Genomic DNA, 56012 nt, shown 5'->3' on the forward strand with positions numbered 1-56012 from the left:
GTTTACGGCTTGATGGAGCCGACAGCGATCTGATCAATATCGCGCGCCAGTGTCACGCCGATGACCGGGATCATCTGGTCGGCGACCTTGACGGAAATGGTGATGTTCATCGAATTGTCTTTGGATACGCGGGCGACCATGGCGCCGTTGAGCTTGGCGCGGTTGATGCCGACGACGACCTTGTCACCGCTCACCTGTCCGGAGGTGATGTCTAGTCCCTTGCCTTCGGCGCCGTCGAGGAACTTGCCCTCGTAGCTGTTGCCGTTCTGGCTGATGACGGCCGACATGGGCTGGCTGAAGACGCCGACGCGGCAGGTGCCGCCGAGCTTGATGCCGGTCTGCTTGTCGTCGAGCGGTTCGCCCGTCAGGTCGCAGGTGAATTTGGTGCCTTTGTATTTACCGGCGACGATTTCGCCCGGACCTTTCCAGACACCGGCCACGGAGCGGAAAAACACGTCGTCGCGATCGCGCGATGCGGCATGGACGTCAGACATGCCGAAACCACCGCTGACGGACAATATGGCGGCAAGCCCGCCCACAAGCGAAAAGAAGCGCGAATACATGATACTTTCCCCGGCGAAGAAGCCTGTTCGATAGGCTGCAATCTACCGGCGGAATGGTTAATGCTTGGTTTATTTCACTCTCATTTGCGGCTTTGTCCGTAACCTTTTGAACCGTCAATGCCCGGTAGATCAGGCTTTTTCACCGGTTTTTCCCCCGCTTAGATCGGGTGTGAGGTCGGACATGAAATCGCCGATCCCCGGACGCTTCACCGCCCTGAACGGCAGCGGACGGCATAGATCCATCGCCGCAATGCCGATTCGCGCCGTCATCAGGCCGTTGATGACGCCTTCGCCGAGGCGGGCGGAGAGTTTCGAGGCAAGGCCGTGACCGAGAACCTGCTGGGCAAGGCCGTCACCGACGGCAATCGACCCCGTGACGGCGAGATGTGCGACGACATCCCGCAGAAGCTTGAGCATTCCGAGCGTGCCGGGGCGGCCGCCATAAAGCTCCGCCATGGCGCGCACCAGCCGCGTGACTTCAAACAGCACGTAAGCGAGATCGACCACAGCGCGTGGGCTGACGGCAGTGACAACGGAGACGCGCTTGGACGAATTGAGAATCAGTGCCCGCGCTTGCCGGTCGAGCGGCACGAGCAGCTCGCGTTCGGCAAGCTCGATCAGATGCGGGCCGTCGATGACGTCACTTTCCGTTTCCTTCAGCGCGGCACGCCCCTTGGCCGTTTCGGCCCGGTGGGAGAGGACGGCATTCAGGCGGGTGACGATGGCGCGCGCAGGTTTCGGGCTCTTGTCGAGGCTCGCCGTCTCAGCATCCGCCTTGAGAGATTGCACGGCATTGAGCCGCATGATGCCGAAGACTTCGCGGCCGACGAGGGCAAGAACCGCAAAAAGCGCCACGATGAGGGCGATCGTCGCGGTATAACCCAGCCAGTCGGAGCGGGAGAAGAGATTGCGGATAAGCTGATCCGCCCACAGCCCGAAGGCAAGCGAGAACAGGACACCCAGCGCACCGAGCGCGAGCTTACCGAAAGAGAAGCGGCTTTTCCTCGGCGTCGCGACCGGCAGCGCATTGGCATCGATTCCCTCGGGTGCCAGAAACGGATCGTCCTCGTCGGGTGTCAGTGAAATCTCGGCGTCGAAGCTGCGCGGCGCGCGCTTCTGTGTGGCGGACGGCCGTGTCGTTTCCTCGGTCTCAAGCGTGAAAGCCGCGGGGCGGCGTGTCTGCGGATCGTTTTGTGTGGGAGCCTTCATGCGAGCTTGTCTCCGAACAGGAACTGCATGGCGCGGTCGAGCCTGATATGGGGAACGGAAAGCCGGATGCCGCCGCTGCCCGGCTCATCTATGTTCGGCGGGCGGAAGCGCACGACATTGACATCGGGCAGCGATGCCTTGTCGCCATCCCTATCGATGCTGCGGAACAGCGGTTCCGGATCCTCGGGCAGGTCGCCGGGAAAGATCGCCGTCTTGCGATTGCCGTCGAAGGTCTCGCCATTGATGGTTTCACCTGCTATCGGCGTGCCGACGATGACAGGCAGCTCGTGGCCGTCCTGGCGCACGCTCGCCTCGCGGGTGGCGCGCACGGAAGCGAGCGCCATGACCTCGATGCCGGCACCGTTCATGCCGATTGTCGTGATGGCGCGGTCCACCAGCCGGCGGGTCAGGCGCTCCAGCCGGTCATGGCTTTCATGGTGCAGATGGTCGGCCTTGGTGGCGGCGATCAGCACCCTGTCGATTCGCCTGCCGATCAGCGACGACAGCAGGCTGTTGGTGCCGGGGCGGAAACAGGCAAGCACATCACCGAGCGCACGCTCCAGATCCTGCACGGCTTCCGGCCCGCGATTGACGGCCTGCAGCGTGTCGATCAGGACGATCTGCCGGTCGAGGCGGGCAAAATGCTCGCGGAAGAAGGGTTTGACAACGATCGACTTATAAGCGTCGTAGCGCCGTTCCATCATGGCGCGCAGCGAGCCCTTGGGCGCTTTCTCGTCGGTGAGGCCCGGAAGCGGCGCGAAGGTCAGTGCGGGCGACCCTTCCAGATCGCCGGGCATCAGGAAACGGCCGGGCGGCAGGGTTGAGAGTGATCTCTCGTCGGACTTGCAGGCTTTCAGATAGGCTGCGAAACTTTCGGCCAGACGTCGGGCCGTCATCTCGTCTGCCGGCGCGTTGATGTCGAGCGAAGACGCGATCGCCAGCCATTCCTGCGCCAGTTCGGCACGAACGCCGCTTCCGGCAAGGGCGACGGTCGCATCGCTGAACTGTTTGTAATCCTGCGATAGAAGCGGCAGGTCGAGCAGCCATTCGCCGGGATAATCAACGATATCAATGGAAAGCTTGCCGGCGGAAAACCACCGGCCCCAGCCGCTGGCGCTCTGGTAATCCAGCGTGATCCTGAGTTCCGATATCGCCCGCGTCGAATCCGGCCACAGCCGGTCGCGCACCAGCGCCTGAATATGATCCTCATATTGAAAACGGGGAATGGCGTCGTCCGGCTGCGGTTCAAGACGCACATTCGAGACGCGCCCGGACCGCATGGCCTCGAACAGCGGCAATCGCCCGCCATTCAGAAGATTGTGGACCAGGGAAGAGATGAAAACCGTCTTTCCCGCCCGCGAAAGGCCGGTGACGCCAAGCCGCAATGTCGGATGGGTGAGGTTGCTCGCACGGTCGGCCAGATTATCGAAAGCGATCAGCGCGCTGTCTGTCAGGGACGTAAGAGAAGGCGACAATGGCAGTTTCCTGGCTGTGTTTAACGGTCACCGCTGCAATATAGGGAGCTGCGGCTGCCCAAAAAAGAAGCGCTTCAGCGGATTTTCGGAAGGCCGCTCTGCAGAATTCTTATGAAAGGCCGTAGCGATTATTTGCCAGGCGCGAGGAAATCGACCAGCCGCCAGCGATTTTTACCGTTTGCGGCGCTGTCATCATGGTCGAGAACTGCAAGGCCCGATGTCGGAAAGCCCGAGGGCAGGGCGGCATGCAGCAGGTCCTCGCCGATCATCGCCTCCAGCGTCGCCTCCATGGTGGGGTTGTGACCCACCAGCATCACCGACGGCGCCTCCGCCTGAGCGGCGATAAGCGACAGATAGGTCTCGCTGCGCGCATTATACATCTCATCGACGTAGAAGATGTCTATGCCTTCGTTGAAGGCCCGTTGCCAGGCCTGCGTGGTTTGCCGGCAGCGCGCGGCCGTGGATGACAGAAGCAGATCGGGGCGGTAATGCCGGTCGGCGGCAAGGTCGGCGATGACCTCCGCCTCGGCAAAACCGGCTTCGTTCAATCCCCGGTCGAAATCCCGTTCTCCAGGTGCCGCCCAGGCGGCCTTGGCGTGGCGCAGAAGATAAACTCGGCTCGGGGAAGATGCTGTCAAGGGCGGGGACCGGCGTTCGAATGTCAGGGCACGGTATGAATGCTACAGGATAGGGTTGCAGGACCGCAAGTCCTCTTTCCTGTTGGTAAGTCGCGTTGACGTGATTGAAGAAGAGTTCGCTTCAATACGAATAAAGAATAAAAATTAGTCATTTAGATGATTTTTGTGTCAGTTTTAAAAATGCCTGAAAACTGATCTGCAGACTTGAATCGGCCACTATCATTGGAGTATACACCGCCGCATTGAGATGTTCTTCGAGGAGAATCGCGTTGAGTGAGAAGATCGATCTTAGCAAATATGTGCTCTCGGAAGACGATGAGTTCATGAATGCCAGCCAACGGGCATACTTCCGCGCGAAGCTGGTCGCCTGGAAAAATGACATCCTTAGAGAAGCGCGCGAGACCCTCGGACATCTCGCTGAAGAAAGCGCCAACCACCCCGATCTCGCTGATCGGGCTTCTTCCGAAACGGACCGGGCGATCGAACTTCGCGCCCGCGACCGTCAGCGCAAGCTGATTTCAAAGATCGATGCAGCCCTTCAGCGGATCGAAGACGGCACTTACGGTTACTGTGAGGAAACGGGCGAGCCTATCGGCCTCAAGCGTCTGGACGCCCGCCCGATTGCAACGCTCTCCATCGAGGCGCAGGAGCGTCACGAGCGTCGCGAAAAAGTCTACCGCGACGAATAAGGCGCTGCGGCAAGCAAGCCTTCAAATCGAGGCAAATAAAAAGGGCACGGAATTCGCTTCCGTGCCCTTTTTCTGTTCCGAACTTATGGTCGGAAGACCCGCGCCCGTCAGCGGTCACGGGTAACGGAAAGTTCTCCGAAGATACGCGCCATTTCCTTCTGCATGTCTCCATCCGGTGAAGCGCCGGTGACAGGCGGGGAGGCGGGCTGGGTCTTGGCCTGCTTTTCCGCGACAGGGGCGATGGACGGTTCGTTATCCGCCTCCTTGCTTTTGGCGATCTCCGCCTCGAGGAAGCTTTCGAAATCGCTGGCGAGCTCGTCGGAAAATTTCGGTTCGGCGTCGTTGGAAGCCACAGCCGGATTTTCAGGTCTGGGCGGAAACGGTGCGGGGGGCGTCGTCTGCCCTGGATTCAGGTCGGGAAGGACACGCTCCCGGGCCGCGTCGAGAAAATCAGCGGCGATGGATTGGTCGATCACCGGCTCGCGTGCGGCAAAAACCGGCGGGGCGAATTCCGCAGTCCGTTCTTCCGCCTTTGCCTGTACGGGCGTCTGTGCCGGGATCGGCGGTGCGACGGGTGCCGGGGCCGGCACGACAGGTTCGGCACGCCTGGGTTCCGTCCGGGCTGCGGCCATGTCGAGCGATGCGGCCGCCATGGGCAAGACGGCAGCAGCCGGAGCCGCAGCAACGGGTATTGGCGGCGGCGTGGGCCGAACTGTCTCCCGCTCGGGCGCTACCTGTCTTGCCGGCGGAACGGGTTCGCGCGCCGTTACAGGCGTGGAGACGGGTTGCGGCGGGGTTGATGGGCGTGGCGGCACCTGAGCGGCTGCTGCTGCAACGGGTGCGGGACGCGGCGCAGGTGCCGGCGGCTCCGGCCGTTGTGGTTGCCTTGCGGGTTCTTCAGGCACGGAAACGGGGGCCGCAGCGGCAACGGGCTGCTGTTGCGGCAGGGCGGGGCGACGTTCCTGCTGGATCGTCGGCTCGGCTCTCTTCTGTTCGCTTTCCTGACGCGGCAGCGCCTTCAGTTCCGGCTCCTGCACATCCCTGACGATTGGGATCGCGCCTATGCCGCTTTCGATGACGATATCCGTCGGGCCGCCGATCATGACCAGATGCTCGACATTGTCGCGGCGCACCAGTACCAGACGGCGGCGCGCATCCACGGCCGTTGCGTCGAGAACCTGCAGACGCGGCTGCCGGTTGCGCCCGCCTCGAATGAATGGGGCCGAACCGCTGCGTCTGCGCATAAGCCACAGCGCAATCGCCAGAATGAGCAGGGCCACGCCCACACCAACAACGGCGACGATGAGACGGTTTCCATAGGTGCCGATAAAATCTTCCATCATGGAGATCATCCCTTCAGATTTTCTGGCTTTTTAATTTCTTGGGCAATTAATATTGCCGTGGTTCTTATATTGTGAACATCAAGCAGGAAAAGACGATTTTTTTGGGCGCGATACAAGGTTTATTCATTTCACCCCACAGGATTGCCGCCTCAAACGTGAAGACGCCACCAAAGCGCCTCATCTCGTCCTTCAATGCTGAGAGACAGTGAAAGTTGCAATTCTTTTGACGAAGGAGCGGTTCTGAATGTTCCAAGCATTGCGCATTGACGGCTCCCTTGCTCGGCATTTCATTATTGTTTTGCTGTTGCTATCCTCTTTCGCGTTCCCGCATTCGATCGTGAGGGCCGAAGACAAGGCGCCGGATAACGTAGCGACCATGGCGGAGTTCGTGCGCGATAATCCCTCCTGCCTCGACTTCACTGACGGATGCTCGGTTTGCACCGTCGCTGACGGCAAGATCGTCTGTTCCGCGCCACGCATCCAATGTCAGGTGAAGGAGCTTACCTGTACCAGGCAGTAGTCTCTCAACGCTTTTATACACCTTTCAGGCCGTTTTCGCTGTGCGTTTTTAAGCCTTTGTGTCCTGGCGGAGCTTTTTGCCGGTCAAGCGAGTTGCTACAAGAAATTCTGCTGCCCGATTCCGTCAAGGAAATAAGGCTGACCGAATGACGACCTGCACGACTGCGAGGCCAAGATGACACGGGTGCGCGAGACAAGCGACAACGACCTTCCGCTGGTGGACAGGCGTGCCCGTTCCGGCACGGTGCTGCGCATTCTGCTTCTGGCGCTGGTTCTGATCGCGGCTGCCGCCGCCTTTGTCTATTTCAAGGATTCGCTGGAAAACGAAATCGTGCTCGGCATTCTCGGCGTGCTGGCGATGATGGGCATCTTCTTTCTGGTGTCGTCGATCATCGGCTTCATCGAGGTCATGCCGCAGTCGCAATCTGACGGGCTTGCCCGCCGCTTCCTGTCGGCTCACCCCGAAGGTACGCTGATTACCGACGCCAAGGGGCATATGGTCTATGCCAACGCCACCTATTGCCGCATGAGCGGCACCACGAAGGCGAGCGATATCCAGAGCCTCGAGACGCTTCTGTCGCGCAGCCGGGAATCCACCGAAGCGCTTTACCGGCTCATCAACGTGCTGCGCGAAGGCCGCGATGGCTACGAAGAATTTCGGCTGCTGAAACCGCTGGGCGGGGATTCCAATGCGGGCCCGCACTGGTACCGGCTGAAGGGCCGGGTGCTGAAGGATGCGGGCGGCGAGGGGCTGCACGTCTTCCAGATCGCCGACATCACGCCGGAGCGCGAGGATCAGGAGCGCTTTTTCCGCGAATTGCAGAATGCCATCGATTACCTCGATCATGCCCCGGCTGGTTTCTTTTCCGCCGGGCGCAAGGGCGAGATCGTTTATCTGAACGCCACCTTGTCCGAATGGCTCGGCATAGATCTCGCGCAGTTTTCACCCGGTTCGATGACCGTTTCCGACATCGTCGCCGGCGAAGGCATGGCGCTGATTGAATCCGTCCATCCGCAGGGCTCGGCAAAGCGCACCGAAATCCTCGATCTCGACATGCGCCGGGTTAACGGCCAGAGCATGCCGGCCCGCCTCGTGCATCAGGTCACCGCCAAGGACGGCGCGCCGGGCGAGAGCCGGACCATCGTTCTGATGCGCCCGAAGGGGCAGGAGGATACCGAATCGTCCTCCGCCATGCGCTTCACGCGTTTCTTCAACAACACGCCGATGGCGATTGCCTCGCTTGATGGCGAAGGCCGCATTCTGCGCATCAACGCGCCCTTCCTCAAGCTGTTCTCCGGCGTCGTTGGACGTGACGATATCGATCGCGGCATAGCACTCGAAACCATCATCCACGACAACGAGAAGCCGCGTCTGGAGCAGGCGCTGGCCGAAGCCAAGGACCGTCAGGGCGACATCGCCCCGTTCGATTCCCGCCATCCGAGCGACGAGGGCAGGCATTTCCGTTTCTATGTCAACGCTGTCATCGATCAGGATGACGAGGCGCCGGAAGAAGTGGCGATCGTTTATGCCATAGAGGTGACCGAGCAGAAGGCGCTCGAAACCCAGATGGCGCAGACGCAGAAGATGAATGCTGTCGGCACTCTGGCGGGCGGTATCGCTCACGACTTCAACAACGTGCTGACCGCCATCCTCCTTTCGTCCGACCATCTGCTGCTGCAGGCGCGGCCGGCCGATCCGAGTTTTGCCGACCTCATGGAGATCAAGCGCAACGCCAACCGCGCCGCCGTGCTGGTGCGCCAGCTTCTGGCATTCTCGCGCAAGCAGACAATGCGTCCGGCGATCCTCAACCTGACCGATGTGATCGGCGATCTGCGCATGCTGGTCGACCGGTTGATATCAGGCACCAATGTCAAGCTGGAGGTCGATTACGGCCGTGATCTGTGGCCGGTGAAGACCGACTTGTCGCAATTCGAGCAGGTGCTCATCAATCTCTGCGTTAATGCGCGTGACGCCATGCCCGATGGCGGCAAGATCACCATCAGAACGCGGAACGTCGACGCGAAAGAGATCGCGGCGTTTGGCCGTCCGGAATTCCCGGCCGAAGACATGGTCATGGTGGAAGTGGCCGATAACGGCACGGGTATTCCGCCCGAGATCATGGACAAGATTTTCGAGCCCTTCTTCACCACCAAAGAAGTGGGCAAGGGCACGGGTCTTGGTCTCTCTATGGTCTATGGGATCGTCAAGCAGTCGGGCGGTTACATCTATCCCGAATCGGAAGTGGGCAAGGGAACGGCTTTCCGTATCTACCTGCCTCGCCATGTGGTGGAAGCCGTTGCCGGCCAACAGCCCGGTCAGGCGGCTCTCGCCCCCGTGGCTGCGCCCGAACCCGTGAAGGAAGAGCCGCTGGACCTAACCGGCAACTCCGCCGTCGTGCTTCTGGTGGAAGACGAGGAGGCGGTACGGCGAGGCGGCAAGCGCATGCTGGAAACCCGCGGCTACACCGTGCACGAGGCAGGCTCCGGCACCGAGGCGCTGGAGGTGATGGAGGAACTGGAAGGCAAGGTCGATATCGTCGTTTCCGACGTCGTGATGCCGGAAATGGATGGTCCGTCGCTGCTGAGAGAGTTGCGCAAGTCCTATCCCGACCTGAAATTCATCTTCGTTTCGGGTTATGCCGAGGATGCCTTCGCGAAAAACCTGCCGGCAGACGCCAAGTTCGGCTTCCTGCCGAAACCGTTCTCGCTGAAGCAGCTCGCCATCGCCGTTCGCGAAATGCTCGACGACAAGGAGTAAGGCCGGGGGGGCGCGAACCGGATTCGGCAGCGCCGCGACCTGTCGCACCTGTTTGCATCCGGCCTGAAAACGTGCCGCCAATGCCGGCCCATGTCTTCCCGTGCTTGGCTGCCCTCCATATCCGCACTTTTCCCGAGGTTTGCCTCTTCGCAAACGCAATAGTGATTGCACCGTTTCGCAAGGGGCTTAAAATCGCGTCTTAACGACCTAGATATGAAGAGGCGAAGTTCTCCCTCCTGGCAAAGAACTGTCGGTTTGAGAACAGTTTGGAGAATGATGAAAGATGATCGCTAAGCCGATCTACATGCAGGGCGAGGGCGAAGGGGAAGACGGCGGCGGCACCAACCGCGGAACGTCTGTTATCACCCGCGTCAAGCCTAAGACGAAAAGACCGAATTTGTACCGTGTTCTTTTACTGAATGACGACTACACTCCCATGGAGTTTGTCATCCACATTCTGGAGCGTTTTTTCCAGAAGGATCGCGAAGCGGCAACCCGTATCATGCTGCACGTGCACCAGCACGGCGTGGGCGAATGCGGGGTGTTTACATATGAGGTCGCAGAGACGAAAGTAAGCCAGGTCATGGATTTCGCCCGACAGCACCAGCATCCGCTGCAATGCGTCATGGAAAAGAAATGAGGATCGCAACGTGCCAACTTTTTCCCCGAGTCTCGAGAAGGCGCTGCACCAGGCACTGACCTTTGCAAATGAGCGTCACCACGAATATGCGACGCTTGAACATCTCCTTCTGGCGCTGATCGACGACGCGGATGCCGCTGCCGTGATGGGCGCCTGCAACGTCGATCTCGATGCGCTGCGCAAGACTGTCAGCGATTACGTCGACAACGAACTGACCAACCTCGTGACCGGTTACGACGAGGATTCCAAGCCCACATCCGGCTTCCAGCGGGTCATCCAGCGGGCCGTCATTCACGTGCAATCATCCGGCCGCGAGGAAGTGACCGGCGCGAACGTGCTCGTCGCCATTTTCGCCGAGCGCGAAAGCCACGCCGCCTATTTCCTGCAGGAGCAGGAGATGACCCGTTACGATGCGGTCAATTACATCTCCCACGGCATCGGCAAGCGTCCAGGCACGTCGCAGACGCGCGCGCCGCGCGGTGCTGATGAGCCCGAAGGTGAAAACAAGGCGAGCCGCAGCAATCCCGAGGAAGAGGGATCTTCCGCCAAGAAGCAGCAGGATGCGCTGAAGGCGTATTGCGTCAACCTCAATGAAAAGGCGAAAAACGGCAAGATCGATCCGTTGATCGGCCGTCACGACGAGGTCAACCGCACGATCCAGATTCTCTGCCGCCGCTCCAAGAATAACCCGCTTTATGTGGGCGATCCCGGCGTTGGCAAGACGGCGATCGCCGAAGGTCTGGCCAAGCGTATCGTTGAAGGTAAGGTGCCGGAAGCGCTCGCCAATGACACGATCTTCTCGCTCGACATGGGCACGCTGCTTGCCGGAACCCGTTATCGCGGTGATTTCGAGGAGCGTCTGAAGCAGGTCGTCAAGGAACTCGAAGAGTATCCGGGCGCGGTTCTGTTCATCGATGAAATCCACACCGTCATCGGTGCGGGCGCAACGTCCGGCGGGGCGATGGATGCTTCGAACCTGCTGAAGCCGGCGCTGTCGTCGGGTGCGATCCGCTGCATCGGTTCGACCACCTATAAGGAATATCGCCAGTTCTTCGAGAAGGATCGTGCGCTTGTGCGCCGCTTCCAGAAGATCGACGTCAACGAGCCTTCTATCGATGACACCATCGCGATCATGAAGGGCCTGAAGCCCTATTTTGAGGAATATCACCACCTGCGATATTCCAACGATGCGATCAAGGCGGCCGTCGAATTGTCGGCCCGCTACATTTCCGACCGGAAACTGCCGGACAAGGCAATCGACGTGATCGACGAAACCGGTGCGGCGCAGATGTTGCTGCCAGCTTCCAAGCGCCGCAAGCTGATAACCGAAAAGGAAATCGAGGTCACCATCGCGACGATGGCCCGCATTCCCGCGAAGACGGTTTCCAAGGACGACGAGATGGTCCTCGCCAACCTTGAAAAGGAACTGCGCTCGGTTGTTTACGGTCAGGATATCGCCATCGAGGCTCTCGCCACGGCGATCAAGCTGGCGCGTGCCGGCCTTCGCGAACCGAACAAGCCGATCGGCTCCTATGTCTTCTCCGGCCCGACGGGCGTGGGCAAGACGGAGGTGGCCAAGCAGCTTGCCGCCTCGCTTGGCGTCGAGATGCTACGGTTTGACATGTCGGAATATATGGAACGCCATACCGTGTCGCGTCTGCTCGGCGCACCTCCCGGTTATGTCGGCTTCGATCAGGGCGGTCTTCTGACCGATGGCGTCGACCAGCATCCGCATTCCGTGGTGCTGCTGGACGAGATCGAGAAGGCGCATCCGGATATCTACAACATCCTGTTGCAGGTGATGGACCACGGCTCGCTGACCGACCATAACGGCAAGAAGATCGACTTCCGCAACGTCATCCTCATCATGACGACCAATGCGGGCGCTTCCGAAATGGCGAAATCGGCGATCGGTTTCGGCTCTTCGCGCCGCACGGGCGAGGATGAAGAGGCGATCAACCGCCTGTTCACGCCGGAATTCCGTAACCGTCTGGATGCGATCATTCCGTTCTCGCCGCTGCCGACCGCCGTTATCCACAAGGTCGTGCAGAAGTTCGTCATGCAGCTGGAAACCCAGCTCTCTGAGCGCAACGTCACCTTCGACCTGCACGAAGACGCGATCTCCTGGCTGGCGGAAAAGGGTTACGACGAAAAGATGGGCGCACGCCCGCTGTCGCGCGTGATCCAGGAGCATATCAAGAAGCCGCTCGCCAACGAAATCCTCTTTGGCAAGCTCAAGAAGGGCGGCGTCGTCAGCGTCACCGTCGGCAAGAAGGATGACGGCTCCGACGGCCTCAAGCTTGAGGTTCTGCCGGAAACCGCGCCCGTTAAGCCGCAGCCGGAGGCCGAACTGAAGGCGGCCAAATCGCCGGGCAAGGCAAAGGCAAAAACTGCTTCCAAGGCGGCAAAAACCAAGGAAGAGGCGGATGTCCTTGTTGCCGAGGCCGATAAGTCCGATGAGGCCAGCAAGCCGCGGCGCAAGACCAATACGGTGCCGAAAGTGCCGAAGAAAAAATGATCACGGTCTTTGATCGATAAACCGGTGCCGGGCGAAAGCCCGGCATTTTCATGTATGAAATGCGTCGCGTTTTACCTGATACCTGCGACGCGTTTCATTTTTGTTTCATGCATGACGTTACCCCGAGGCCACGGCATTCTCGGGCGACATGCTCGAGTGGGTCAGCAATGCACACTGCCGACAGCGATACCATCCCATTGCGCGGCTGGTTTTTCCGGGGGATGCGGGGCATATTCTCGCTGCCCTCGCTCATTCTCATGACATCTTTCGTCGGTTTCAGCGCTTTCGCACTCGAATCCGGGGTTGCGCGCGGCGAAGCCGTGTTCATGACGCTTGTCATCTGGGCCTTGCCGGCCAAGATGATCCTGATCGGTTCCATGGTCGGCGGCGCCAACCTCGCCGCCTGTTTTCTGGCGGTGACGCTGTCTTCGGTCCGCATGATGCCGATGGTCGCCTCCATCGTTCCGGAAATGCGTGGCGCGAAGACGCCGACATGGATTTTACTGTTCCTCTCACACTTCGTTGCAATCACCGCCTGGGTCTTTGCCACGCAGAATCTTTCCAAGGTGCCGCGTGAAGCCCGCGCCGCCTGGTTTGCCGGTTTTGGTATTACGCTCACCGTGGTCAATGCCATCATCGTCGGCCTGTGTTACGGCATCGTCGCCGCCTTTCCGCCTCTCGTCGCCGGCGTGCTGTTTTTTCTCACACCGGTCTATTTCGTGGCATCGATCTGGGCTTCGGCCCGTCATTCCGTCGTCAAGGTCGCCTTCGTCATCGGCGTCATCGCCGGACCCGCCTTCGCGGTGATTACGCCGGAATTCGACATTCTCTATGCCGGGATCGGCGGCGGTACGGCGGCCTATCTGATCGACCGCCTCGTGTTTCGTCGCCGGATAAAGCCCGTCTCGCCGGAGAGCGAACCATGATGACCGAACATTGGTGGGCACCCTATCTTTTCATCGCGATTGCCGGCTGGCTGGCGACCGATCTCTGGCGCTGGCTCGGCGTTCTCGCCGGTAACCGCCTGAAGGAAGATTCCGAGGCCCTGCACTGGGTAAGGGCGGTTGCCACCGCACTCGTCATGGCCGTCACCGCCAAGCTGATCGTCTTTCCAACCGGTACGCTTGAGGCGTCACCCCTATGGCTGCGCATTGGAGCCGCCACGCTCGGTTTCATCGCATTTCTGCTGGCGGGCCAGCGGGTCATCGTCGGTGTGGCGGTTCCGATCCTGCTTCTGGCGGGTGGATTGTTCGCACTCGGTTTCTGATGCTCGCTTTATCCGAATATTAAGCTCATTGCCCTACTTTGCCGCTGGTTGAAACAGGGACCGGAATTCAATGCGACTCTTTGCGGCAGAGCGTCTTGTACTTGGATTTATCGCAACATTATTCGTTATCGATGCGGTATTGATTGCGATCAAAGGCATTCGTGTCGATTACGCCGGATATCTTCTGTGCGTTCTGGCAGGCGTCGGCGTTTTTATCCTCGGTCAGCTATATCGCACTAGCGGGCGCGATCTTCGCATCGCAGTCGCCCTGATTTCTGGCGGGCTATTCATCCTGTTCACGCTTGCCGCTTCGATTTTCAACTACATGTTCCTACCTGTCGCCTTTCCAGCGATTGATCATGTGCTTTTCGGCGTGGATGCAGCGTTTGGCTACAGTTGGACGGGCGTCGTCCTGTGGGCGGCAACCCATCCATGGATCGGAACCGGACTGTTTTTCGTCTATGCCTCATCGTTGCCGCAGCTTCTGGTGATCGTCCTTACGCTCGGCTTCACCGGCAACCAGCGGATGCTGCACCACTTCCTGGTGACGGGAGTGCTGGGGGCGTTTGCATGTATCGTCTTTTGGATATTCTTCCCGACATTCGGACCTTCAGCCTATGTGCAATTGCCGCAGTGGGTATCACAGGCTATCCCCCTGGCCGTTGATAATAATTACGGCCAAGAGTTGAACCGCCTTATAACCGAGGGAGTGGTCTATCTTTCTCCCAAAAATGTCCTGGGGCTGATCGGCTTTCCATCGTTTCATATCTTCATGGCGGCAATGTCAGTCTGGTTCATGCCGCGTCACTGGGCGGTGATGGCAGCGATCTTGCCGATAAACCTGTTGATGCCGCTGGCCGTTCTTGTTCAGGGTGGACACCATCTTTCGGATGTTTTCGGCGGTCTCGCTGCTTTTGTCGTCATTTGTGCTGTATCGTCCCGCCTGCTCAACCGGCTGTCGGCAAGGGAACTGACCGAAGCGGCGGCCGCCTCCCGTATTCAGATCGTCGCGGCAGAATAATTGCGACGCGTTTCGCTCTCCCGGGCTTCCGCAACAAGCCAGTCCGATAATATGCGGGCCGGGGCGGTTATCTCCTCTGCTTCCATGAGCCAGTAATATTTCTCCGTATCGGCGGCCCGGTCGAAAAGCACGGTCAGTTGACCGTTGGCAATCTCGTCGTGAAGAAGCGCCGTCGGGCAAAGGCCGACGCCTTGTCCGGCTTTGAGTGCGGTCACGAGCAGATTGAAATCCGCGAAAACGGGGCCGGCATTATCGGGGAGGGATATCCCGTCGGCTGCGAACCAGTTCTGCCATGCCGTTTCGGTATCGTCATGTAGCAATTCCGCTCGCAACAGGCTGTCAACGTCGTCGACAGGACCGAATTCGGCGGCATAGCTTGGCGCGCATGTCGGCCGGGTCTCAGCGCTAAAGAGAGCTACGGCATTTTCCCCGGAGACCACCCCATGCCCTATGGTAAGATCGGCCGGCACTGCATGATGCGCTCCGGAATAGCTGATGGATACCTGGATATCCGGGTAAAGCGCCCGGAAGCGGGGCAGGCGGGGAGTCAGAAAATGCGCCACGACGGAGGGCAGGCTGGCAAGGCGGACGGTCATGCGGTCACGGCCGCAGCTGATCCGCTCTGCGCCGGAGGCGATCTGCCGCAGGCCTGACGAAACCGTAAGACCGAATTCCCGGCCGGCCGGGGTGAGCCTCACGCCTCTGGCATGCCGCTCGAACAGGGCCACGCCAAGCCAGGCCTCCAGATTGCGCACATGCTGGCTCACGGCAGCCGCCGTCATGCCGAGTTCCTGCCCGGCTAGAGAAAAACTCGTTCTTCTGGCGGCGGCTTCGAATGCGCGGAGGGTGGCAAGGGGAGGCAGCTTCATGATTGCCAAGGCTAAGTCAGACTTGGCCTGAGCGCAAGAAAAACCCGTCTTGTCAGGCGGATATTCCTGACGCAATTTCGCATCGGTATTTTCATCGCTCAGAGGATTTCATGACCCCCATGCCCGTCGCCGAACCCGCTGACGCCGCTGCGCGCCGCGCCGTCCGTCCCGTTGTCGTTTATCCGAACGGCACGCTTGAGACGCCGGACCTCGCGCGCATGGCGCAGGCAAAGAATGGCATGGAAAAGATCGATGAGGTCATCGTGCCGCCGCGTGACGGTCGCGCCTTTCATGTGCCGAAGGGACATTTCTTTCGCATCGTGAGCATTGAAGGTCCGCAGGTGGGAGACCTGAACCTCTGGAACGCCCATGATCTGACCGAGAGGTTTTTCAGCGGCAAGACCCGCGCCCTGCACGCCACCCACGTTTCGGTCGGCAATCGGCTTTGGAGCAACCTGCCATCGCTGCGGCCAATGGCGACCATCACGCACGACACGCTGTCATGGTATGGCTTCGACGAAGACGGCGGCGGCGTGCATGACGTGATCGGCACCCGCTGCGATCCCTATACCAACAGGCTTTTGAGCGGCGGCGACTATCACCATTGCTGTCATTCGAACCTGACGAATGCGCTCGCCGCGGCCAAGGGCCTGTCGTTCGCGGAGGCTGAGCCGCATGTGCACGACGTGCTGAACGTGTTCATGTGCACGGGCTTTACCCGCGACACGCATCAATATTTCATGAAGGCGAGCCCGGTGCGGCCGGGAGATTATCTGGAGCTTTTTGCGGAGATCGATCTTATCGGCGCACTTTCCGCCTGCCCGGGCGGCGATTGCAGCGCCACGCATTCCAGCGATACGGCGGCCTGTTATCCGTTGAAGGTGGAGATATTCCGGCCGGATATGGCGGTGCTTGAAGGCTGGCCATGGCCGCAGAGGAATGCGTATCAGCCTGTGGAATGATGATAAGCACCACCGCCGTCATGCCGGACTAGATCCGGCATCCAGTCACGGCGCGTCGGCGCCGTAAGGATAGTCTTTGCGATCAAGGACTTGATCGCGCTGGACCCCGGATCCAGTCCGGGGTGACGATCTGCGGAAGCTGCGGTTCTGCCAGACGCGTTGGCGTCTTGGCACGCATCACGAAGCAAGCGCAGCCTTTATCTTCGCCGCGTGGGCCTTCAGTACCTCGCCATCGGCCATCACGCCGGAATGCGGCTTCAACGGCTCGCCTTCCTTGCGCGGAATGACGTGGAAATGCAGATGGAAAACGGTCTGCCCGGCCGCCGGCTCATTGAACTGGGCGACGAAGACGCCGTCTGCATCGAAGGCTTCCTTGGCCGCGACGGCCAGTTTCTGCACCACGGGAATTGTCCTTGCCAGAACCTCGGGGTCGGCATCGAGCAGATTGCGCGAGCCGGTCTTGGGAACGACGAGCAGATGGCCGGGGGCCTGCGGCATCACATCCATGAAAGCAAGCGTATGCTCGTCTTCGTAAAGCTTGTGGCTCGGAATTTCGCCACGCAGGATTTTTGCGAAGATATTGTTGTCGTCATAGGCGCTGGCCGTCATCGTGATCTCTCCTCGTAGCGGACTATACGTCCGGTTCCTGTCTCTCGCCCTTGCGGAAGGGCGTGTGTTCATCAAGATAATCGCCGATATGTTCGACCTCTTCGCGTTCGCGCTGAAGATAATCGGCAATGGCGCGGCGCAGGCCCGGATGGGCGATGAAATGCGCCGAATGGGTGGTCACCGGCACGTAACCACGCGCCAGCTTGTGCTCGCCCTGGGCGCCCGCTTCCACCCGTTTCAACCCCTTCGCCAGCGCAAAATCGATTGCCTGATGGTAACAGACCTCGAAATGCAGGAAGGGATGATCCTCGATGCAGCCCCAATGGCGACCATAAAGCGCATCCGAGCCTATGAAGTTGATTGCCCCCGCAATATAGCGCCCATCGCGTTTCGCCATCACCAGCAGCACATCATCGGCCATGCGCTCGCCGATCAGCGAATAGAACTCCCGCGTGAGATAAGGCCGGCCCCATTTGCGGCTGCCGGTATCCATGTAGAAGGCGAAGAACTGGTCCCAGATGTCTTCGGTGAGGTCGCTTCCGGTCAACCAGTCGATCTCGATACCGTGTTCCAGCGCCGCACGGCGTTCCTTTTTCAGCCCCTTTCGCTTGCGCGAAGAAAGGGCATCGAGAAAATCATCGTGGTCGCGATAGCCATCATTGATGAAGTGGAACTGTTGGTCTGTCCTGTGCAGGAAATCGCGGGGCAGAAGAGCAGACAGATCGTCTTCTTCGAGAAACGTGACATGGGCGGAAGAGACGCCGATCTTTTCGGTCACCTGGGCGAGGCCGGAGGCAAGAAGCGGTTTAAAGCGCGTTTCGTCCACCGCTTCGGAAACGAGCAGGCGTGGCCCGGTTGCCGGCGTGAAGGGCACCGAGCATTGCAGCTTCGGATAATAGTGGCCGCCGGCCCGCTCGAAAGCATCCGCCCAGCCGTGGTCGAAGACGTATTCGCCCTTGCTGTGGTTTTTCAGATAGGCCGGCACTGCGCCGACGAGCACACCGGAGGCATTTTCGAGAAGAAGATGGTGGCCAAGCCAGCCGGTCTTGGCTGTCGCTGACCCTGACTCTTCCATGGATGATAAAAATTCATGGGAGATAAAAGGGTTGTAGTATTTTCCTGATGTATTGCGCGATGTTCCGGAAAGCCGTTTCCAGCTTTCCGGATCGATATCCCCAAAGGATTGCGCAATGCTGATGGAATAGTCTTCTGTCATGCCGTCGCGGATGGGTTCTCTCTCGGGTCGAAACCTTCGAATGTCATCTGGTCCGCATATTTATAGGTAGTCTCGCGCGCATTTTCATCCCTGACCGTCCAGGTAATCACCGGAAGCCCGAGTTTTCTTTGCGCTTCGATGAAGCTGTTGGGCAGATGACCCCAATGATAGGAGATGAAATCGAGCCCCAGCTGCATCGCTTCATCATGTTTGAAGAAGTCTTCCGGCTTGTCGCCCTCGGCGGTGAGGCCCAGCGGCCAGGGTGAGCCCGCAGCCTTCAGGTCCTTCAGCAGGTGATGGTCGAAGCTCATCAGCGCCACATGGCCCTTGTAGCCCTCGAGGTCTTCCAGAACCGCCTCGGCAAAACCGTCATCGACGCCTTCGCCAGCACGGCCCTTCAGCTCGATCACCAGCGGCACCTTGCCGGCGCAGAGCGTCAGAAGCTGCTTGAGCGTTGGAACCCGATCCTTGGTCTGACCGACGGCAAGAAGGGACAGCTCGGCCGATGTGCGTTCGCGCACGTCGCCCTTGATGCCCGTCAGGCGGGCCATGTCGTCGTCGTGAAAAATCACCGGAACGCTGTCGGCTGCCAGCTGAACGTCGCATTCGATGGCGAAACCGGCCTCGATGGCGCGGGAAAAGGCGGAAAGCGTGTTTTCCCAGACCGCCTTGTTGAGATCATGATAACCGCGATGGGCGACGGGCTCAGCCGTCAGCCAGGAAAGCTTGAGCGTCATACGTCGATTTCCACGATGGCGTCGATTTCGACTGATGCGTTGAAGGGCAGGCAGGCCATGCCGACGGCGGCGCGGGCATGTTTGCCGGCATCACCGAGAACATTGGCGAGAAGATTGGAGGCGCCATTGATGACGAGATGCTGTTCCACGAACTCCGGAACCGAGGCAACAAAGCCATTCAGCTTGATGACACGGCGGATTTTCGAGAGGTCACCATTCAAAGCGGCCTTGACCTGTGCGAGAATGTTGACGGCGCATAATTCGGCCGCGCGCTGGGCGCCTGGCACGTCGACATCGCGGCCAACGAGGCCCGTCACCGCAATCTTGCCTGATTCCATCGGCAGTTGACCCGATACATAAAGAAGATTGCCGCTGATGGTGAACGGAACGTAGTTTGCGGCTGGCGCCGCGGCGACGGGAAGCGTGAAGCCAAGTTCCTTGAGGCGGCCTTCGATGACGTCCGACATTTTCGTCTCCGGTTTTGTTGTAAATCCTTCAGGAATCCGGCATTCAGAAGATGTTGATCCAAAAGCCGGGCGGTTGCTTGTACAATATGAGCGGCGAGTCCAACAGGAGATATTGCATGTTTGTCAGGACGCTTGGTTTCGTTGCCGCAACAGGGCTTATGACCGGCCTGTCAAGCGCTGCCAATGCCTTGCCCGTCACGGTTCCGGATCTCGTCGCCCACCGCGCCGTCTACGATCTCGAACTCAAGGATGCGTCGGATCGCTCCGGCATCGAGGGCATGACCGGCCGCATGGTCTATGAATTCACCGGCTCATCCTGTCAGGGTTACAAGACCGATTTCCGTTTCGTGACGCAGATCAACACCGGCGACGCCGTGCGCATGACCGACCAGCAGACCACGACTTTCGAAGACCTTGCCGCGAAGAAATTCACCTTCGAGACCAAATCCTACACCGACGACAAGCTGGACAAGGAAGTGCAGGGGGCGGCAACCGACAGCACCGAGGGCGTGAAGGTCGATCTGACCCGGCCGGATGCCCGCCAGATCAGTCTCGTCGCCAGCGAATTCCCGACACAGCACATGTTTCAGGTCATCGAACATGCGAAACAGGGAAAGCGCATTTTCGAATCCCGGATATTCGACGGTTCTGATGATGGCGATGAAAGCCTGATCACCTCCACGCTGGTCGGCAAGTCGCAAATGCCGAAGGATGGCGATGCCGACGCCGGCAAGGCGGGCGAATTCGCCAAGGCTGCCTTCTGGCCGGTAACGATCGCCTATTACAACGACAAGACCGGCACCGACGCCCTGCCGATCTACCGCATGTCGTTCAAGCTTTACGAAAACGGAATCACCCGCGATCTGACGATGGATTACGGCGATTTCGTTCTGACGGGAAAGCTTGCGAAGCTCGATATTCTCAAGCCCGAAACCTGCGAAAACAAGCCGGTTCGCTGAAACGCGGCTATTTTGCCGGTTTTTTCGCATAAATGCTTGCATTTTCACGCGGGCGACTGTATGCGGCTCACCATTCCACACGCGAAGCTTGGGATGTTCCGGGAGAAATCCGGTCCGTTCCGCCCGGTGGTGTCGATGAAAATCGGCGCTGTTCGCTTCGCGGGGGTTAAACCGGAAAAGGAGTAACAAGGCATGGCATTGCCCGATTTTTCTATGCGTCAGCTTCTGGAAGCTGGTGTTCACTTCGGCCACCAGACGCACCGCTGGAACCCGAAGATGAAGCCGTACATCTTCGGCGACCGTAACAACATCCACATCATCGACCTAGCTCAGACCGTTCCGATGCTGTCGCGCGCCCTTCAGGTCGTGTCCGACACCGTTGCCCGTGGTGGCCGCGTTCTGTTCGTCGGCACCAAGCGTCAGGCGTCCGAAATCATCGCCGACAGCGCAAAGCGTTCGGCCCAGTACTACGTCAACTCCCGCTGGCTCGGCGGCATGATGACCAACTGGAAGACCATTTCGAACTCGATCCAGCGTCTGCGCAAGGTTGACGAAATCCTGAACTCGGAAGGCTCCGGCTATTCCAAGAAGGAACGCCTGAACCTTGAGCGCGAGCGCGAAAAGCTTGAAAAGGCTCTCGGCGGTATCCGCGATATGGGCGGCGTTCCGGACCTGATGTTCATCATCGACACCAACAAGGAAAAGATCGCGATCGAAGAAGCCAAGCGTCTTGGCATTCCGGTCGTTGCGATCATCGACAGCAACTGTGACCCGGACCATATCGACTACCCGATCCCGGGTAACGACGATGCTTCGCGCGCCATCTCGCTCTACTGCGACCTGATTGCCCGCGCTGCCATCGACGGTATTGCCCGTCAGCAGGGTGCTTCCGGCCGCGACATCGGCGCTTCTGAAGAAGCCCCGATCGAGCCCGCTCTCGAAGACGAGGCTGGCGCCTGATTTAGGCCCTGTCTGGCGGCGATTTCTTAATCTCCGTCTCCTCGACCAGGATATGACAAGGCCGTCAAAGACCTTCAATGGGTTGACGGCCTTGTTCGTTTCAAGCGCTCCGCCACGTTTTTTGGAAACCGCTGGCGTCTGACGTGGTTGAAACGCAAGGCAGTCTTCATAACGCTGTCACACTTCGGCGGCACCCATCATTCCGATGTATGGAGACGCCGCAGCACTTGGGAATGCGCATGCCCCTTTCCTGAAATCCTCTTCGGTTTCAAAGGGTGTGCGGCCGGGTACAGTCATCACCCAGAACTTCGGCACGGCAAATTCCGCCGGCTGACCGATCGAACCGATAAGAGGCAAACAATGACCGAAATCACAGCCGCAATGGTGAAGGAACTGCGCGAGAAGTCTGGCGCAGGCATGATGGACTGCAAGAAGGCTCTTGCTGAGACCAATGGCGACATGGAAGCGGCGATCGACTGGCTGCGCGCCAAGGGCATCGCAAAGGCCGACAAGAAGTCCGGCCGCACGGCTGCCGAAGGTCTGGTCGGCGTTGCCACCATGGGTCACAAGGCTGTTGTTGTCGAGCTGAACTCCGAAACCGACTTCGTTGCCCGCAACGACGCGTTCCAGGACCTCATCCGCGGTATCGCCCAGGTTGCCCTCACCACCGACGGCACCGTTGACGCTGTTTCCGCTGCGACCTATCCGGCAACCGGCAAGTCCGTTTCCGACAGCATCAAGGACGCGATCGCGACGATCGGCGAAAACATGACGCTGCGCCGCTCGGCTGCACTCGAAGTGCCGCACGGTGTTGTTGCGACCTACATCCACAACGCTGCCGGCGACGGCATCGGCAAGCTCGGCGTTCTCGTTGCCCTGAAGTCGGACGGCGACAAGGCCGTTCTGAACTCGATCGGCCGCCAGGTTGCCATGCACATCGCTGCGACCAACCCGCTCGCCATCCGCGCTGAAGAAGTCGACGCTGCCGTGGCCGAGCGCGAGCGCAACGTCTTCATCGAACAGGCCCGCGAATCCGGCAAGCCGGAAGCCATCATCGAAAAGATGGTTGATGGCCGTATGCGCAAGTTCTTCGAAGAAGTCGCTCTTCTGTCGCAGGCGTTCGTCATCAACCCCGACATCACTGTCGGCGCTGCCGTCAAGGAAGCCGAAAAGGAAGCCGGCGCTTCCATCGAAGTGACGGGCATGGTTCGCCTGCTGCTCGGCGAAGGCGTCGAAAAGGAAGAAAGCGATTTCGCAGCAGAAGTCGCCGCAGTCGCCAAGGGCTGATTATATTTACCCAATCTTGGGAAAACGGGAGGGCATCGCGTGACAACGCGGTGCCCTTCGTGTATCCGCGTTTCGGTTACATTTCCGAGGAGTCATGATGTCTTCCAAGCCGATCTACAAACGTGTTCTTCTCAAGGCTTCCGGTGAAGCCCTTATGGGCGATCAGGGTTTCGGTATCGATGTGGCGGTGGCCGACCGTATCGCCTCCGATATCGCCGAGGCGAGGGCGATGGGCGTTGAAGTCGGCGTTGTCGTCGGCGGCGGTAATATTTTCCGCGGCGTGGCCGTGGCCTCCAAGGGGGGCGACCGCGTTACCGGCGACCATATGGGCATGCTGGCGACCGTCATCAACGCACTGGCGCTCGCCACGTCGCTGCGCAAGCTCAGCATCGACACCGTCGTTCTCTCGGCAATCGCGATGCCTGAAATCTGTGAGAGCTTCTCCCAGCGCGCCGCCCTTCACCATCTCGCACAGGGGCGTGTGGTGATTTTCGCCGGCGGTACGGGCAACCCGTTCTTCACCACCGATTCTGCTGCTGCGCTTCGCGCCGCGGAAATGGGCGCCGAGGCGATCTTCAAGGGTACCCAGGTGGATGGCATCTACTCTGCCGATCCGAAGAAGGATCCGACAGCTACCCGTTTCGACGAGTTGACCCATAGCGAAGTGCTTGGCAAGGGCCTGGCGGTCATGGATATCGCCGCTGTCGCGCTTGCCCGCGAAAACCATATTCCGATCATCGTCTTCTCGATCCACGAGAAGGGCGGTTTCGCGCAGATATTGACCGGCGGTGGCCGCAAGACCATCGTGCACGACAAGTAATCAAAAAAGACGCCGCCCCCTGGGCGAATTCCGGCTACAGCCGACAGAGACGGAGTATCAAGATGAGTGGTATTGACCTCAACGATATCAAGCGCCGCATGGATGGCGCCATCAACGCATTCAAGAGCGATATCGCATCGCTGCGTACCGGCCGGGCTTCGGCCAACATTCTCGATCCGGTCACCATTGAAGCTTACGGTTCGCGTGTGCCGCTCAACCAGGTCGCAAACATCACGGTTCCGGAGCCGCGCATGCTCGGCGTCAACATCTGGGACAAGTCGATGGTCAATGCCGTCGATCGCGCGATCCGCGAATCCAATCTCGGCCTCAACCCGATCGTCGATGGTCAGAACCTCAGAATTCCGCTGCCTGAACTGAACGAAGAGCGCCGCAAGTCGCTCGTCAAGGTCGCCCATGACTATGCCGAAAAGTCCAAGGTCGCGATTCGCCATGTGCGCCGCGACGGCATGGATGGTCTGAAAAAAGCCGAAAAGGATGGTGACATCGGTCAGGACGAAAGCCGTGGACAGTCGGAAAAGGTGCAGAAAATGACCGACGACACGATTTCGGAAATTGACCGCTTGCTTGCCGAGAAGGAAAAGGAAATCATGCAGGTCTGATATCGCTTGCGATAGACCTGTATTTTATTCGTTTTAATTCCGCGCTGCCCTGTTACTGGATCGATATGCCGACGACGACACGTTCCTCCATACCCGAGCACGTCGCCATCATCATGGATGGCAATGGACGCTGGGCAAAGCAGCGCGGTCTTCCGCGCGTGATGGGGCATCGCCGCGGGGTGGAGGCCGTACGCGAGACCGTGCGCGCGGCCGGTGATTGCGGAATACGCTATCTCACGCTGTTTGCCTTCTCGTCGGAAAACTGGCGCAGGCCCGAATCCGAGGTGAGTGACCTGATGGGGCTTTTGAAGGCTTTCATCCGGCGTGACCTTGCCGAACTGCATCGCGAAAATGTCCGCGTGCGGATCATCGGTGACCGGCAGGGGCTGAAGACCGACATACGCTCTCTCCTCGAAGAGGCGGAGCAGATGACGGCTGGCAATACCAAGCTGACGCTGGTGATCGCCTTCAACTATGGAAGCCGTGACGAGATTGCGCGCGCGACGGTGGCAATCGCCCGCGATGTCGCCGAAGGCCGGCTCGATGCCGCTTCGATCACGCCGGAGATGATTTCGGCCCGGCTTGACACGTCGGGCATGCCGGATCCGGATCTTATCATCCGCACCAGTGGCGAAGAGCGCCTGTCGAACTTCCTGCTCTGGCAGGCCGCTTATTCTGAGTTCCTCTTCGTTCCCGAATATTGGCCCGACTTCGACCGCCAGCGATTCTTCTCCGCAATCGAGCAATATGCAACGCGTGACCGCCGCTTTGGTGCACTCACCGAGCAGGTTGCCGTGGCAGGCGCCTGATGAGCCGTGAACTCAGACTGCGGATCGTCTCCGCAATCGTCATGGCAGCGGTCATTCTGGCCGCGACCTGGTATGGCGGCATTCTGTTCCGCATCGTCGCGGGTCTTCTGGCGATCCTCATCTATTATGAATGGTCGACGATTACCCGGCTGTCGGAGGCCAACCCGACCGGCAATGCCTGGGGCTGGTTCGCGGTCGCCGTTATCGCCGGCAACACGATTTTCGGCGAATCCTCGCTCGATCTGCCGCTTTTATCCGGCTTCACTCTGACCGCAGCCCTGTTTCCGGTTTTGCGCGGCAGGAACTGGTGGCTGGTGGGCGGCATTTTTTATGCGGGTCTGAGCGGCATATCGCTGGCGGCCATTCGCGGTGATGAGCTGACGGGCTTCGTGTCCATCCTTTTCATCTTCGCCGTTGTCTGGTCGACGGATATTCTCGCCTATTTCGTTGGACGCGCCATTGGTGGGCCGAAGCTTGCGCCTTCGATTTCGCCCGGCAAGACCTGGTCGGGTGCGATCGGCGGGGCAGCGGCAGCGGTGATTGGCGGCGGCGCAGTGTCCATGGCCTATCATGGTAGAATCAGCCTGCTGGTGCTGGGGCTCGCGTTCATCCTGTCAGTATTCAGCCAGATCGGTGATCTCTTTGAATCCTTCGTGAAACGACGTTTCCAGGTCAAGGATTCCAGCCATCTCATTCCGGGCCATGGCGGCTTCATGGACCGTGTTGACGGTCTTGTTTTCGCCTGCTTTACGGTATTCCTCATTGCTTTCGTGCATGCGGCGGCAACCGGCGACGTGCCCGGATCGGGCGGCGGTCTGTTGCCGGGTTTCTGAGCGGCGCGAAAGGTCACGACATAAAGGGCAGATTGTCATGAACACAGTAATGGCGGCGACCGGCTTTCTGACCGGCTATATCGTGCCCTTCATCCTAGTGCTGTCCCTGCTCGTTTTTGTCCATGAAATGGGCCACTATCTGGTCGGGCGCTGGTGCGGCATCCGTTCCACGGCATTTTCCATCGGCTTCGGCCCGGAGCTGATCGGTTTCACCGACAAGCGTGGTACGAGATGGAGAATTTCCGCGATCCCGCTCGGCGGCTACGTCAAGTTCTTCGGTGATGAGGATGCCGCCAGCAAGCCGGATAGTTCCGGCCTGTCGCATATGTCGCTGGAGGAGAGGGCGCAGACGCTTTCCGGCGCAAAGCTGTGGAAAAGAGCGGCCACGGTTGCTGCGGGCCCGATCGCAAATTTCATTCTCGCCATTCTCATCTTCGCGGTGCTTTTCGGCATTTATGGCCGGATGATCGCCGATCCAGTCGTGGCGGAAGTGCGCGAAAACAGCGCTGCCGCCGCAGCTGGCGTGCGGCCCGGCGACCGACTGGTCGCAATCGATGGCGAAAAGGTGATGACTTTCGAGGATGTCCGTCGTTACGTCGGCATCCGCCCGGGCACGCCGATCACCGTAACTGTCGAAAGGGCAGGCGAGGAGCTGAAGCTGCCGATGGTTCCGACGCGCACGGAAACCACTGACCAGTTCGGCAACAAGCTGGAAATGGGCATTATCGGCATCGTCACCGACCAGACCAGCGGCAATTTCCGCCACATCGAATATTCGCCGACCGAGGCGCTGGTTGAGGGCGTGCGCGAAACCGGCCACGTCATTACCGGCACCTTCAACTACATCGGCAACCTCGTGACCGGCCGCATGAATGCCGATCAGCTGGGCGGTCCGGTCCGTGTCGCGCAGGCGTCCGGCCAGATGGCGACGCTCGGCATTTCCGCCGTTATCCAGCTTGCCGCAGTCCTTTCCGTTTCGATCGGTCTGCTGAACCTGATGCCCGTCCCGGTTCTGGACGGCGGCCATCTGGTGTTTTACGCGATCGAGGCCATTCGCGGCAGGCCGCTCGGCGCGGGCGCGCAGGAAGTCGCGTTCCGTATCGGCATGATGATGATTTTGGGTCTTATGGTTTTTGCAACATGGAATGATATCAGCAGCTTGATCGGCTGAGGATTGTGTTTTAACGGTTTTGTTAGTTGTCTGTTTACCTTGTTTTTATGCCGAAGTGGCGAATGCGCCACTCTGGATCACGAAGTAAACAGAATTTAACGTTCTGACTTGCTTGTAGGGGAAAAGCAGGTAAAACGACGCACATGGCCGGAGTCGGGTTCCGCCCGCTGAGGGACAACGTAAAAAGGTAAGAATTGAAATGAAGGCTGGTTCAAGATTTTTGAACGCGGTGTCGGCGGTTGCGCTGTCTGCTGGTGTTTCTTCGGTTGCGGGCCTTGGCGTGCTTGCCTCTGCTGGTGTTGCGAATGCAGCCGTCATCAGCAAGATCGATGTTCGCGGGGCCGAGAGGTCCGGTGCGGACTCCGTGCGCTCCAACATCACCATTGCGCCGGGTAAGAACTTTTCCAATTCGGATATCGATGAATCGGTGAAGCGTCTTTACGCCACCGGTTACTTCTCGAATGTCTCCATGCGCGTTTCCGGCAGCACGCTGGTCGTCACTGTTAACGAGAACCAGCTGGTCAACCAGGTGGTCTTCAACGGTAACCGCAAGATCAAGGACGACAAGCTCGCTGGCGTCGTACAGACACAGGCGCTTGGCCCCTTCAATCAGGCTATCGTGACGGCGGATATCGCCCGCATCAAGGAAGCCTATGCCGCGATCGGCCGTAGTGACGTCGAAATCACCACGCAGACCGTTTCCGTCGGTCAGGGCCGTGTGAACATTGCTTTCGTCATCAATGAAGGCGAGCGCACGAAGATCGGCCGTATCGATTTCGTCGGCAACAATGCCTACAGCGATGGTCGTCTGGCCGCTGTCATCAATACCAAGAAGTCCAACATGCTGTCGTTCCTGACGCGTAAGGACGTTTATAACGAGGACAAGCTGCGCGCCGACGAAGAGGCGCTGCGCCAGTTCTATTACAACCGCGGTTACGCCGACTTCCGGGTCGTGTCCTCCGAGGCGGTGCTGGACGAGTCCAAGAACGAATACACCGTCTCCATCACGGTCGATGAAGGTCAGCGTTATAACTTCGGCAACGTCGCGGTCGAATCGACCGTTCCGGGCGTCGATGGTTCCGAACTTCAGGGCCTCGTGGAAACCCGTCAGGGTGGCAGCTACAGCGCCAAGGAAGTTCAGCAGAGCATGGAAGCGATTTCCAAGCGCGTGGCCGGCGAAGGTTATCCCTTTGCCCGCGTAACGCCGCGCGGCGACCGTGACATGGCTGGCAACACCATCGGCGTAACCTATATCGTCGATCAGGGCGAGCGCGCCTATGTCGAGCGCATCGAAATCCGTGGCAACACCCGTACGCGTGACTACGTCATTCGTCGCGAGTTCGATATCTCCGAAGGCGACGCGTTCAACCAGACGGTCATCACGGCTGCAAAGCGCCGTCTCGAGGCGCTCGGCTATTTCTCGAAGGTCAATATCTCGACCGCCGGCGGCAGCGCGCCTGACCGCGTCGTGATTGTTGTCGATGTGGAAGACCAGTCGACGGGTTCGTTCGGTATCGGTGCGGGTTACTCGCAGAACGACGGCGTTCTCCTCGAAGCCTCCATCGAAGAAAAGAACTTCCTCGGTCGTGGACAGTACATTCGTCTCGCCGCTGGTGCGGGTGAAGACGATGCACGTAGCTACACGCTGTCCTTCACCGAGCCTTATTTCCTCGGCTACCGTCTTGCCGCAGGTTTCGACCTGTTCAAGAGCCAGAGCCGCAGCGAAGATTATTACGACTACGACGAGCAGGGTTTCGCGCTGCGTGTAACCGCGCCGATCACCGAAGATCTCTCGACGACGTTCAAGTACACCTACAAGCAGCTCAACTATGATGGCGAAGGCGACTGGGAAGCCGGCAGCAACCTTGCAGCGCCTTATAAAGACCTGATCCGTGGCGGTGACTGGACGCAGTCCATCATTTCGAACACGCTGAACTACAATACGCTCGACGACCGCAACATGCCGCGTGAAGGCTGGCAGGCTGCTCTGACGAACGAATTTGCAGGCCTCGGCGGCGATTCCGAATATTACAAGATCTACGCCAAGGCTCGTTTCTTCTATACGCTGTCTGACGAATACGATGTCATCGGCTCGCTCACGGGTCAGGCCGGTCACGTAGTGCCGACGGGCGACAATCTGCTGGTCTTCGATCAGTTCAAGTTCGGCGGCCGTCAGGTTCGCGGCTTCAAGAACGACGGTATCGGTCCGCGTATCGGCTCCGACTCCATCGGCGGCACGACCTATTTCGCCGCGTCTGCTGAAGTCACGGCTCCGATGCCTGGCGTTCCGGAAGATTTCGGTCTGCGCCTCGCTGGTTTCGTCGATGCCGGCACGCTCTATGGCAACAAGGTTGCCAACAGCGCAGGTGTGAAGGACGACAACTCCATCCGTGCGTCCGCTGGTATCGGCGTGATGTGGGCGTCGCCCTTTGGTCCGATCCGCGTCGACTACGCGGTACCGATCGCCAAGGAAGACTACGACGAGGAACAGCGTTTCCGGTTTGGCATGTCCAACACTTTCTGATATCGGCAGTCCAGAACTGCAACTTTGAACGTTCTGGAGTTTCCGGCTGATGGAATACAATGCCTTTTTTCCGCCCCACGAGGGACTGCGATTGAAAGATATCGCAGATCATTTTGGGGCGGAACTGTCTGACGATGCGGCGGGAGAACGGATTATCAGGTCCGTTTCGCCGGTCTATAGGGCAAAGCCCGATCAGCTCTGCTATATTCTTTCGCGCAAGAGCCGCGATGAGCTGCAGACCTGCGAAGCTGGCGCCGTCATTTGTGATGCAGCGCTTGTAGACATGCTTCCGTCTCACACCCCCGCGCTGATATCGAAAAACCCCCACACCCTTTTTGCGCAGGTCGGTGCATTGTTGCATCCTTCCGCCATGCGACCCGGTCCGATCGCGCGGATGGAATCCGAAATTTCCCATGCTGCCCATGTCGATCCATCCGCGAAACTGGAAGCGGGCGTCATTGTCGAGGCGCTTGCCGTGATCGGAGCCGGCGCCCATATTGGCGCTGGCACGCGGATTGGCCCCGGCGTCATCATCGGGCAGGATGTGCAGATAGGGCGTGATTGCACCATTGCGGGCGGCGCAAGCGTTCTTGCCGCGCTCATCGGTAATAATGTGATTATCCACAACGGCGCGCGCATCGGTCAGGACGGTTTCGGTTATGCCCCCGGTCCACGCGGCATGCTGAAGATCGTGCAGATCGGTCGTGTCATCATTCAGGACAATGTCGAGATTGGCGCCAACACCACGATCGATCGCGGCACCATGGATGACACGGTCATTGGCGAAGGCACCAAGATCGACAATCAGGTCCAGATTGGCCACAACGTTCGTATCGGCCGCCATTGCGGCATCGTCAGCAAGGTTGGCATTGCGGGCAGCACCCGCATCGGCGACGGTGTGATGATTGGCGGCGCGGCCGGCATCAATGGCCATATCAACATTGGCGACGGCGTGCAGATTGCGGCGATGAGCGGTGTTGTAGCGGACGTACCGGCAGGCGCCCGTTATGGCGGAACGCCTGCGCGTCCAATGAAATATTTCCTGCGCGACATGGCCGAAATTCTGGCACGCGCTGAAGGGCGTGATAAAAAAACAGGAGAGAAAAACAATGACTGAAGAAACGAAGACGACGCTCGGCGCGGCTGACATTCTGGAAGTCATGAAGCTTCTGCCGCATCGTTACCCATTCCTGCTGATCGACAAGATCATCGAGATCGATGGTAACAACTCGGCGATCGGCATCAAGAACGTCACGGTCAACGAACCGCATTTCACCGGCCATTTCCCGGATCGCCCGATCATGCCGGGCGTTCTGATCGTCGAAGCCATGGCGCAGACGGCAGGCGCGATCTGCGCCCGTAGCCAGGGTGAGGGCGGTTACCTCGTCTATTTCATGACCATCGACAATGCGCGCTTCCGTAGACCCGTCGTTCCCGGTGATCGTCTGGAAATCCACGTGGTCAAGCAGCGCCAGCGCGGCAATGTTTTTAAATTCCATTGCGAGGCGAAGGTGGACGGCGCGCTGGTGGCGGAAGCCGATGTCGGCGCCATGATGATCCCCGAGGACCAGCAATGAGCACGATTGCCGCCTCGGCCAGAATTCACCCGACGGCCGTCATCGAAGACGGCGCGGTGATCGGTGAAAACGTCGTCATCGGCGCGCTGAGCTATGTCGGCGCGAAAGTCACGCTGCATGACGGTGTCTGGCTGCATAATCACGCCGTTGTTTCCGGCCGGACCGTCATCGGCCGCGATTCGGTCGTCCATCCCATGGCGGTCATCGGCGGCACACCGCAGGCGGTTCGCCATGACGGTTCGGAAACGACGCTTGAGATCGGTGAGCGCTGCGTCATGCGTGAAGGCGTAACGATGAACGCCGGCAGTTCCGATGGCAGCGGCAAGACCATTATCGGTGATGACAATCTCTTCCTCGCCAATTCGCATGTGGCGCATGATTGCCGCCTCGGCAGCCACATCATCCTGTCCAACAATGTGATGCTGGCGGGCCATGTTACCATCGAGGACCGCGCTATTCTGGGCGGTGGCTGCGCCGTGCACCAGTTCACCCGTATCGGCCGCCAGGCTTTCATCGGCGGGCTGTCGGCGGTCAATTACGACGTCATTCCCTATGGCATGCTGAATGGCAATCCCGGCATTCTAGGCGGGCTGAACGTTGTCGGCATGACACGTGCAGGCATTGAGCGTGCGGATATCCACAAGGTCAGACGCGTCTACAAGGCGATTTTCGAGGCCGAAGGCACGATCCGCGGCAATGCCGCAGCCCTCGACCGCAACGACTATCTGGACTGCCCGCAGGCGCTTGAAATCCTCGATTTCATCGGCGCGGATAGCGACCGCGCGATCTCTTCGCCCAACCGGGGCAAGTGAGCCGTGACAGGCGGCGGGCGTCTCGCCATCGTGGCCGGCAGCGGCCAGCTGCCGCTTTATGTGGCGGCTGCCGCCCGTGAGATGGGCGAGAACCCTTTCATCGTGCGCTTGCGCGACGATTCCCGTTTCGACTGGAGCGGTTTCGACAATGCCGTCATCAGTGTCGGTGATGTCGCCGGGCTGGGCCGTCTGCTGCGTGAAAATCAGGTAGACCGTGTCGTGCTTTCCGGCGGCGTGGCGCGACGGCCGGAATGGCGGGAGATCCGCCCCACGGTCGGCATCCTGCTCAAACTGCCGTCCATTGTCAGGACGCTGCTGTCGAGCGGCGATGACGCCGTTTTGCAGATGGTCATCAAGATCATTGGCACACTTGGCGCAAAAGTCATCGGCGCGCACGAGATCGCGCCCGGCCTGCTGGCTGCGACAGGCCCTTTCGGTGCACAAAAGCCCGCCGAGGAAGATCTGCGTGACATACGCAAGGCGGCTGAGGCGGCACTTGCACTCGGTAAGCTGGATGTGGGGCAGGGAGCAGTCGCCGTGGGTGGCCGTATCGTCGCGCTGGAAGGCGTTGAGGGCACGGATGCCATGCTGGCGCGCGTCGCGGCATTGCGCGCCGAAGGACGTATATCCCCGCGCCGCAAGGGTGTACTCGTAAAGCTGTGCAAGCCGCAGCAGGATGTGCGCGCCGACCTGCCGACAATCGGTGTGGAAACGGTGGAGAATGCACGCAAGGCGGGATTGGCCGGCATCGCCGTCGAAGCCGGACGGGCGCTGGTGCTTGATCGCGAGGCGATGTTGAAGGCGGCCGATGAGGCGGGCATATTCGTCTGCGGCATCGATACGTCACTCAGCGGAGACATGATGGGGGAGAGTTGATCGGATGACGGCGGCATTAAAAGTGGCGGTCATTGCCGGAGAGGTATCCGGTGATCTTCTGGGTGCGGATCTGATCCGGTCGCTCAAGGCCCGATATGCGGGCCCCGTCGAGCTGGTGGGTGTCGGCGGCGATGCGCTGGAAGCACAGGGTCTGGTTTCCCTGTTCGACTATTCCGAACTCTCGATCATGGGCTTCACGCAGGTTCTGAAAAAGCTGCCGAAGCTCATTGCGCGGATCAACCAGACCGCCCAGGCAATCGCCGCTGCAAAGCCCGATATTTTGCTGATCATCGACAGTCCGGATTTCACCCATCGCGTTGCAAAGAAAGTCCGCCGGCAATTACCGCATCTGCCTGTTGTCAATTATGTCTGCCCCAGCGTCTGGGCGTGGAAGGAATATCGCGCCACCGCGATGCTGTCCTATGTCGATCATGTTCTGGCCCTGCTGCCCTTCGAGCCGGAAGCGATGCGCCGTCTCGGCGGTCCCCCGACGACCTTTGTCGGCCATCGGCTCAGCGTCGATGCCGATGTGCTCTCTGTGCGGCAAAAGCGGGCGGAACGCTCTCTACCGGCAGATGGCCAGCCGAAAACCATCCTCCTCCTGCCGGGCTCGCGCTCCACTGAAACGACGCGGCTGATGGAGCCTTTTCAGGCGGCAGCGAGAGCTTTTGTAGAGCGCAACGGTCCGACGCGGTTTCTCCTGCCCACTGTGCCACGTCAGGAAAAACGCATCCACGAACTGGCGGCATCATGGCCGGAGGATATAAGGCCCGAAATCGGCATCGATTCCGCCTTCAAATGGAACGCGTTTGCTGAAGCCGATGCGGCCATCGCCGCTTCCGGCACGGTCATTCTGGAACTCGCACTCGCGGGCGTACCGACCATCTCGGTCTACAAGACCGACTGGATTTTCACCATGCTGAGCAAGCGGGTGAAAACCTGGACCGGCGCCCTGCCGAACCTGATCGCCGATTACGCCATCATTCCGGAATATTTCAACGAGGTCGTCAGGGCAGGCTCGATGCTGCGCTGGGCCGAGCGTCTGTCGTCCGATACCACCGAGCGGCGGGCGATGCTCGAAGGTTATGCGCTGGTGCAGCGGCGTTTGCACACGGATGTACCGCCGGGCGAAACCGGCGCGCGCATTCTTCTCGATGTCCTCAAAAACAAGAATAGCTCCTCGGTATAATCGCAGCCATCCTGTCCTCAGGCGGCGGAAATAGCGGTTTTCCGACAAGGTTAAGCCAGCTGCCGCCTTGCCGCCAATGCAGGCAGGCGAGGGGTTGGTTTTAACGCATTTGATCGTTAGGGCGGCAATCCCCAGGCTTTTATAGGGTCTGCGGCCCGCGAATTTACGTCTGGCACACCTCTTGCTTTCAATCTTGTATGCAAGATAGCCATACATCAGAAAGCGCCCAGAGCGCGGTAGAAGACGCCATCATCTCAGGCATTCTTTCCGCGCGGATCCGCCCGGGCACCCGCCTCAGCGAGAACCAGCTCGCCAGCCTTTTCAGCGTGTCGCGCACGCGCATCCGCGAGGCGATGATGCGGCTGGAGACGCGCGGCATCGTCACCGTCAGCCCGCGCCGCGGCTGGTTCGTGGTGGAGCCTTCCGCCGAAGAATCCATCAAGGTCTATGAGGCACGGCGCATCATCGAATATGGACTTTTGCGCAACCTTTCCGCCATCAGCGCGGAAGGCATAACGATCCTTGCCAATCATCTCGATGAAGAAAAGGCGGCGATTGTCAAAGGCGACCGCCAGCGCCTGACCTGCCTGATGGGCGATTTCCACATCCGCATCGCCGAAATCGCCGGAAATGACATCATCGTCGAAACGCTGCGCGACCTGACGGCCAGAACCATCCTCATCTCCATGCTCTATCAGTCCGATTTCCATGCGCAGCAATCGCATGACGGGCACTGCCGCATCTTCGAGGCGATCAAGGCGGCTGATTTTCACGGCGCCGCCGAACTCGCCATCCGCCATCTCGACGAAGTCGAAACCGGTCTCGATCTCACCCGCAGGCCGGACCCGCTCTACGAGCTTCGCAATTCGCTTTCACTGCAGCCTCTTTCCTCAAGCCCCAAGGAGTAATTCCCAATGTTTTCCAGACGTTCATTGCTTGCCATTGCCGCGATTTCCGCAACACTTGGTTTTTCGCCCGCAGCCTTTGCCGACGCGCTCGGCGATATCACTTCCCGAGGCACGATCCGCGTCGCCGTCCCGCAGGATTTTCCGCCGTTCGGCAGCGTTGGCACCGATATGGCGCCGCAGGGTTACGATATCGACGTCGCCAACCTGATCGGCGAGAAGCTCGGGGTGAAGGTCGAGCTGGTGCCGGTCACCAGCGCCAACCGCGTTCCCTATCTGCAGACCAACAAGGTCGATCTCGTCATTTCGAGCCTCGGCAAGAACCCGGACCGTGAAAAGGTTATCGATTTCTCCACCGCCTATGCGCCTTTCTTCAACGGCGTGTTCGCTCCGGACTCGCTTGCTGTCACCAAGGCGGAAGATTTGGCCGGCAAGACCATCGGCGTTACCCGTGGCGCCGTCGAGGATCTCGAACTGACCAAGGTCGCTCCCGCTGATACGACCATCAAGCGCTACGAGGACAATAACGGCACTATCTCTGCCTTCCTCGCCGGTCAGGTGGAAGCCGTCGCCACGGGCAATGTCGTGGCCGCCGCCATTCTCGCGAAGAACCCACCGAAGCGCCCCGAGCTTAAGTTCCTGATCAAAAATTCTCCCTGCTATATCGGCCTGAACAAGGAGCAGCCGGCGCTGCTGGAGAAGGTCAACGCCATCATCGCCACCGCAAAGACCGACGGTTCGCTGAACACCATCGCGCAGAAGTGGCTGAAAACCGATCTTCCGAAGGATCTGTGACCAACCCGGCAAACGCATGCGCCGGTCCCGTTTGATCCCGGCCCGGCGCATGGTTTGTCCTCTTCCGAAGGAAACATCGGGTGAAATACACATTCGATTTTGGATGGCTCCTCGAATATTATCCGCAGATCGCCAAGGGTATCGCCGTCACGCTTGAATTGATCGCCGTCGGCGGCGTTCTCGGCATCGCGCTCGGCATATTCTGTGCCTGGGTGCGCGCGCTTGGCCCGAAATGGCTGCGGCCGCCGGTCGCGACCTATGTGGAACTCATTCGCAATACGCCGTTTCTCATACAATTGTTTTTTATCTTTTTCGGCCTGCCGTCGCTTGGCTTGCAACTGTCGGAACTGAGCGCTGCCAATATCGCCATGGTGGTCAATCTCGGGGCCTATAGCTGCGAGATCATCCGCGCCGGCATTCAGGCGACGCCGAAGGGGCAGTTCGAGGCTGGCGCAAGCCTTGCCATGACCCGTTTCGAAACCTTCCGCCATGTGGTGCTGGTTCCCTCCCTGCAACGAATATGGCCGGCGCTCTCCTCGCAGGTGGTAATCGTCATGCTCGGTTCGTCGGTCGTGTCGCAGATCGCCGCCGAGGACCTGACCTTCGCGGCCAATTTCATCCAGTCGCGCACCTTCCGCGCCTTCGAAGCCTACATGGTCTCCACCGTCATCTATCTCGTGCTGGCCATTCTTCTCCGGCAGGTGCTGGTGATGGGCGGCAACCTCATTTTTCCGCGCAGGAGTGTCCGATGATCGAGTTCTCCACCTGGGATATTCTCAGAAACCTGCTGCTTGCCACGCGCTGGACCGTGCTGCTCTCGCTCGTCTCCTTTGCCGGCGGCGGCTTGGTGGCGCTGCTTCTGCTGTTCATGCGCATTTCCCGGAAAAAATCGATGCGGGTTTTCGCGCGCTATTATGTCGAGCTTTTTCAGGGAACGCCGCTGCTGATGCAGCTCTTCATCGCCTTTTTCGGCCTTGGTCTTTTCGGTATCGATGTGCCGGCCTGGCTCGCGGCGGGTCTGACGCTGATCCTGTGGGCAGCAGCCTTCCTGACCGAAATCTGGCGTGGCTGCGTCGAATCTGTCGCCAAGGGGCAATGGGAGGCGTCGGCAAGCCTTGCCATGGGCCGCCTGCAGCAGATGCGTTACGTCATCCTGCCGCAGGCCATGCGCGTGGCTATTCCACCGACCGTCGGTTTTTTCGTGCAGGTCATCAAGGGAACGGCGGTGACCTCGATCATCGGTTTCGTGGAACTGTCCAAGGCCGGCACGGTCGTCACCAACGCCACCTTCCAGCCCTTCACCGTTTATGGCCTCGTGGCCCTCATCTATTTCGCGCTGTGCTGGCCTCTGTCGAAGAGCAGCCAGATCCTCGAAAGGAAGCTCAATGTCGCTCATCGAAATCACTGAAGTCCGCAAAAGCTATGGCAGCAACGAGGTTCTGAAGGGCATCAATCTCGATGTCGAGCCGGGCGAGGTCATCGCCATCATCGGCAAGAGCGGATCGGGAAAATCGACCCTGCTTCGTTGCATCAACGGGCTGGAGACGATTTCGGCCGGTTCCATATCGGTCGCCGGCGCACAGCTTCTCGAAGACGATCTCCATCTCAAGGCACTCCGATTGAAGGTCGGCATGATCTTCCAGCAGTTCAATCTCTTCCCGCACCAGACCGTCGGCGGCAATGTCATGCTGTCACAGATGGTGGTCAAGAAGACGTCGAAACCGGAGGCGGAAGCCGTTGCCCGCAAGATGCTGGAGCGGGTTGGCCTGGCGCATAAATTCGATGCCTATCCCGATGAGTTGTCAGGTGGCCAGCAACAGCGCGTCGCCATTGCCCGCGCCCTCGCCATGCAGCCGATCGCTTTGCTCTGCGATGAGATCACCTCGGCGCTCGATCCCGAACTGGTTGCGGAAGTGCTTGCCGTGGTGCGGGAACTCGCCGCCGAAGGCATGACGCTCTTGATGGTGACGCATGAAATGAAGTTCGCGCGCGACGTCTGCTCTCGCGTCGTCTTCATGCATGAGGGCAGGGTGCATGAAATTGGCCCGCCGGAAGAGGTGTTCGCCAATCCCGCAACCCCCGAACTCAAGCAGTTCCTGGGCGTTGCGGCGCGCCACTAAGAACCACTCAGACGCCCAACAAAAAAGGCCGGCGGGTGAAAACCTGCCGGCCTTTGATCTCAAATGGTTTCGCGGCTTAGCGCTTGGAAGCCGGAACGTAGTCGCGCTTGCCGGCGCCCGTATAGAGCTGGCGCGGACGACCGATGCGCTGCTGCGGATCTTCGATCATTTCGTTCCACTGTGCGATCCAGCCGACGGTGCGGGCGAGAGCGAAGAGAACGGTGAACATGGTCGTGGGGAAGCCGAGCGCCTTCAGCGTGATGCCCGAATAGAAGTCGACATTCGGGTAGAGCTTCTTCTCGACGAAATACGGATCGGAAAGGGCGATCTTTTCCAGTTCCAGAGCAACCTGCATGATTGGATCGTCGGAGTTGCCAGTGGCTTCCAGCACTTCGTACATCGTCTTCTGCATGATCTTGGCGCGCGGGTCGTAGTTCTTGTAGACGCGGTGGCCAAAGCCCATCAGGCGGAACGGATCGTTCTTGTCCTTGGCGCGGGCGATATATTCCGGAATACGGTCAACCGTGCCGATCTCGTTGAGCATGTTGAGCGCCGCTTCGTTGGCGCCGCCATGAGCCGGGCCCCAGAGGCAGGCAATGCCAGCCGCAATACAGGCGAACGGGTTGGCGCCCGAAGAACCGGCAAGACGCACCGTGGAGGTGGAGGCGTTCTGCTCGTGATCGGCATGCAGGATGAAGATGCGGTCCATGGCGCGGGCCAGAACCGGATCGACCTTGTAGTCCTCGCACGGTACGGCAAAGCACATATGCAGGAAGTTGGAGGCGTAATCGAGATCGTTCTTCGGGTAAACGAAGGGCTGGCCGATATGGTACTTGTAGGCCATGGCGGCGATCGTCGGCATTTTTGCGATCATACGCAGCGAAGCGACCATGCGCTGGTGCGGATCGGTAATGTCGGTCGAGTCGTGATAGAAGGCCGAGAGAGCGCCGACCGTGCCGCACATGACGGCCATCGGATGCGCGTCGCGACGGTAGCCGGTGAAGAAGCGGCTCATCTGCTCATGCACCATGGTGTGACGCGTGACGCGGGTGTCGAAATCCTTCTTCTGCGCAGCCGTCGGCAGTTCGCCGTAGAGCAGCAGGTAGCAGGTTTCCAGGAAGTCGCCCTGTTCGGCAAGCTGCTCGATGGGGAAACCACGGTGCAGGAGAACGCCTTCGTCACCGTCGATGTAGGTGATCTTGGATTCGCAGGAGGCCGTCGACGTGAAGCCCGGGTCGTAGGTGAAGGAGCCCGTGTGCTTGTACAGCGTGGCGATATCGACGACGCTTGGTCCAATCGTGCCTTCCCTGACCGGGAGTTCGACCTGTTTTTCGCCAAGTGTCACTGTAGCGCTTTTTTCCGTCATACTGATCCTCCGAAAACATGCGGGTGGGGGCGTTGAGACACGCCCCGCGGTTAAGCGTCTACCGATTAGCTATATGATCCTTGCGCCGATGCCAAGCTATCCAAAGGTCAAATTGTGCATTGCGGCATACGCAATTGCGTTGCTTTTCGCTTTATCATCATAGCAATTCGATCTCGGTCAACGCAGGGTTAAAGGAAAGCATTGCAATCCCTCGCATCCGCCTGCAAACCTGTTTCCGGTGCGGCAGGGGCGCGGCGCAGAGTGCTTGGTCAAGGGGAAAAAAAGCATTTCGGATATGCGGAAACGATGCAGGGCGGCTTGCCCGGCACGGCGGAGATTCTGTTCCCGCTACGCAGAGCCGGGGATGTCGCGACATATGATACGCCCGCCCTTGTCAGCAGGCCAAAACTGCGAGCTGTCGCCTCTCAAAAAATCGCCGCGTGCTTCGCCGAGGAGCGTGCATTCGGCCACGATTTTCTTTTCGTGCCGGTCTTCATCGGCTGTGGTGCGATCTTCTGGTTTTCCCTCGATACCTCGCCTTCATTCCCTGTTCTGGCAATCATATGTCTCATTGCCGCGGGCCTGGCATCCTTCACGAAATATCGTTCGGGCCTGGCAGCGACGGCCTGCGGCTTTTTCGCGCTGTTCTTGCTGGGCATGCTTTTCGCCGAGGTCGAAACGCGGCGGGTGGGAACCGTGGTGCTGGATACACCCGTCACCACTACCATTACAGGCACGGTGACGCGCCGGGAGGTCGATGCACGCGGGGATTGGCGATATGTGGTGCGGCTTGCCGCGACGGAGGCGCCGGCATTGTCACGCCCGCCGGAAAAGGTCTCGCTTCTCTCACGCGGGGGAGGTGAGCCTGTCGCACTGGGCGCGACCATTCGTGGTAAGGCGCGGCTTTCGCCACCATCCGGCCCGGCTTTGCCGGGGCTCAACGATTTCGCCTTTGCCTCCTATTTCAGGGGCATAGGCGCGACGGGCTTCTTTTATAAGCCGCCACAGACGGTCATATCACCCGAAGATGACATCAGCGCCGGAACGGACTGGCTGGAATGGGCCGATATGAGGCTTTACGGCCTGCGCACCGCCATTGCCGAACGCATTCGCAACACCATCGGCGGGGACGCCGGAGCCTTTGCCGCCTCCATCGTCACCGATGAGAGACAGGCCATATCTGCCGGGACGATGGAAGCGCTGCGGCTTTCCGGCCTTGCCCACATCGTCGCCATATCCGGGCTCAACATGGCGCTCGCGTCAGGCATATTTTTTGTGGGGCTGAGGCTTGCCTTCAGCCTTTTTCCGGCCTTTGCGCAGCGCTGGCCCGTCAAGAAGATCTCGGCTTTCGCCGCACTCCTGATGACGCTTGCCTATTATCTGATTTCCGGTTTCGCCGTCTCCGCCGAACGGGCCTGGCTGATGATGTCGGTGATGCTGATCGCTGTTCTCTTCGATCAACCCTCGCTCAGTCTCAGGAATGTTGCGCTTTCCGCTCTGGTCATTCTTGCCTTGTCGCCCTCGGAAATCATGGGGCCGAGCTTCCAGATGTCCTTTGCCGCAACCATCGCGCTCGTCGCCTCCTATGCCGCCTGGAGCCGCTGGCGTGTTGATCGCGAGCGTCTGTTCATCGGGCGCAAACCGGCATGGATGACGGTGGCGCAAACGGCGGGCGCCATCATCGGCGGAGTCATCACGACCTCGTTGATCGGCGGTCTTTCGACTGCGATCTATTCCGCCGAGCATTTTCAGCGTGTCACCACCTATGGACTTTTTGCCAATCTGGCCGCCATGCCGCTCATGTCGCTGATCGTCATGCCTTTCGGCCTTGTCGCCATGCTGCTGATGCCTTTCGGGCTCGATGCTCCGTTCCTCAAGGTCATGGGTTACGGTATGGCTCTCGTGATCGAAGTTTCTCGGGAGGTGGCCTCCTGGGGAGGAAGCGCTGCGACGGGGCGGCCACATGGCTGGTTCCTGGGGCTTGCCTCCGTTGGTTTTCTGCTGCTGGCATTGTTACGCAGCCGGCTGGCGCTTCTTGGTTTGCCGTTTCTGGTCCTCGCCTTTGGCCTGTCGGCGGCCACGGCCTATCGCAATCCGCCTCATCTGCTTGTTCATGAGGATGGCATGCTGGTGGCGCTGCTGGAGGATGGCAAAGCCTACACGACGAAAACACGGCCGCAGGGTTTCGTTTATGACCAGTGGCAAAGGGCACTGCTGTTGCCGGAACAGCCAGTTCCGCCGGTCTTTCTCAAGAGCGAGGCTGCGGCAACCACCGTGGCTTTAACCAAGGCGAAGCTTGATCCGGAAAAGATGAGGGCGGTTACACGGCAGATGACGGTGGCCCTGAGAGACGCGGAGCCCGGTATTTTCACCTGCAGCAAAGGCATATGGTGTGCCGCACGCGCGGGAAGCGGCGAATGGATCATCGTTCTGGAAGATGGTCGATTTGCCGGAAAGGCATGTGATATCGCCGATATTGTCGTCGTTTCCCGCAGAACATCCTTCTCCCAATGCCGCTCGGGCGCACTTCTGCTTAACCGCGATATCCTGCGCCGGATCGGTTCACTGGAAATAGACTTTGCCGGCAGCGATCAGGTAGCGGTAGTCGGCAGGTTGCGCGCCGCGATAGCCGGCATGGACAGGCCCTGGAGCGAACATCGCTATTACGACTGGAAAAGCGGCCGTTTTGACCATGAGGTCCCTGATGCCGTCACGCGGTTGCTGGCGGCACCACAATGAGGGCCGCCAGCCTGGATCGTCAGGCCTTGATGCGCAGATCCGTCGTCAATTCGCCGATCCCGCCGATTTCCTCTTCATGCGCCGCGTCGCGCCAGGTTTCCTTCAGTCCGGCCTCGTACCATTCGCGCATGGCGGGCAGGGCGAGCAGCCGGTCACAATAGGCTTTCGCTGCGGGCGAAAGTTCCGCGCCATAGGTCTGGAAACGGAAAGCCACCGGGCAGAAGAAGGCATCGACCGCCGTAAATTTCTGGCCGGCAAGAAAGGGCCCGCCAAATTTTGCCAGGCCTTCGCTCCACAGCGCATCAACGCGCTTTATGTCGGCCGCTAGCCCGGTATCACCACCCTTCGGTTTTACGCGAATGCCGACCGACATGGGGTAGAGATTGCGCAGCGAGAAAAAGCCCGCATGCATTTCGCTCGCAGCCGAACGCGACCAGGCTCTTGCCTGCTTGTCGCTCGCCCAGACGCCCTGATGTCGCTCCGCCAGATATTCGGCGATCGACAACGATTCCCAAACCGTCACGCCTTCATCAACGAGGCAAGGCACCTTGCCGGTTGGCGAAAAGGTGGAGAAGGAAACGCCTTCGCCGAAGGGAACGAGTTTTTCATCGAAAGCAATGCCGAGCGTGCGCATCAATACCCATGGCCGCAGTGACCATGAGGAATAGTTCTTGTTGGCGATATAAAGATCGTACATGGCGTGTTCCCCGATATGATGCGCATTTCTATACCGGCGGATGGGCCCAGGAATATTGCAAATAATCCATGGCTCCCATAAGCCGCATTGATGAGTGGGACAGGAAGAAAAGAAGCACCTGCAGGTCACCATTCGGAGATAACGACGAAACACACCGCGACGAGACTGATGACCTGCATCCTTTCTCAACGAAATTAAGGATGCTCATTTTCAATCATCTGTTTCTTACCGCTGCCTGCTGGCCTTCGCGATAAAAGATGTGCGGACCTGCCAGACGATGTCGCTTCTCACTTATGCAGAACCGCATCATTCCAAGGAGCAAGCTGCAATGCTCCATAAGGGGAGCGCCATCCTCTTGATGGTGCCCGCAGCAAAAGGAATTGCGGCCCCATGCCTTGAATCAATGGTAACGGCGGATCAGTCCGACCAGCTTGCCCTGGATTTTCACCCGGTCCGGTCCAAAAATACGCGTTTCATAGGCCGGGTTTGCCGCCTCGAGCGCAATGGAGGCGCCCTTGCGACGGAAACGCTTCAGGGTGGCTTCCTCATCATCCACCAGCGCTACAACGATATCACCCGGATTTGCCGTATTGCCATTGCGGATGATGACGGTATCGCCATCAAAAATGCCGGCCTCGATCATCGAGTCGCCCTTGACCTCAAGAGCGTAATGTTCGCCCGAACCCAGCATATCAACAGGCACGGCCACATCGTGGGTATTGTTCTGGATGGCGGAAATCGGCACACCGGCAGCGATGCGGCCCATGACCGGCACGGTGACGGCCCCGACGAGATCATTGGCCGGCGTCTTGGGGGCAGGGGCCGCTTCCGACGCCTTGGGTTTGCCAAGGCTGCCTTCGATGACGCTCGGCGAAAAGCCGCGCTGCGGCCTTGCACCCGGCGTATAGGCCTCAGGCAGCTTGATGACTTCCAGCGCTCGCGCTCTATTTGGTAGCCGGCGAATAAACCCGCGCTCTTCGAGGGCGGTGATCAGGCGGTGGATGCCAGATTTCGAGGCAAGATCGAGTGCGTCCTTCATTTCATCGAAGGATGGCGGCACGCCGGACTCTTTCATTCGTTCATGAATGAAGAGAAGCAATTCCTGCTGTTTGCGCGTGAGCATGAGGAAAACACCCTTTAGAATCGTAGTGGAAGTCGCGAAACAAATACAGAACGAACACTATATGTTCCATATGTGTTCCGCAATCCCCTAAAATTTCGTGAAGCTGCTATCTGTTGTTTTGATGATTTGCTTCTTGGCCTACGATTGTGCTTTTCTGCGGCCCAAATCGTCCAGGCATGTCCGGGCGGAGTGCCAGCGCAGGAAACAGGTCATGATGAAATCCCATAGCGTCGATCATCTCGTTCTGCCGGTGCAGGATATCGGCGTTGCCGCGAAACGTCTCGCCAGCCTTGGATTTACGGTCTCACCGGAGGCTTTGCATCCTTTCGGCACCCGAAATGCCTGTGTTTTTTTTACCGACGGGACCTATCTGGAGCCGCTCGTAATTGCTGATCCGGCTAAATATAATGCGTCGGCAGACAGGGGAGATGTGTTCACGGGCAGGGACAGGGCCTTCCGGCAACGTGACGGGCGGGAGGGTTTTTCGGCTCTTGTCGCCAAAACCGAAGATGCCCTTGCCGACCATGACAGGTTTCTGACGTCTGGCGTGTCAGCGGGCGATGTGTTCCAGTTTTCGCGGCCTGTGCGGATGCCGGATGGATCGGAAAGCGAGGCGGCGTTCCGGCTGGCTTTTGCGGCAAGCGGGGCGGCGGATTTCTTTCTGTTTAGTTGTCAGCGGCTGCAGGCCCTGCCGGGCGATCGAACAGTGCTGGAGCGCCATGCCAACGGTGTCTCCGGCCTCAGTGAAATCGTTCTGTTCTCCGGTGATGATCCGAACGCGGCGCGCTTGATCGAAACGGTGTTTGGTTGTGAGGGCAGAATATCTCCGGATGGTGATATGGTTTTCGCGACCGACAATGCGCGCATCAGATTGACCGGAAAACCTGATTTCAGCGGACAGGCCCCGAATACTCCTGATTGGAGCGGCGGCGGATTGCGCGGTGCGGGCATCGTCTTTTCGTCGCACGATCTTGCCGTGACAGAGGCGGCGCTTGCTGCTAATGGCGTGTCCTGCGCAAAAGCGGACGGTCGCCTGGTGGTGCCTGCGGCACCCGGTCAGGGCGTTGCCTTCGCCTTCGAGGAAAAATGATGAGCGTTACGAACAATCTCAAAGTCACCGCCGGCGACGGCGTCAGCAAGGTTTCCTTCTCCAATGCCGAGCGTTTTTCGCTGATTGCCGGCCCGTGCCAGATGGAAAGCCGCGAACATGCCTTCATGATTGCAGGTGTCCTGAAAGAGCTTTGCGACAGCCTCGGGATCGGACTTGTCTACAAGTCCTCCTTCGACAAGGCGAACCGCACCTCGCTTTCCGGCAAGCGCGGTATCGGCCTTGACAGCGCGATGCAGGTTTTCGCTGATCTCAAGAAGGAATTCGGCTTTCCTGTTCTGACCGACATTCACACCGAGGAGCAATGCGCCATCGTTTCCGAGGTGGTGGATGTGCTGCAGATTCCGGCTTTCCTCAGCCGCCAGACCGATCTTCTCGTCGCCGCCGCCAAAACCGGCCGTGTCATCAACGTCAAGAAGGGCCAGTTCCTGGCGCCCTGGGACATGAAGAACGTGCTCGCCAAGCTTAATGAGAGCGGCAACCCGAATGTGCTTCTGTGCGAGCGCGGCGCTTCCTTCGGTTACAATACGCTGGTCTCCGACATGCGCTCCCTGCCGATCATGGCATCGCTTGGCGCGCCGGTCGTGTTTGACGCCACCCACTCGGTGCAGCAGCCGGGCGGGCAGGGTGGCTCCACGGGCGGCCAGCGCGAATTCGTCGAGACCTTGGCACGCGCGGCGGTCGCCGTCGGCGTGGCCGGCCTCTTCATCGAGACCCATGAGGACCCTGATAATGCGCCGTCTGACGGCCCCAACATGGTGCACCTGAAGGACATGCCGAAACTGCTCGAAAAGCTTCTGGCTTTCGACGCCATCACCAAAGCCTGAGGGCTGGCCGCTGCGGCGGGCGCCGTTTGTGCCAATCGATTTTAATGGCGGGCGGGCCGTTTCCGCTGCCCACCGTCATTGTAATTTCTTCGCCATCGTCTAAGACAGGCGACGGAAAATATCTGTTCCATTCCCAAGGGAGAGACCATGACTGCCATTACCGATATCATCGCGCGCGAAATCCTCGACAGCCGCGGCAACCCGACCGTTGAAGTCGACGTTTATCTCGAAGACGGCTCCATGGGCCGTGCCGCCGTTCCCTCCGGCGCCTCCACCGGCGCGCATGAGGCGGTTGAGCTGCGTGATGGCGGCAAGCGTTATCTCGGCAAGGGCGTGGAAAAGGCGGTCGAAGCCGTCAATACGGAAATCTTCGACGCGATTGGCGGTTTCGACGCTGAAAACCAGATCCAGATCGACCAGATGATGATCGCGCTCGACGGCACGCCGAACAAGTCGCGTATCGGCGCCAACGCCATCCTCGGCGTGTCGCTCGCCGTTGCGAAGGCTGCCGCTGAAGCGTCCGGCCTGCCGCTTTACCGTTATGTCGGCGGCCCGAACGCGCATCTGCTGCCGGTTCCGATGATGAACATCATCAATGGCGGCGCGCATGCAGACAACCCGATCGATTTCCAGGAATTCATGATCCTGCCGGTCGGCGCGGAAAACATCCGCGAAGCCGTGCGCATGGGTTCGGAAGTGTTCCATACGCTGAAAAAAGAACTGTCGGCGCAGGGCCACAACACCAACGTCGGCGACGAGGGCGGTTTTGCACCGGGCCTCGAAAGTGCGCCGGCTGCGCTCGATTTCATCATGAAGTCGATTGAAAAGGCCGGTTACCGTCCGGGCGACGACATGTTCGTTGGTCTTGACTGTGCATCGACCGAATTCTTCAAGGACGGAAAATACGTTCTCGAAGGCGAAGGCCGCACGCTGGAGCCGGGCGCGATGGCTGAATATCTCGCCGATCTGGTCGGCAAGTATCCGATCATCTCCATCGAAGACGGCATGGCTGAAGACGACTGGGAAGGCTGGAAGACGCTGACCGATCTCGTCGGCAACAAGTGCCAGCTGGTGGGCGACGATCTTTTCGTCACCAACTCCGCACGTCTTCGCGACGGCATCAAGATGGGGGTTGCCAACTCCATCCTCGTCAAGGTCAACCAGATCGGTTCGCTTTCCGAGACGCTGGATGCGGTCGAAACGGCGCACAAGGCCGGTTACACCGCCGTCATGTCGCACCGCTCGGGCGAAACGGAAGATTCCACCATCGCCGATCTCGCGGTTGCCACCAATTGCGGTCAGATCAAGACCGGTTCGCTTGCCCGTTCCGACCGGCTCGCGAAGTACAACCAGCTGATCCGTATCGAGGAAATGCTGGGCCCGCAGGCCGCTTACGCCGGCCGTTCGATCCTGCGCGGATAATTCGCGTTCAGGTTTGGCGACGTGGCCCGCCGCTTGGCGGGCTGAGGTTGGTGAAAGACGTGTCCACGCATGAGACGTCGTCCTCGGGCCTGACCCGAGGATCCACCTTCCAAACCACTTATAGATCCTCGTCCCAAGGGCGAGGATGACGAAGTTGAGAGGAGAACTTTCTTTGCAAACGTAGCCCGCCTTCCGGCGGGCTTTTTTGCGTCCGTCAGCCGACAGGAATTTAAGGTCAACGGATAGTTAAACAATCCGGCTTAGTCTCAGAATCACGTTGTGCGTTTTAAGGCTTCTCTCCGGCATGTGGACCAGACATCATAAAAAGAGACGATTCGGCCGTTTGATCGTTCCGGCCATCACGATCGCTTTTCTTTCCTATTTCGGGTATCATTCCATTCATGGCGACTTCGGCCTGCAGGCGACGGAGCGGCTGGAGCGGCAGCGCATTACCCGCACCGCGGAGCTCGCAAAGCTCACGCAGGCGCGCGTGGCGCTTGAGCGGCAGGTGGAATTGATGAGCGACGGCTCGCTTGAGCGGGACATGATCGACGAGATTTCGCGCTATCAGCTCAATATGTCCCGTACGGACGAAATTGTCATCATGAATACCTACTTCTAATTAACCGAAATCAAGTTAATTAATGATTTGTGATTTATTCACAGCACTTTAGCGTGAATATGTGCCATGCGTTTAAAGCATTGCTGCATGGCATTTTCTTGCATATGGTACGCGCCACTCTATCCATTCAAACGGCAACTCAGGGAGGGATGAATGGCGCCGCGAAAACCAGCGACCGTATCCGGCCGAAAGACAACGGCAAAGGCTGCAGGCGAATTCACCGGTAAGAACAGCCCGGACTTTTCGAAGGAAGAAGAGCTTCACGCCTATCGTGAGATGCTTCTCATCCGTCGCTTCGAGGAAAAAGCCGGCCAGCTTTACGGCATGGGCTTCATCGGTGGTTTCTGTCACCTCTACATCGGTCAGGAAGCCGTTGTTGTCGGCATGCAGATGTCTCAGAAGGAAGGCGATCAGGTCATCACCGCTTACCGTGACCACGGCCATATGTTGGCTCTGGGCATGAGCGCGCGTGGCGTCATGGCCGAATTGACCGGCCGCAAGGGCGGCCTGTCGAAAGGCAAGGGCGGCTCGATGCACATGTTCTCCAAGGAGAAGCATTTCTACGGCGGCCACGGCATCGTCGGTGCGCAGGTTTCGCTCGGAACCGGTCTAGCCTTCGCCAATAAATATCGCGGCAACGACAATGTCTCCGTGACCTATTTCGGTGACGGCGCCGCCAACCAGGGTCAGGTCTACGAGAGCTTCAACATGGCCGCTCTCTGGAAACTGCCGATCATCTATATCGTTGAAAACAACCGTTACGCCATGGGCACCTCGACCGCCCGCGCCACCGCACAGTCGAACTATTCGCTGCGCGGCCAGTCCTTCGGCATTCCCGGCATCCAGGTGGATGGCATGGATGTGCGCGCCGTAAAGGCAGCCGCCGATCAGGCGCTGGAACATTGCCGCTCCGGCAAGGGGCCGATCATTCTGGAAATGCTGACCTACCGTTACCGTGGTCACTCCATGTCCGACCCGGCGAAATACCGTTCGAAAGACGAAGTGCAGAAGATGCGCTCCGAACATGACCCGATCGAGCAGGTCAAGGCACGGCTTCTGGAGCAGGGCTGGGCAAGCGAAGACGAGTTGAAGGCCATCGACAAGGATGTCCGTGATATCGTCGCCGATAGCGCAGACTTCGCCCAGAACGACCCAGAGCCGGATGTATCCGAGCTCTACACCGACATTCTGCTCTGATCGGGAAAGGGAAACCCATGCCAGTAGAAATTCTTATGCCCGCCCTTTCCCCGACCATGGAGGAAGGCACGCTTTCCAAATGGCTTAAAAAGGAAGGCGACAAGGTCACATCCGGCGACGTGATTGCCGAGATCGAGACCGACAAGGCGACCATGGAAGTGGAAGCTGTGGATGAAGGTGTTATCGGCAAGCTGCTGATCGACGCCGGCACCGAAGGCGTCAAGGTCAACACGCCGATCGCCGTTCTCATCCAGGAAGGCGAAAGCGCTGCCGACATCTCTTCTTCCGCCAAGAAGGAAGAGCCGAAGGCTGAAGCTGCAAATTCCGATTCGGATGCCGCAGGCGGCAAGACCCGCGAAGCATCCGAGGAGCCGAGCGCTGCCAAGGAAGCCGCAAAGGTTCCGGCAGCACCTAAGATCGAAGTCGCTGCCGATCCGGATATTCCTGAAGGCACGGAAATGGTGATGACGACGGTGCGTGAAGCGCTGCGCGACGCCATGGCCGAAGAAATGCGCGCCGACGAAAAAGTCTTCGTCATGGGTGAGGAAGTCGCCGAATATCAGGGCGCCTACAAGATTACCCAAGGCCTGTTGCAGGAATTCGGCGAACGCCGCGTCATCGACACCCCGATCACCGAGCACGGTTTTGCCGGTATCGGCGTTGGTGCGGCAATGACGGGCCTGCGGCCCATCGTCGAATTCATGACCTTCAACTTCGCCATGCAGGCGATCGACCAGATCGTCAACTCGGCAGCGAAGACACTTTACATGTCGGGCGGCCAGATGGGTGCGCCGATGGTGTTCCGCGGTCCTTCGGGTGCTGCCGCCCGCGTTGGCGCTCAGCATTCGCAGTGTTATGCCGCCTGGTACAGCCATATTCCGGGCCTCAAGGTCGTCATGCCGTATACGGCTGCCGACGCGAAGGGTCTTCTGAAGGCGGCTATCCGCGATCCGAACCCGGTCATCTTCCTTGAGAACGAAATTCTCTACGGCCAGAGCTTCGAAGTACCGAAGCTCGATGATTTCGTGCTGCCAATCGGCAAGGCGCGCATTCATCGCAAGGGCACGGACGCGACCATCGTTTCCTTCGGCATCGGCATGACCTACGCGATCAAGGCGGTTGCGGAACTCGAAAAGCTGGGCATCGACGTCGAACTGATCGATCTGCGCACCATCCGTCCGATGGATCTGCCCACCGTCATCGAATCGGTCAAGAAGACCGGTCGTCTGGTCACGGTCGAGGAAGGTTTCCCGCAGTCATCGGTCGGTGACTTCATCGCCAACCAGGTCATGCGCGCCGCTTTCGACTATCTCGATGCGCCGATCCTGACGATCGCCGGCAAGGACGTTCCAATGCCTTACGCGGCAAACCTCGAAAAGCTGGCTCTGCCCAACGTCGATGAAGTCGTTCAGGCCGTCAAAACCGTCTGCTACAAGTAAGGGGAGGCGTTTCGATGCCGATAAACATCACCATGCCTGCCCTTTCTCCCACCATGGAAGAGGGCAATCTGGCCAAGTGGCTGGTCAAGGAAGGCGACAAGGTCGCACCCGGTGACGTGATTGCCGAGATCGAGACCGACAAGGCGACCATGGAAGTGGAAGCCGTCGATGAGGGCACGGTCGCCAAGCTGGTCGTTCCCGCCGGCACTGAAGCGGTCAAGGTCAACGCCCTGATCGCCATCCTCGCTGCGGAAGGCGAAGATGTCGCCGAGGCGGCACAGGGCGGCAATGCCGCGCCTGCTCCGTCTCAGGCCAAAGCCGAGGCACCGAAGGAAGAGAAGAGCGAAGCTGCGCCAGTCAAAGCTGAAAAGCCTGTAGCCGATCAGGCAGCCGCAGCTTCCACACCGGCTCCGGTGGCAAAGTCTGGTGAGCGCATTTTCGCTTCGCCGCTTGCCCGTCGTCTTGCCAAGGAAGCCGGTCTCGACCTCACGGCCGTCTCCGGGTCCGGCCCGCATGGCCGCATCGTCAAGACCGACGTGGAAAAGGCTGCCGCTTCCGGTGGTGCGAAGGCAGCTCCTGCCGCCGCAGCATCCGCAGGCGCACCGGCTCCGGCACTTGCCAAGGGTCCGTCCGACGAAGCCGTTCTCAAGCTGTTCGAGCCGGGTTCCTACGAGCTGGTGCCGCATGACGGCATGCGCAAGGTCATTGCCAAGCGTCTGGTCGAATCCAAGCAGACCGTTCCGCATTTCTACGTTTCCGTGGATTGCGAACTGGATACGCTTCTGGCGCTGCGCGCCCAGCTCAACGCCGCCGCTCCCGAAAAGGACGGCAAGCCCGCCTACAAGCTTTCGGTCAACGACATGGTCATCAAGGCGCTGGCTCTCGCGCTGCGCGACGTGCCTGATGCCAACGTCTCCTGGACGGAAAGCAACATGGTCAAGCACAAGCATTCGGATGTCGGCGTTGCCGTTTCCATTCCGGGTGGCCTGATTACGCCGATCATCCGCAAGGCGGAAGAGAAGTCGCTCTCCACCATCTCCAACGAGATGAAGGACTACGGCAAGCGCGCGAAAGAGCGCAAGCTGAAGCCCGAGGAGTATCAGGGCGGCACAACGGCCGTGTCCAACATGGGCATGATGGGCGTCAAGAGCTTCTCCGCCGTCATCAACCCGCCGCATGCCACCATCCTGGCTGTCGGTGCGGGCGAACAGCGCGCTGTCGTGAAGAACGGCGAGATCAAGATCGCCAATGTCATGACGGTCACGCTTTCCACTGACCACCGCTGCGTCGATGGCGCGCTCGGAGCCGAACTGATCGGCGCCTTCAAGCGCTACATCGAAAACCCGATGGGCATGCTGGTTTGATCGGAGAATAACATGGTGAAGTCGGTCCTCTGCTTTGGCGATTCCCTGACCTGGGGATCTGATGCGGAAACGGGTGGCCGGCACAGCCATGACGATCTTTGGCCGAGCGTCTTGCAGAAGGCGCTCGGTTCCGACGTGCATGTGATCCATGAGGGTCTTGGCGGCCGCACCACCGCCTATGACGACCTGACGGCCGATTGCGACCGCAACGGCGCGCGGCTTCTGCCGACGCTGCTGCACAGCCATGCGCCGCTTGATCTCGTCATCATCATGCTCGGCACCAACGACATGAAACCGTCGATCCACGGCTCGGCGATTGTCGCCATGAAGGGTATCGAGCGGCTGGTGAAGCTCACGCGCAACCATGTCTGGCAAGTTACGGACTGGGAAGCGCCTGACGTGCTGATCGTCGCGCCACCGCAACTCAGTGAGACGGCAAACCCTGTCATGGGCGCGATCTTTCGCGATGCAATCGATGAGTCGGCGATGCTGGCTTCCGTTTACCGGGACCTTGCCGACGACCTCGACTGCGGATTTTTCGATGCCGGGTCTGTCGCCCGCACGACGCCGGTGGACGGCGTCCATCTCGACGCTGAAAACACGCGGGCCATCGGGCGCGGGCTGGAGCCTGTCGTCCGCATGATGCTCGGACTTTGACACTCATTCTCGTTTCGGGGCGGTTTGCCGTCACCCGAATAAGACAAGGCAGGATTTCCAATGGCTCAATCTTATGACGTCATCATCATCGGTTCGGGACCAGGCGGTTACATTGCCGCGATCCGCGCAGCCCAGCTCGGCATGAAGGTTGCGGTCGTGGAGCGCGAGCATCTGGCCGGCATCTGCTCCAACTGGGGCTGCATTCCCACCAAGGCGCTGCTGCGCACCGCCGATGTCATGCACACCGCCACCCACGCCAAGGATTACGGTCTGACGCTGGAAGGCTCGATCAAGCCTGACGTCAAGGCGATTGTGGCGCGCTCGCGCGGCATTGCTGCGCGCATGAACAATGGCGTCGGTTTCCTGTTCAAGAAGAACAAGGTCGATATCATCTGGGGTGAAGCCAAGATCACCAAGCCGGGCGAAATCGTTGTCGGAAAGTCCACCAAGCCGGTGGTTCAGCCGCAGGGTCCCGTGCCGAAAAACACGCTGGGCGAGGGCACCTATACCGCCAAGCACATCATCGTCGCCACCGGCGCACGCCCGCGCGCGCTTCCGGGCATCGAGCCGGATGGCAAGCTGATCTGGACCTATTTCGAGGCGATGAAGCCGGAAGAACTGCCGAAGTCGCTGCTCGTCATGGGGTCGGGCGCCATCGGCATCGAATTCGCCAGCTTCTACCGCACCATGGGCGTCGACGTCACCGTCGTCGAAATCATGAGCCAGGTCATGCCGGTTGAAGACGCGGAAATCTCCACCTTCGCCAAGAAGCAGCTCGAAAAGCAGGGCATGAAAATCCATCTGGAGACCAAGGTTTCCAAGGTCGAGAAGGGCGCGAACTCCATCACCGCGACGCTTGAGAAGAAGGATGGTTCTTCCGAAAAGATCACGGCCGACCGCATGATTTCCGCCGTCGGCGTCGTCGCCAATATCGAAGGCATCGGGCTTGAGGCTGCAGGCGTGAAGACCGATCGCGGCTTCATCGTCATCGACGGTTACGGCAAGACCAATGTACCTGGTATCTACGCCATCGGCGATGTTGCTGGCCCGCCGCTGCTCGCCCACAAGGCGGAGCATGAGGCCGTCATCTGCGTCGAAAAGATCGCCGGTCTGCCGAATGTCCATCCGATGGACAAGCTCAAGATTCCTGGCTGCACCTATTGCAACCCGCAGGTCGCCTCTGTCGGCCTCACCGAAGCCAAGGCGAAGGAACAGGGCCGCGATATCCGCGTCGGTCGCTTCTCCTTTGCTGCGAACGGCAAGGCCGTGGCGCTCGGCGAAGATCAGGGCATGGTCAAGACCATCTTTGATAAAAAGACGGGTGAACTGCTTGGCGCGCATATGGTCGGTGCGGAAGTGACCGAACTCATTCAGGGCTTCGTTGTTGCGATGAACCTTGAGACCACTGAAGAAGACCTGATGCACACGATCTTCCCGCATCCGACCATTTCGGAGTCGATGAAGGAAAGCGTGCTCGACGCCTATGGGCGTGTGCTGAACGCATAATTGCTCCGTGATACCCGGCATTGTCTAACCTTGCCGGGTGTCCCATATGTCTCGATGCAGGTCGCTCAAGGGGCCGGTTCTTTCAGGGAGCGTGGAATGGAAAGTGTAGGCTGGATTGCAGCAATCATCATCGGCGGTCTCGCCGGCTGGCTTGCGGGCAAGCTCATGGACATGCGCTTCGGCGTTTTCATGAACATCGTCCTCGGCATCGTCGGTTCGGTGGTGGCTGTTGCGGTGCTGAGAACCTTCGATGTTTTCGTGCAGGACAGCAGGCTCGGCTACTTTGTCACGTCTTTCCTCGGCGCCAGCCTGCTGCTGTTTCTGGCGAAGCTGGTGCGGCGCTGACAAGGCTTCGTGACCGGAAGGGGCTTACGCTTTTTCTGGAATTGTTCTAAAGCATCCGGCCAACAGATGTTTAGATCGCTAAAGGCGATGGAAGCAGGTTTTAAATGGTCACTATTCTCGACAGGACTTCGTCCGAAGAAAAGCGTATTCGCCACCCGGAAAAGGCGCATAAGCCCGATACCGAGGTCATGCGCAAGCCGGAATGGATCCGCGTCAAGGCGCCGACCTCCAAGGGCTATCACGAGACGCGCGAACTGGTGCGTTCGCACAAGCTGGTCACGGTGTGCGAGGAAGCCGGCTGTCCGAATATCGGCGAGTGCTGGGACAAGAAGCACGCGACCTTCATGATCATGGGTGAAATCTGCACCCGCGCCTGCGCCTTCTGCAACGTCGCGACCGGCAAACCCAATCCGCTTGACATGGACGAGCCCGAGAACGTCGCCAAGGCCGTCAAGCAGATGGGCCTTTCCCACGTCGTCATCACCTCGGTCGACCGCGATGACCTCGCCGATGGCGGCGCCGAACATTTCGAGAAGGTGATCTGGGCGATCCGCGCCGCGTCTCCGACGACGACCATCGAAATCCTCACGCCTGACTTCCTGAAGAAGCCGGGCGCGCTGGAACGTGTTGTTGCCGCCAAGCCCGATGTCTTCAACCACAATATGGAAACCGTTCCTGGCAACTACCTGACGGTTCGCCCCGGCGCGCGCTATTTCCACTCCGTGCGCCTCCTGCAGCGGGTGAAGGAACTCGATCCCACCATGTTCACCAAGTCGGGCATCATGGTCGGCCTTGGCGAAGAGCGCAACGAAGTGCTGCAGCTGATGGACGACCTGCGCAGCGCCGACGTGGACTTCCTGACCATCGGCCAATATCTGCAGCCGACCCGCAAGCACCACAAGGTCGAGGCCTTCGTGACGCCGGAGGAATTCAAGTCCTATGAGACGGTGGCCTACACCAAGGGCTTCCTGATGGTCTCGTCGAGCCCGTTGACCCGCTCCTCTCACCATGCCGGCGACGATTTCGAGCGCCTGCGTGCGGCCCGCGAGAAGAAGCTGCTGACTGCTGCTGAGTAATCAGGGGCGGAAAGGCTGGGCAAAACGACGTGTCATCGCACGTTTTGCACGCTCTCATGCTCGGGCTTGTCCCGAGCATCTGCAACCTCTGTACTTTACGATACGTGATTGGATTCTCGGGACGGGCCCGAGGATGACGTTGAGCTGGAGGCGATTCTTACGAAATGGCTCAATCGCCTGTCTTCGGCCCTTAAGCTAATTACGCCACAACCTTCGTCGGGCGATGCGCCCGCATGCACAGCACCACGCTCAGCACTACTGAGCAGATCGCGACGACCTCAACCAGCGTCGGGCCACGTCCCTCCCAGAGAAAACCGTAAAGCAGCGCAAACAGCGTTTCGAACAGGATCATCTGTCCGACCATGGTGAGCGGCAGAAGCCGGCTCATGCGGTTCCATAGCGCATTGCCGATGATCGAGGCGGTGACGCCGAGGCCTGCGGCAACGGCGGCGAAATGCAGCCAGTCGCCTGAAGTGTGGCTTGCGCCGCCAAAGCCGAAAGCCGGAATTGCCAGCGCCAGAGCCAGCGCGCCGGTCACAACACCCGTCATCATGTTCCAGTCATCGGCGCTGACATCGTGAAGGCGGGAAAGCCAGCGCGCGTTACCGACGGCGAAGGCCGTCCACGAGGCAAGTGCGCCGAGTGCGCAGGCAAGGCCGATGACGCGTGAAACATTGAGCCCACCATCGCCTTGCACCAGCGATTGCCAGGAAATGCCGACAATGCCGATCGCGCCGAAAACAAGCGACGGCCATAGCCGCCGCAGC

55 protein-coding genes (1 of these 55 only partly in view) are annotated in these 56012 nt (G+C 59.4%); 41 read left to right on the forward strand and 14 right to left on the reverse strand.

Features of this window, described 5'->3' with window-relative positions; translation table 11 throughout:
- Nucleotides 1-2: 2 nt before the first annotated feature.
- From MRBLRC7O_RS05310 to MRBLRC7O_RS05325, 4 genes are all read right to left on the reverse strand, one after another.
- The gene (locus MRBLRC7O_RS05310) at nucleotides 3-563 is read right to left on the reverse strand and encodes a hypothetical protein (RefSeq protein ID WP_003502534.1); all 561 of its coding nucleotides are present in this window, start codon (nucleotides 561-563) and stop codon (nucleotides 3-5) included.
- A gap of 129 nt (nucleotides 564-692) precedes the next feature.
- The gene (locus MRBLRC7O_RS05315; RefSeq protein ID WP_003502535.1) at nucleotides 693-1772 is read right to left on the reverse strand and encodes a YcjF family protein; all 1080 of its coding nucleotides are present in this window, start codon (nucleotides 1770-1772) and stop codon (nucleotides 693-695) included.
- Nucleotides 1769-3247 (reverse strand): YcjX family GTP-binding protein, encoded by a 1479-nt coding sequence (locus tag MRBLRC7O_RS05320; RefSeq protein WP_107675497.1) that lies wholly within the window; start codon nucleotides 3245-3247, stop codon nucleotides 1769-1771. Before MRBLRC7O_RS05320 ends, MRBLRC7O_RS05315 begins: the two co-directional genes overlap by 4 nt.
- A 128-nt stretch (nucleotides 3248-3375) precedes the next feature.
- Nucleotides 3376-3852 carry a SixA phosphatase family protein gene (locus tag MRBLRC7O_RS05325; protein ID WP_050816408.1) on the reverse strand — a complete coding sequence of 159 codons (477 nt, stop codon included), beginning with the start codon at nucleotides 3850-3852 and terminating at the stop codon, nucleotides 3376-3378.
- A 302-nt stretch (nucleotides 3853-4154) separates the two neighbouring features.
- On the opposite strand from MRBLRC7O_RS05325, the gene dksA reads away from it, so the two are divergent.
- Nucleotides 4155-4574 carry an RNA polymerase-binding protein DksA gene (gene dksA, locus MRBLRC7O_RS05330; protein ID WP_003496274.1) on the forward strand — a complete coding sequence of 140 codons (420 nt, stop codon included), beginning with the start codon at nucleotides 4155-4157 and terminating at the stop codon, nucleotides 4572-4574.
- A 107-nt stretch (nucleotides 4575-4681) separates the two neighbouring features.
- Here the strand turns inward: dksA and MRBLRC7O_RS05335 are convergent, their stop codons facing one another.
- The gene (locus MRBLRC7O_RS05335) at nucleotides 4682-5926 is read right to left on the reverse strand and encodes a flagellar biosynthetic protein FliO (RefSeq protein ID WP_065694943.1); all 1245 of its coding nucleotides are present in this window, start codon (nucleotides 5924-5926) and stop codon (nucleotides 4682-4684) included.
- A 235-nt stretch (nucleotides 5927-6161) separates the two neighbouring features.
- Between MRBLRC7O_RS05335 and MRBLRC7O_RS05340 the strand changes: the two genes are divergently transcribed.
- From MRBLRC7O_RS05340 to MRBLRC7O_RS05370, 7 genes are all read left to right on the forward strand, one after another.
- Nucleotides 6162-6437 carry a hypothetical protein gene (locus MRBLRC7O_RS05340; RefSeq protein ID WP_003502539.1) on the forward strand — a complete coding sequence of 92 codons (276 nt, stop codon included), beginning with the start codon at nucleotides 6162-6164 and terminating at the stop codon, nucleotides 6435-6437.
- Between the two features lie 174 nt (nucleotides 6438-6611).
- Nucleotides 6612-9194 (forward strand): cell cycle histidine kinase CckA, encoded by a 2583-nt coding sequence (gene cckA / locus MRBLRC7O_RS05345; protein WP_003502540.1) that lies wholly within the window; start codon nucleotides 6612-6614, stop codon nucleotides 9192-9194.
- Nucleotides 9195-9477: 283 nt separating this feature from the next.
- A complete protein-coding gene (gene clpS, locus MRBLRC7O_RS05350) occupies nucleotides 9478-9834 on the forward strand; it encodes an ATP-dependent Clp protease adapter ClpS (RefSeq protein WP_003502541.1) in 357 nt (118 codons plus the stop codon).
- A gap of 10 nt (nucleotides 9835-9844) precedes the next feature.
- Nucleotides 9845-12352 carry an ATP-dependent Clp protease ATP-binding subunit ClpA gene (gene clpA / locus MRBLRC7O_RS05355; protein ID WP_060724133.1) on the forward strand — a complete coding sequence of 836 codons (2508 nt, stop codon included), beginning with the start codon at nucleotides 9845-9847 and terminating at the stop codon, nucleotides 12350-12352.
- A gap of 167 nt (nucleotides 12353-12519) precedes the next feature.
- A complete protein-coding gene (locus tag MRBLRC7O_RS05360; protein ID WP_080866112.1) occupies nucleotides 12520-13278 on the forward strand; it encodes an AzlC family ABC transporter permease in 759 nt (252 codons plus the stop codon).
- Nucleotides 13275-13619, forward strand: coding sequence for an AzlD domain-containing protein (locus tag MRBLRC7O_RS05365; protein WP_003502544.1), 345 nt, complete (start codon nucleotides 13275-13277; stop codon nucleotides 13617-13619). Before MRBLRC7O_RS05360 ends, MRBLRC7O_RS05365 begins: the two co-directional genes overlap by 4 nt.
- A 70-nt stretch (nucleotides 13620-13689) precedes the next feature.
- Nucleotides 13690-14640, forward strand: a complete 951-nt coding sequence (locus MRBLRC7O_RS05370) for a phosphatase PAP2 family protein (RefSeq protein ID WP_060724135.1) — start codon at nucleotides 13690-13692, stop codon at nucleotides 14638-14640.
- Here the strand turns inward: MRBLRC7O_RS05370 and MRBLRC7O_RS05375 are convergent.
- Nucleotides 14619-15509: a LysR substrate-binding domain-containing protein gene (locus tag MRBLRC7O_RS05375; RefSeq protein WP_035212403.1), complete on the reverse strand. Its 891-nt coding sequence runs from the start codon at nucleotides 15507-15509 to the stop codon at nucleotides 14619-14621. The two genes, MRBLRC7O_RS05370 and MRBLRC7O_RS05375, sit on opposite strands and share 22 nt — an antisense overlap.
- Nucleotides 15510-15619: 110 nt before the next feature.
- On the opposite strand from MRBLRC7O_RS05375, the gene MRBLRC7O_RS05380 reads away from it, so the two are divergent.
- Entirely contained in the window at nucleotides 15620-16471 is an 852-nt protein-coding gene (locus tag MRBLRC7O_RS05380; RefSeq protein ID WP_060724137.1) for an urea carboxylase-associated family protein, read from the forward strand.
- 177 nt (nucleotides 16472-16648) lie between these two features.
- Here MRBLRC7O_RS05380 and MRBLRC7O_RS05385 read toward each other — a convergent pair whose 3' ends face one another.
- From MRBLRC7O_RS05385 to MRBLRC7O_RS05400, 4 genes are read right to left on the reverse strand one after another with little or no spacing between them, the layout of a single operon-like run.
- Nucleotides 16649-17080 (reverse strand): HIT family protein, encoded by a 432-nt coding sequence (locus MRBLRC7O_RS05385; protein WP_003502549.1) that lies wholly within the window; start codon nucleotides 17078-17080, stop codon nucleotides 16649-16651.
- Nucleotides 17081-17102: 22 nt separating this feature from the next.
- Entirely contained in the window at nucleotides 17103-18296 is a 1194-nt protein-coding gene (locus MRBLRC7O_RS05390) for a GNAT family N-acetyltransferase (protein ID WP_003502551.1), read from the reverse strand.
- Complete coding sequence (locus MRBLRC7O_RS05395; RefSeq protein WP_003502553.1) at nucleotides 18293-19033, reverse strand: glycerophosphodiester phosphodiesterase; 741 nt, start codon at nucleotides 19031-19033, stop codon at nucleotides 18293-18295. The genes MRBLRC7O_RS05390 and MRBLRC7O_RS05395 overlap by 4 nt, the downstream gene beginning before the upstream one ends.
- Nucleotides 19030-19500, reverse strand: a complete 471-nt coding sequence (locus MRBLRC7O_RS05400; RefSeq protein WP_003502555.1) for a RidA family protein — start codon at nucleotides 19498-19500, stop codon at nucleotides 19030-19032. Before MRBLRC7O_RS05400 ends, MRBLRC7O_RS05395 begins: the two co-directional genes overlap by 4 nt.
- 116 nt (nucleotides 19501-19616) lie before the next feature.
- Between MRBLRC7O_RS05400 and MRBLRC7O_RS05405 the strand changes: the two genes are divergently transcribed.
- From MRBLRC7O_RS05405 to MRBLRC7O_RS05500, 20 genes are all read left to right on the forward strand, one after another.
- A complete protein-coding gene (locus MRBLRC7O_RS05405; protein ID WP_003502556.1) occupies nucleotides 19617-20459 on the forward strand; it encodes a cell envelope integrity EipB family protein in 843 nt (280 codons plus the stop codon).
- Nucleotides 20460-20519: 60 nt separating this feature from the next.
- Complete coding sequence (locus MRBLRC7O_RS05410) at nucleotides 20520-20645, forward strand: hypothetical protein (protein WP_003512833.1); 126 nt, start codon at nucleotides 20520-20522, stop codon at nucleotides 20643-20645.
- A 6-nt stretch (nucleotides 20646-20651) separates the two neighbouring features.
- Nucleotides 20652-21419 (forward strand): 30S ribosomal protein S2, encoded by a 768-nt coding sequence (gene rpsB, locus MRBLRC7O_RS05415; RefSeq protein WP_003502558.1) that lies wholly within the window; start codon nucleotides 20652-20654, stop codon nucleotides 21417-21419.
- Nucleotides 21420-21779: 360 nt separating this feature from the next.
- Entirely contained in the window at nucleotides 21780-22706 is a 927-nt protein-coding gene (gene tsf / locus MRBLRC7O_RS05420) for a translation elongation factor Ts (RefSeq protein WP_003502560.1), read from the forward strand.
- Nucleotides 22707-22803: 97 nt separating this feature from the next.
- Complete coding sequence (gene pyrH / locus MRBLRC7O_RS05425; RefSeq protein ID WP_003502561.1) at nucleotides 22804-23526, forward strand: UMP kinase; 723 nt, start codon at nucleotides 22804-22806, stop codon at nucleotides 23524-23526.
- A 62-nt stretch (nucleotides 23527-23588) separates the two neighbouring features.
- Nucleotides 23589-24146 carry a ribosome recycling factor gene (frr, locus tag MRBLRC7O_RS05430; RefSeq protein WP_003502562.1) on the forward strand — a complete coding sequence of 186 codons (558 nt, stop codon included), beginning with the start codon at nucleotides 23589-23591 and terminating at the stop codon, nucleotides 24144-24146.
- Between the two features lie 65 nt (nucleotides 24147-24211).
- Nucleotides 24212-24955, forward strand: coding sequence for an isoprenyl transferase (locus tag MRBLRC7O_RS05435; RefSeq protein WP_003502563.1), 744 nt, complete (start codon nucleotides 24212-24214; stop codon nucleotides 24953-24955).
- Nucleotides 24955-25788 (forward strand): phosphatidate cytidylyltransferase, encoded by an 834-nt coding sequence (locus MRBLRC7O_RS05440; RefSeq protein ID WP_080866113.1) that lies wholly within the window; start codon nucleotides 24955-24957, stop codon nucleotides 25786-25788. Before MRBLRC7O_RS05435 ends, MRBLRC7O_RS05440 begins: the two co-directional genes overlap by 1 nt.
- Before the next feature lie 49 nt (nucleotides 25789-25837).
- Nucleotides 25838-26959 carry an RIP metalloprotease RseP gene (gene rseP, locus MRBLRC7O_RS05445; protein WP_161974162.1) on the forward strand — a complete coding sequence of 374 codons (1122 nt, stop codon included), beginning with the start codon at nucleotides 25838-25840 and terminating at the stop codon, nucleotides 26957-26959.
- A gap of 199 nt (nucleotides 26960-27158) precedes the next feature.
- Nucleotides 27159-29483, forward strand: a complete 2325-nt coding sequence (gene bamA, locus MRBLRC7O_RS05450) for an outer membrane protein assembly factor BamA (protein ID WP_367727371.1) — start codon at nucleotides 27159-27161, stop codon at nucleotides 29481-29483.
- Nucleotides 29484-29532: 49 nt separating this feature from the next.
- Nucleotides 29533-30600 carry a UDP-3-O-(3-hydroxymyristoyl)glucosamine N-acyltransferase gene (gene lpxD / locus MRBLRC7O_RS05455; protein ID WP_060726172.1) on the forward strand — a complete coding sequence of 356 codons (1068 nt, stop codon included), beginning with the start codon at nucleotides 29533-29535 and terminating at the stop codon, nucleotides 30598-30600.
- The gene (fabZ, locus tag MRBLRC7O_RS05460; RefSeq protein ID WP_003502572.1) at nucleotides 30593-31060 is read left to right on the forward strand and encodes a 3-hydroxyacyl-ACP dehydratase FabZ; all 468 of its coding nucleotides are present in this window, start codon (nucleotides 30593-30595) and stop codon (nucleotides 31058-31060) included. The genes lpxD and fabZ overlap by 8 nt, the downstream gene beginning before the upstream one ends.
- Nucleotides 31057-31872: an acyl-ACP--UDP-N-acetylglucosamine O-acyltransferase gene (lpxA, locus tag MRBLRC7O_RS05465; protein WP_080866115.1), complete on the forward strand. Its 816-nt coding sequence runs from the start codon at nucleotides 31057-31059 to the stop codon at nucleotides 31870-31872. The genes fabZ and lpxA overlap by 4 nt, the downstream gene beginning before the upstream one ends.
- A 3-nt stretch (nucleotides 31873-31875) precedes the next feature.
- Nucleotides 31876-32748 (forward strand): LpxI family protein, encoded by an 873-nt coding sequence (locus MRBLRC7O_RS05470; protein ID WP_162690413.1) that lies wholly within the window; start codon nucleotides 31876-31878, stop codon nucleotides 32746-32748.
- Nucleotides 32749-32752: 4 nt separating this feature from the next.
- Complete coding sequence (lpxB, locus tag MRBLRC7O_RS05475) at nucleotides 32753-33937, forward strand: lipid-A-disaccharide synthase (RefSeq protein WP_060726174.1); 1185 nt, start codon at nucleotides 32753-32755, stop codon at nucleotides 33935-33937.
- A gap of 197 nt (nucleotides 33938-34134) precedes the next feature.
- On the forward strand, nucleotides 34135-34845 hold the full coding sequence (locus MRBLRC7O_RS05480; protein WP_003502578.1) for a GntR family transcriptional regulator: 711 nt from the start codon (nucleotides 34135-34137) through the stop codon (nucleotides 34843-34845).
- A gap of 6 nt (nucleotides 34846-34851) precedes the next feature.
- Nucleotides 34852-35637 carry a transporter substrate-binding domain-containing protein gene (locus MRBLRC7O_RS05485; protein ID WP_003502579.1) on the forward strand — a complete coding sequence of 262 codons (786 nt, stop codon included), beginning with the start codon at nucleotides 34852-34854 and terminating at the stop codon, nucleotides 35635-35637.
- 80 nt (nucleotides 35638-35717) lie between these two features.
- Entirely contained in the window at nucleotides 35718-36389 is a 672-nt protein-coding gene (locus MRBLRC7O_RS05490; protein WP_003502580.1) for an amino acid ABC transporter permease, read from the forward strand.
- Entirely contained in the window at nucleotides 36386-37045 is a 660-nt protein-coding gene (locus MRBLRC7O_RS05495) for an amino acid ABC transporter permease (protein ID WP_003502581.1), read from the forward strand. The genes MRBLRC7O_RS05490 and MRBLRC7O_RS05495 overlap by 4 nt, the downstream gene beginning before the upstream one ends.
- Nucleotides 37023-37757, forward strand: a complete 735-nt coding sequence (locus MRBLRC7O_RS05500) for an amino acid ABC transporter ATP-binding protein (protein ID WP_060726176.1) — start codon at nucleotides 37023-37025, stop codon at nucleotides 37755-37757. Before MRBLRC7O_RS05495 ends, MRBLRC7O_RS05500 begins: the two co-directional genes overlap by 23 nt.
- Nucleotides 37758-37833: 76 nt before the next feature.
- On the opposite strand, the gene gltA is transcribed toward MRBLRC7O_RS05500, so the two are convergent.
- Nucleotides 37834-39123 carry a citrate synthase gene (gene gltA, locus MRBLRC7O_RS05505; protein ID WP_080866116.1) on the reverse strand — a complete coding sequence of 430 codons (1290 nt, stop codon included), beginning with the start codon at nucleotides 39121-39123 and terminating at the stop codon, nucleotides 37834-37836.
- 306 nt (nucleotides 39124-39429) lie between these two features.
- Here gltA and MRBLRC7O_RS05510 point away from each other — a divergent pair, with 306 nt between their 5' ends.
- The gene (locus tag MRBLRC7O_RS05510) at nucleotides 39430-41862 is read left to right on the forward strand and encodes a ComEC/Rec2 family competence protein (protein WP_080866117.1); all 2433 of its coding nucleotides are present in this window, start codon (nucleotides 39430-39432) and stop codon (nucleotides 41860-41862) included.
- Nucleotides 41863-41881: 19 nt separating this feature from the next.
- On the opposite strand, the gene MRBLRC7O_RS05515 is transcribed toward MRBLRC7O_RS05510, so the two are convergent.
- On the reverse strand, nucleotides 41882-42559 hold the full coding sequence (locus tag MRBLRC7O_RS05515) for a glutathione S-transferase family protein (RefSeq protein WP_003502589.1): 678 nt from the start codon (nucleotides 42557-42559) through the stop codon (nucleotides 41882-41884).
- Between the two features lie 400 nt (nucleotides 42560-42959).
- On the reverse strand, nucleotides 42960-43682 hold the full coding sequence (lexA, locus tag MRBLRC7O_RS05520) for a transcriptional repressor LexA (RefSeq protein WP_020810865.1): 723 nt from the start codon (nucleotides 43680-43682) through the stop codon (nucleotides 42960-42962).
- 211 nt (nucleotides 43683-43893) lie between these two features.
- Here lexA and MRBLRC7O_RS05525 point away from each other — a divergent pair, with 211 nt between their 5' ends.
- The 11 genes from MRBLRC7O_RS05525 to lipA all read left to right on the forward strand — a co-directional run bounded on the left by MRBLRC7O_RS05525 (nucleotide 43894) and on the right by lipA (nucleotide 55245).
- A complete protein-coding gene (locus MRBLRC7O_RS05525; RefSeq protein WP_080866118.1) occupies nucleotides 43894-44772 on the forward strand; it encodes a VOC family protein in 879 nt (292 codons plus the stop codon).
- Nucleotides 44772-45617, forward strand: a complete 846-nt coding sequence (gene kdsA / locus MRBLRC7O_RS05530) for a 3-deoxy-8-phosphooctulonate synthase (protein ID WP_080866119.1) — start codon at nucleotides 44772-44774, stop codon at nucleotides 45615-45617. Before MRBLRC7O_RS05525 ends, kdsA begins: the two co-directional genes overlap by 1 nt.
- 147 nt (nucleotides 45618-45764) lie before the next feature.
- Nucleotides 45765-47039 (forward strand): phosphopyruvate hydratase, encoded by a 1275-nt coding sequence (gene eno / locus MRBLRC7O_RS05535; protein ID WP_003502596.1) that lies wholly within the window; start codon nucleotides 45765-45767, stop codon nucleotides 47037-47039.
- A gap of 304 nt (nucleotides 47040-47343) precedes the next feature.
- Nucleotides 47344-47661, forward strand: a complete 318-nt coding sequence (locus MRBLRC7O_RS05540) for an FtsB family cell division protein (RefSeq protein ID WP_003502598.1) — start codon at nucleotides 47344-47346, stop codon at nucleotides 47659-47661.
- Between the two features lie 153 nt (nucleotides 47662-47814).
- On the forward strand, nucleotides 47815-48858 hold the full coding sequence (gene pdhA / locus MRBLRC7O_RS05545) for a pyruvate dehydrogenase (acetyl-transferring) E1 component subunit alpha (protein ID WP_003502601.1): 1044 nt from the start codon (nucleotides 47815-47817) through the stop codon (nucleotides 48856-48858).
- Nucleotides 48859-48875: 17 nt separating this feature from the next.
- Nucleotides 48876-50297: a pyruvate dehydrogenase complex E1 component subunit beta gene (locus MRBLRC7O_RS05550; protein WP_003502603.1), complete on the forward strand. Its 1422-nt coding sequence runs from the start codon at nucleotides 48876-48878 to the stop codon at nucleotides 50295-50297.
- 14 nt (nucleotides 50298-50311) lie between these two features.
- On the forward strand, nucleotides 50312-51661 hold the full coding sequence (locus tag MRBLRC7O_RS05555) for a pyruvate dehydrogenase complex dihydrolipoamide acetyltransferase (RefSeq protein ID WP_003502605.1): 1350 nt from the start codon (nucleotides 50312-50314) through the stop codon (nucleotides 51659-51661).
- Between the two features lie 12 nt (nucleotides 51662-51673).
- A complete protein-coding gene (locus tag MRBLRC7O_RS05560) occupies nucleotides 51674-52318 on the forward strand; it encodes an SGNH/GDSL hydrolase family protein (protein WP_003502606.1) in 645 nt (214 codons plus the stop codon).
- A gap of 60 nt (nucleotides 52319-52378) precedes the next feature.
- Entirely contained in the window at nucleotides 52379-53824 is a 1446-nt protein-coding gene (gene lpdA / locus MRBLRC7O_RS05565; protein ID WP_003502607.1) for a dihydrolipoyl dehydrogenase, read from the forward strand.
- Between the two features lie 96 nt (nucleotides 53825-53920).
- Nucleotides 53921-54169: a GlsB/YeaQ/YmgE family stress response membrane protein gene (locus tag MRBLRC7O_RS05570; protein ID WP_003502608.1), complete on the forward strand. Its 249-nt coding sequence runs from the start codon at nucleotides 53921-53923 to the stop codon at nucleotides 54167-54169.
- Nucleotides 54170-54273: 104 nt separating this feature from the next.
- Nucleotides 54274-55245, forward strand: coding sequence for a lipoyl synthase (gene lipA / locus MRBLRC7O_RS05575; RefSeq protein WP_003502609.1), 972 nt, complete (start codon nucleotides 54274-54276; stop codon nucleotides 55243-55245).
- A 199-nt stretch (nucleotides 55246-55444) separates the two neighbouring features.
- Here lipA and MRBLRC7O_RS05580 read toward each other — a convergent pair whose 3' ends face one another.
- Nucleotides 55445-56012, reverse strand: partial view of a DMT family transporter gene (locus MRBLRC7O_RS05580; RefSeq protein WP_003502610.1) — the 3' portion only. The gene runs 362 nt beyond the window's last position; only the last 568 of its 930 coding nucleotides appear in the window; its start codon lies off the right edge, out of view — the gene reads right to left on this strand; the stop codon is at nucleotides 55445-55447.

It is taken from the genome of Agrobacterium radiobacter (assembly GCF_040801995.1).
Lineage (GTDB): Bacteria > Pseudomonadota > Alphaproteobacteria > Rhizobiales > Rhizobiaceae > Agrobacterium > Agrobacterium radiobacter.

What these genes read in the sequence shown, in the direction of transcription:
- MRBLRC7O_RS05310 (WP_003502534.1), bottom strand. Translation starts at nt 563, where the DNA reads ATGTATTCGCGCTTCTTTTCGCTTGTGGGCGGGCTTGCCGCCATATTG.
- MRBLRC7O_RS05315 (WP_003502535.1), bottom strand. Translation starts at nt 1,772, where the DNA reads ATGAAGGCTCCCACACAAAACGATCCGCAGACACGCCGCCCCGCGGCT.
- MRBLRC7O_RS05335 (WP_065694943.1), bottom strand. Translation starts at nt 5,926, where the DNA reads ATGATCTCCATGATGGAAGATTTTATCGGCACCTATGGAAACCGTCTC.
- MRBLRC7O_RS05340 (WP_003502539.1), top strand. Translation starts at nt 6,162, where the DNA reads ATGTTCCAAGCATTGCGCATTGACGGCTCCCTTGCTCGGCATTTCATT.
- cckA (WP_003502540.1), top strand. Translation starts at nt 6,612, where the DNA reads ATGACACGGGTGCGCGAGACAAGCGACAACGACCTTCCGCTGGTGGAC.
- clpS (WP_003502541.1), top strand. Translation starts at nt 9,478, where the DNA reads ATGATCGCTAAGCCGATCTACATGCAGGGCGAGGGCGAAGGGGAAGAC.
- MRBLRC7O_RS05360 (WP_080866112.1), top strand. Translation starts at nt 12,520, where the DNA reads ATGCACACTGCCGACAGCGATACCATCCCATTGCGCGGCTGGTTTTTC.
- MRBLRC7O_RS05365 (WP_003502544.1), top strand. Translation starts at nt 13,275, where the DNA reads ATGATGACCGAACATTGGTGGGCACCCTATCTTTTCATCGCGATTGCC.
- MRBLRC7O_RS05370 (WP_060724135.1), top strand. Translation starts at nt 13,690, where the DNA reads ATGCGACTCTTTGCGGCAGAGCGTCTTGTACTTGGATTTATCGCAACA.
- MRBLRC7O_RS05375 (WP_035212403.1), bottom strand. Translation starts at nt 15,509, where the DNA reads ATGAAGCTGCCTCCCCTTGCCACCCTCCGCGCATTCGAAGCCGCCGCC.
- MRBLRC7O_RS05380 (WP_060724137.1), top strand. Translation starts at nt 15,620, where the DNA reads ATGACCCCCATGCCCGTCGCCGAACCCGCTGACGCCGCTGCGCGCCGC.
- MRBLRC7O_RS05385 (WP_003502549.1), bottom strand. Translation starts at nt 17,080, where the DNA reads ATGACGGCCAGCGCCTATGACGACAACAATATCTTCGCAAAAATCCTG.
- MRBLRC7O_RS05390 (WP_003502551.1), bottom strand. Translation starts at nt 18,296, where the DNA reads ATGACAGAAGACTATTCCATCAGCATTGCGCAATCCTTTGGGGATATC.
- MRBLRC7O_RS05395 (WP_003502553.1), bottom strand. Translation starts at nt 19,033, where the DNA reads ATGACGCTCAAGCTTTCCTGGCTGACGGCTGAGCCCGTCGCCCATCGC.
- MRBLRC7O_RS05400 (WP_003502555.1), bottom strand. Translation starts at nt 19,500, where the DNA reads ATGTCGGACGTCATCGAAGGCCGCCTCAAGGAACTTGGCTTCACGCTT.
- MRBLRC7O_RS05405 (WP_003502556.1), top strand. Translation starts at nt 19,617, where the DNA reads ATGTTTGTCAGGACGCTTGGTTTCGTTGCCGCAACAGGGCTTATGACC.
- MRBLRC7O_RS05410 (WP_003512833.1), top strand. Translation starts at nt 20,520, where the DNA reads ATGCGGCTCACCATTCCACACGCGAAGCTTGGGATGTTCCGGGAGAAA.
- rpsB (WP_003502558.1), top strand. Translation starts at nt 20,652, where the DNA reads ATGGCATTGCCCGATTTTTCTATGCGTCAGCTTCTGGAAGCTGGTGTT.
- tsf (WP_003502560.1), top strand. Translation starts at nt 21,780, where the DNA reads ATGACCGAAATCACAGCCGCAATGGTGAAGGAACTGCGCGAGAAGTCT.
- pyrH (WP_003502561.1), top strand. Translation starts at nt 22,804, where the DNA reads ATGTCTTCCAAGCCGATCTACAAACGTGTTCTTCTCAAGGCTTCCGGT.
- frr (WP_003502562.1), top strand. Translation starts at nt 23,589, where the DNA reads ATGAGTGGTATTGACCTCAACGATATCAAGCGCCGCATGGATGGCGCC.
- MRBLRC7O_RS05435 (WP_003502563.1), top strand. Translation starts at nt 24,212, where the DNA reads ATGCCGACGACGACACGTTCCTCCATACCCGAGCACGTCGCCATCATC.
- MRBLRC7O_RS05440 (WP_080866113.1), top strand. Translation starts at nt 24,955, where the DNA reads ATGAGCCGTGAACTCAGACTGCGGATCGTCTCCGCAATCGTCATGGCA.
- rseP (WP_161974162.1), top strand. Translation starts at nt 25,838, where the DNA reads ATGGCGGCGACCGGCTTTCTGACCGGCTATATCGTGCCCTTCATCCTA.
- bamA (WP_367727371.1), top strand. Translation starts at nt 27,159, where the DNA reads ATGAAGGCTGGTTCAAGATTTTTGAACGCGGTGTCGGCGGTTGCGCTG.
- lpxD (WP_060726172.1), top strand. Translation starts at nt 29,533, where the DNA reads ATGGAATACAATGCCTTTTTTCCGCCCCACGAGGGACTGCGATTGAAA.
- fabZ (WP_003502572.1), top strand. Translation starts at nt 30,593, where the DNA reads ATGACTGAAGAAACGAAGACGACGCTCGGCGCGGCTGACATTCTGGAA.
- lpxA (WP_080866115.1), top strand. Translation starts at nt 31,057, where the DNA reads ATGAGCACGATTGCCGCCTCGGCCAGAATTCACCCGACGGCCGTCATC.
- lpxB (WP_060726174.1), top strand. Translation starts at nt 32,753, where the DNA reads ATGACGGCGGCATTAAAAGTGGCGGTCATTGCCGGAGAGGTATCCGGT.
- MRBLRC7O_RS05480 (WP_003502578.1), top strand. Translation starts at nt 34,135, where the DNA reads ATGCAAGATAGCCATACATCAGAAAGCGCCCAGAGCGCGGTAGAAGAC.
- MRBLRC7O_RS05485 (WP_003502579.1), top strand. Translation starts at nt 34,852, where the DNA reads ATGTTTTCCAGACGTTCATTGCTTGCCATTGCCGCGATTTCCGCAACA.
- MRBLRC7O_RS05495 (WP_003502581.1), top strand. Translation starts at nt 36,386, where the DNA reads ATGATCGAGTTCTCCACCTGGGATATTCTCAGAAACCTGCTGCTTGCC.
- MRBLRC7O_RS05500 (WP_060726176.1), top strand. Translation starts at nt 37,023, where the DNA reads ATGTCGCTCATCGAAATCACTGAAGTCCGCAAAAGCTATGGCAGCAAC.
- gltA (WP_080866116.1), bottom strand. Translation starts at nt 39,123, where the DNA reads ATGACGGAAAAAAGCGCTACAGTGACACTTGGCGAAAAACAGGTCGAA.
- MRBLRC7O_RS05510 (WP_080866117.1), top strand. Translation starts at nt 39,430, where the DNA reads ATGCAGGGCGGCTTGCCCGGCACGGCGGAGATTCTGTTCCCGCTACGC.
- MRBLRC7O_RS05515 (WP_003502589.1), bottom strand. Translation starts at nt 42,559, where the DNA reads ATGTACGATCTTTATATCGCCAACAAGAACTATTCCTCATGGTCACTG.
- lexA (WP_020810865.1), bottom strand. Translation starts at nt 43,682, where the DNA reads ATGCTCACGCGCAAACAGCAGGAATTGCTTCTCTTCATTCATGAACGA.
- MRBLRC7O_RS05525 (WP_080866118.1), top strand. Translation starts at nt 43,894, where the DNA reads ATGATGAAATCCCATAGCGTCGATCATCTCGTTCTGCCGGTGCAGGAT.
- kdsA (WP_080866119.1), top strand. Translation starts at nt 44,772, where the DNA reads ATGAGCGTTACGAACAATCTCAAAGTCACCGCCGGCGACGGCGTCAGC.
- eno (WP_003502596.1), top strand. Translation starts at nt 45,765, where the DNA reads ATGACTGCCATTACCGATATCATCGCGCGCGAAATCCTCGACAGCCGC.
- MRBLRC7O_RS05540 (WP_003502598.1), top strand. Translation starts at nt 47,344, where the DNA reads ATGTGGACCAGACATCATAAAAAGAGACGATTCGGCCGTTTGATCGTT.
- pdhA (WP_003502601.1), top strand. Translation starts at nt 47,815, where the DNA reads ATGGCGCCGCGAAAACCAGCGACCGTATCCGGCCGAAAGACAACGGCA.
- MRBLRC7O_RS05550 (WP_003502603.1), top strand. Translation starts at nt 48,876, where the DNA reads ATGCCAGTAGAAATTCTTATGCCCGCCCTTTCCCCGACCATGGAGGAA.
- MRBLRC7O_RS05555 (WP_003502605.1), top strand. Translation starts at nt 50,312, where the DNA reads ATGCCGATAAACATCACCATGCCTGCCCTTTCTCCCACCATGGAAGAG.
- MRBLRC7O_RS05560 (WP_003502606.1), top strand. Translation starts at nt 51,674, where the DNA reads ATGGTGAAGTCGGTCCTCTGCTTTGGCGATTCCCTGACCTGGGGATCT.
- lpdA (WP_003502607.1), top strand. Translation starts at nt 52,379, where the DNA reads ATGGCTCAATCTTATGACGTCATCATCATCGGTTCGGGACCAGGCGGT.
- MRBLRC7O_RS05570 (WP_003502608.1), top strand. Translation starts at nt 53,921, where the DNA reads ATGGAAAGTGTAGGCTGGATTGCAGCAATCATCATCGGCGGTCTCGCC.
- lipA (WP_003502609.1), top strand. Translation starts at nt 54,274, where the DNA reads ATGGTCACTATTCTCGACAGGACTTCGTCCGAAGAAAAGCGTATTCGC.